This window comes from Rosistilla oblonga (genome assembly GCF_007751715.1).
Lineage (GTDB): Bacteria > Planctomycetota > Planctomycetia > Pirellulales > Pirellulaceae > Rosistilla > Rosistilla oblonga.
Window position 1 is genome coordinate 922,742 of record NZ_CP036292.1, and the last position, 57,671, is coordinate 980,412.

The window sequence follows — 57,671 nt, forward strand, 5'->3', positions numbered from 1 at the left end:
CCATGTTGCGAAGCGCATGCTCCGCAGATGTCTGACGTCGTCCCAGTTCGCCGGCTTGCAATTTGCCCAGCTTATTTACGTAGGGAGCACAATAACCGCGAGCTTCGCCGTTGGGGGTGAACATCTCATCGAAAGCGCCACCGGATGAATAATTTTCGGATGCGTTAATCACGTCGCCTCACATGTCGATTGAAAAGAGAGTTGAACTGAGAAGCAAATCACATGCCATTCCCAATAGCGTTGCCAAACGTGAGTTGGCACGCGGCGGTTGACTACAATCTAGGCGTTTGTCGCCTGGAAAGTAAGCAGGCGGTCGGTGGGGTGATGGGGGGGCAAACTACCCGTTATCTCGATGCCCGTTGGCAGGCGTTGTTTGGTGTCGACGGTGAAGCTGTTCCCGCTGCGGCGAGTTTGCCGGATGTTCCGAGAATGCTGTGGCTTCCGACTGTAGCTTGCGGCAATTGTCGATTTGAAAAAAAGGGGGGGGTTAGGAGCGACGGCAGCGCGCCCGAAAACCGAATTCCAAACTGGTGAAGCTTGCATGGCCAACTTCTCTGGTCGCGTGAAGTGCTCGCCAAAATTGGGTCACGAATCGCCCTCTAATCGTGATGTCGTCGCGTCCGAACGCGAAACGCACGAAGCATTTCAATGGACTGCGATCGCATCGAAGCGATCGGCAACGGGTTAGAAGGAGTCTAACAGTGAGAACCAACATCATACGAAGTATGCTCTTGATACTTCCATTTGGCTTGAGCAGCGTCGCTCAGGCGCAATACGGTGGCTATTCCGCATCGGCTTACAACAGCTACTCCGCTCAACCGAGCGCGGTACCTGTGCATCCAAGTTTGCAGGCGCGGCAAGCTCCAGCGCAACCCGCTGCGCCGACCTACGCGACTCAACAGCCGGGCTACGCCGCACCAAGCCCTAACTACGGCGGACCTCAAGCCAACTACGCCGCGCCGCAGCCGAACTATGCTCCGCCGCAAGCGAATTACGGCTACCAACCGCCGCAGAACTTCCGCACCGTCGCTCAGCACAACGGTGGCTACGAAGCGATCGCTGCGCCCCAACCGACTCCTGCGGCGATGCAAGGCGGACATGTTGCCGAGCAAGTTCTGACTCCCGAAAACCATTCGACGATGGGCCAACCGGTTTCGCAACCGATGAACTACGCGTCGGGCGATCCGAACTGCTCGACTTGCAATCAAGTCGGCAGCGGTGCGACCTACAGCTATGCTCAGCCTAACGTCTACGTTCAAGCGGCTAACGCACCATCGTGCGGCGGCAGTTGCGAGACGTCCTACGGTGCGGCTTGTTATTCAGAACCGGTTCAAGTGAACCCATGGTTCGGCGGGATGAGCATCTTGTTCCTGACCCGCGATGACAACTACGACCGTCCGTTGGTCTTCGACGACGCGATGCCTTCGACCACGCGTTTGTCGGCTCGCGACGCCGGGCTCGATTTCGCACTCGGTTACGACGTCACCGTCGGCCGCTACATCGGATGTGGCCAGTACGCGATTTCGGCAACCTGGTTGCACATTGAAAACGACGAATCCGACCAATCGATCATGCCACCTGCGGCTGGCGGATACCGAGCGAACTTCCGCAGCTGGGATCGCATCTACTTCGATCAGAACAACGACGGGATGCACAGCAACGTCGGAATGCCCGCGACCGACGAAAGCGTATACGCTCACTTCGATCGCGCCGAAAGCTTCCGCGTGCGACGCGACGCTTCGTATTACGGCTTGGAAGTAAACCTCAGCGGCTTCGGCATTGGTGGTGCCTCTCGAGCCGGACGCCCATCGTGCGGCGGCAGCTGTGGCAGCGATCCTTGTGGCCCACCAACCGGTTGCGGTGGACTGTGTGGCCCAATGGTCCCATCGTGCAATGCCAAGATGCAACTGCAATGGAACACCGGTCTGCGTTGGTTCCACTTCGAGGACGAGATGTCATTCAGCGCTCGCACCGAACGCTTCCCAGCGGCTCCCGCGATGATCGAAACCGTCGCGTATGATGTCGATGCTCAGAACGAATTATTCGGTTGGCAGTTGGGTGGACAGTTGTCGTATTGCTTGGGCAGCCGCACCAGCTTGTACGCTGGCGGTAAAGTCGGTTGGTACGCCAACGATGCTTCGCTGCGTCAGAACTTCCGTTCGGGAAGCATGCCAGCACGGGTGACCGATAGCGGTGCTTATCCATCCTACGCCAACCAATCGGTCTCTCGCGAATACAGCGACACCGTTTTGGCGACCTTGGCCGAAATCGACCTTGGCATCGGATATCGAATCTGCGATTGTTGGACCGTTCGCGGTGGATATCGCATGTTGGCCGCTGGTGGTGTTGCCACGGCGATCGACAACCTTTCGGAAAACCCAGCCAACCTGGGAGCTCAGAATGTTTGGGCCGACAGCAACCTCGTCCTGCACGGCGGTTATGTTGGTTTAGATTACAACTGGTAGCGATTTCGGTCGCTGCCAATGGCGATGACCGGCGCGCTAATGTGGGACTTGTTTCCACCAGAGTGCGCCGCCGCTGCAAGAAGACCTCGCGTTGCCAATTTGGTGACGCGAGGTTTTTTCGTTTTCAGGCGGTATCAGTCGCTTAAGCCGTTCGTTTGCGTTCAGTCGTGCGACAGCGGATGCGGGCTGTCGACGACTCGCGTGCTCCGTTGGCTCTGCTGCAGCAAGCGTTCCAGGCGATCGATCATCTCCGGTTCCAGCACGTGTTCGATCGCATCGGCCGACCGGTCGACCTGAGTCGCCGCCACCTCGGCATGCGTGATCAGATACATCTCCCACAACCGATGTTCATGCGTCAAACGAGCCGCTTCGTGGTAGCCCGATTTGTTGACCTTGATCTGTTGGTTGGGCAGTTGGACCAACAGCCCCGCCTCTTCCGCTTTGCGAATCCCATGCTTCAAGCGCCGCAGCGTCCAGCTGCGCAGCCGAAGCAAGTCATCGACCGAAACCGACGGGATCGGATCGCCGCTCTCGGGCCCCTGGTAGCCTCGCGATTCGAGCAATTCGTAGATCCCACGCATCAGGTGCTGGCGTTCGATCGAGCTGTTCAGCCGCCAGCGCCGCAGCCAGCGTGGCAGCAGTCCACGCGCGGGGCCCAACATCATGCTGAACAAAAACAGCGCGGTCGCCACCAGCACGATCATCGCGCCCGACGGAAGCTGTGGGAAGAGCGCACTGGTCGCCGAGCCCAGCATCCCGCTGATCGCTCCCAAGCCAGAGGCCAGCAGTACCATTCGCGTCAATTGATGCGTCCAGAACCTCGCCGCGGCCGCTGGGGTGACTAACAATGCGATCACTAGAATCAACCCGACCGCCTGCAGTCCGACGATCGTGACCACGACGACCAGCAGCATCAAGATTCCGTCCAACAGCGTGACCGAATAGCCTTCGCTGCCCGCAAAGCCGTCGTCGAAGCAGAGTAGTTTCAATTCTTTGAAGAGAGCGAAACAGACAAGGCAGGAGACGAAACCGGTGCCACCGATCAACCACGCGTCGCTGGGAAGCATCGACGCGGTCTTGCCGTAGATAAACGATTCCAGCCCCGCCGAATGCCCGCTCTCCATCTGCTGGATCACGCCCAACACGGCCACCCCTGCCCCGAAGAAGACCGATAGCACAACGCCCAACGCGGTGTCTTCGCTCAATCGGGTCAGCGAGCGGATAAAGACGATCCCGGCGACGCCGATCATCCCCGTCACCGCGGCTCCCAACAACAGCACCGGCAGCGTTTTTCCATCGAAGCCAAGTTGCGTGGCGACGATAAAGGCGAGCCCGATCCCGGGCAGCGTCGCGTGGCTGAGCGCGTCCCCCATCAAAGCGCGTTTCCGCAACAGGGTGAAGCTGCCGATCGTGCCGGCCGCCAATCCCAACAGCGTCGTCCCAAGCACGACGACGCGCGTGTTGTGATCTTGCAAAAAGATCACCCGCCGCCATTGTTCGGTCGAAGGCCAGCCGAGTTCGCGATTGGCCAACGATCGCATCGCCGCAGGTTCTTCGCCCGCCGCGGTGCTGCTGGCGATCAAGCCACAGGCGGCGAGCAACAGCAACGCAAATCGGATCCGGCGACCGGCAAGGCCGCCGGACCAGCGAAGCATGCGTTGCGGAAACCGTTGCCTGGACATCACTGCTGCACTCGCCGAATCGCCTCGGATGCTTCGTCCAACAACGTCAGTCGCCCGCCGTACGCCTTGGTCAGATTCTGTTCGGTGAAGGTCGTTTTGGTCGGCCCGTGCGCGACAACTCGCATGTTCAACAGCACGACGTAATCGAAATAATCGGCGACGGTTTGCAAGTCGTGGTGGATCACCAACACCGTTTTGCCGCGAGCCCGCATCTCTTGCAAGATGTTCAGGATCGCTCGTTCGGTCGACGCATCGACCGCTGCGAACGGTTCGTCCATCAGATACAAATCGGCGTCTTGAACCAAGGCGCGGGCCAAGAAGGTCCGCTGTTGTTGGCCGCCGGATAATTGGCTGATCTGTCGTTTGGCCAGGTCGGCGATTCCGACGCGGTCCAACGCTTCGAGTGCCGCTTGGCGATGCTTGCGGCGAACCGGCAGACACCATCCGATCTGGCCATACAGCCCCATCGTGACGACGTCCAAGGCGTCGACCGGGAAGTCCCAATCGACGCTCTCGCGCTGCGGAACGTAAGCGACGCGGTGGCGGTTCTTGTCGTAAGGCTTTCCAAAGACCAGCACCCGCCCGGAGGCTCGCGGCACCAGATCCATCGCCGCTTTGATCAACGTGCTCTTCCCCGCGCCGTTGGGGCCGACGACGCCGATCAACTGCCCTTTGGGAAAGTCGACGCAGATGTCCCAGATCACGGGCTTGCGATGGTAGGCAACGGTCAAATCATAGATCGACAGCGGGATCTGGTCGTTGGCGGTCGATTCGAGCGGTTGGTTCATGTTGATGCTTCTAGACGCCGTCTCGGGCGGTCATTCGCTGAGCTTATCGTTCAGGCCGCGCTCCGGGGCTTCGCCCCCCAAAGCCCGCACCACACGCGTGATATTGTGATCCATCATCCCGACGTAAGTCCCTTCGTAGCTGCCCGCGGCTCCCATCGCATCGGAGAACAGCTCGCCCCCAATCTTAACCTCTTGGCCGCGCGATGCGGCGCCGTTGACCAAAGCTTCGATATTTTTTCGCGGCACGCTGCTCTCGACAAAGACCGCCCTGACCTTCTTGTCGATCAACAGGTCGACCAGCCCATTGATCCGTTGCAGCCCCGCCTCCGACTCGGTCGACAGCCCTTGCACGCCTAGCACCTGCAGATCATAGGCTCTGCCAAAGTAGTTGAACGCGTCGTGCGACGTGACCAGGATCCGGTTCTCTGCGGGGATCGTCTGCATGCTCCGCAGTCCGTACGCGTGCAGTTCGCTCAACTGCTGCTGGTACTTCGCTGCGTTATCCTGGTAGTCGTCCGCGTGTTCGGGATCGAAATCGGCCAACGCCTTGCGGACGACTTCGATGCACTGGCTCCAGGCCTGGATGTCGTTCCAGACGTGCGGATCGAAGTGCCCTTGAGCGTCTTCGGGTTCCAACAGGTACGTTTCGTCGATCGCTTCTGTGACCGCCCAGACCGGTTTGCTGCGTCCGGCGCGGACCAGGGTGTCTCCCATTTTGCCTTCCAGCATCAGCCCGCTGTAGAAGACGACGTCGGCCCCCAGGATCGATTGCACGTCGTCGCGGGTCGGTTTGTAAAGGTGCGGATCGGTTCCAGGTCCCAGCAGTTGCACGACCTCGACTTGATCGCCGCCGACGTTCCGAGCGAGATCGGCGACCATGCCAGTCGTCGTTAGCACGCGGATCGGGCGCGATGGATCGCGCTGCGTCTGCGTCGCCGATTCGGGGGACCGCTGGCAGCCGACGATCAAGGCGATCAGCAACATCCACGCTCCGACAGCTCGATCGATCTTCATTCCCTGCGATTCCCAAAAGGAGACAATTTGTAGCCGGTGCTAACTTTTTCCCGATTGTAATCGTCGGGTTCGGCGCGTCCCAGGGGGCAGTGTGTCGCTAGCGGATCAGCGGCAGTTCTTCCAGCGGCGGTGGAACGTCCGCTTTCCGCATCGACTGGATCGCATAAGCCGATCGGATCGCAGCCAGATCGGCCGCGTCGCGCGACTCCAACAGCAGCGATAGGACGTTGTCGACGAAGATCGGATGTCGAGTCAGTCCCAGGTGGTCGCTGGGGATAAAGGTCTTGCTGTTCCAAGCGATCGGGTAGATCCGTGGCAGCGGTTGTTGCCCCGGCACCTCTTCGACCATGATCGCGCTGGTCCGCGTGACGGTGCCGTCGCCGGCGACCTCGTACGGAAACTCAAACTCGCCCGTTTCCATGTCGACCACCATCTTTTCGACAGTTGGTTCGGAGCTGCCGGCAAACAGATGCAGCTGCAAGCCGGGCGGTGGCGTTGCGGGCAGATCCAACGCCGCGTGCAATTTCTTGGCGCGGATCAGACACTTGCGGCGGTGCTCGTTCGCGATCCGCACACGTGTCTCGCGGTCGGGCGCGTCGGGCAACATCGCTTGCAGTAATTCGTCTTGGTCGGGAGCGGTCAGGCCCCACTCCAGCTCTTCCCAAACCGCCGGATCAAACAGATCGAGCGTCTTGCTGGGATCTTGCTTTTGAACAACCAGCCCCGTTCGCGTTCGCGGCAACAACTGGTAAACCGCCGGCATCGTTCCCAGAACCGCTGGAGGGTAGATCGGCAGGAAGGAGGAGAACTTGCTGCCAGCCAACAGTTCCTTGAGCGTGAGCGTCGATCCTTGGTTGGGCGGCGCGATCATGATCGCCCGCTCGATGTATTTCGCTCCTTCCCACGTCAGTTCTGGCAGCGAACCGTCTTCGGGGAGCGGTTGTGTTCCGTATCGCAGGTAGTACCGCAGTACCAAGCTGCCCATCGAGTGGGCGACGATGTCGAATTTGATGTCGGGATTGTCGATGCCGAACCGGCGCTTCGAATTCTCTCGCGAGATCTCCGCTTGCTGCTGGATGAATTCGTGCAGAAGCACAACGCTTTCGGTGATGTCGCGTCGCCAATCGAAGTCGAACTGAAAGCAGTTGTAGTGATCGTTGGCGTATTCGACTTCTTCGCGAGACGGATCGCGATAACCACCCACCCCCAGCGTGACGAGAATGTCTTCGTAGGCGTTGACTTGGATCGGGATTCCGAGAAAGCGAATCTTCAACCGAGCCAGCGGTCCGTCGGAAACGACATTGTCGCGGAGCGATGCTAGCGGAGCCCCTTCGACCATCGGAGACGCTAGCAAAGCAGCGATCTCGGGATCGTTCGGGTTCGTCGACCGCGAATCGATCGTTCCCCAAACGACGCGTCGCGACTCCTCTTCGACTAGCCGCGAGCCCAAAATTCCAGGGATCACGATCACGGGATTGCGTTCGTAATCGGGGGCTTGGGCTAACGAATCGTAGATATTTCCTAGGTCTTTCGCCGACCGTTTGCCCGCGCAGCCGATCGCCGCGATCAGGCAGCCGAGGCTGACGACGAAACTCCGGTAGCGTGGTGACAACAGCATCCGTGCAATTGCAATCCGGTGTGGGAAAATATGGTGTACGGAGGTTAACAGAATTCCACCTCCCGGCAGGACCCCAATTCACCGGCATCGGCGAGTAAACTGCAATGCTGGCAAATGGAGCGGCAGAGCTCACGTGAGAGCGCACAAATCTCCGCCGGCGGCAATTCTATCCGCGCCGCGACTGCAGAAATTCCGCTAACCGCTCGGCATCGTCGCTGCCAACTCGCAGCGTCCCTCGTCGCATCTGGATCAGGACGCACTGTCGTCCCCATAGATTCCAAACCCAGCCTCTGCGAGGACTGAAGTGGATTCCCCAGCCGTCCATCACCGTCGTGCGGTCGAGTCGCGCGTCGACGATCTCGTCGTAGCGAACCGAGCGACGAAAAGTCGGCAGCGGGCCGAAGCGGATCGAAATCCGGTCCCCTTCATCTTCGACAGTCAGATGATGAAACGAAGCGGCGAGCCACAGCATCGCCAATCCGACGACCGGGAATAACCACTGCAGAACCGGCATCCCGCGCGTCAGCCAAGCGGCCAACGCAAACGGAATGCACAACAGATACAATCCCCAGCACAGCGGCGCGTGTTGGGTGTGCCGGTAGGTCGTCGCTCGGTTTCGGTTCTCGGAAGCCATCGCACTACCTTTTTGAGTGAGCAATCGGCCGGTCCTCGGTCGCGGGCGATCTCGATCGTCCGCCGTTAACTGCCGACGGTTTTGTTCCAGTGGTTCTTGAGGAACTTGTCGAACGGTTCCGCGTTCAACTTTTCGTCGTTCCAGAACTCAAAGGTGACTTTGATGTCCCCCTTGGTCCGGGCCGGCGGCTTAATCCCCAGTTTACCCAACGCGACGCAATCGATCGCTTGGTGCGGTCCGTCGACGGTGATCCGCAGGTTCATCGGATCTTTGGTTTCGATCTCGCACCAAGAGTGATTTTGGCCCGCCGGGCGGACGTTGATCTTCTCGGGCGAACCAAACTCGACGCTCTCCTCGCCGGCAAAGGCGATGATTTTATCGAGCAATTTGTCGACAAGTTCCAACGGCCAATCGGGCTTTTCGCCTTCGGGGAAGCCTTTTTCCAAGGTGTGCCATTTGCGGCCCATCACCCGCCACGGGCTCATCGCATCCAGCTTCTCTTCGACTTCCTTTTCGGCTTGCAGCGCGGCCTGCCGCGTTCGAGCGACCTCGACCTTCGATGGGCCATCCTCGGGACCTCGCCAGCTGGGGCGACTGATCTGCGGCTTCGTCCGCGTCTCGTGAACGAAGACCTTGGCATAGGCAGCGATCGCTTCGTCCAAGAAGTGCCAGAACTCGGGACGATCCATCTCTTCAAATTTGACGAATCGAATCTCGATCTCTTGGAACTTCGGATCGGTGTGGACGCGGACCCGCGGTTCGTTGCTGTACGCCGGAATGTCTTCCATCTGGTTCAGCGTCGGCAACGGCAGGCGTCGCGGCAGATCGTCTTTGTTGAAGGTCCCCTTGGGAACTCGCAGCTTCAGCTTCATCCACCACGATTCGGAGGTGAACAAGTGCATGAACCAGGGCCGGCTAGCGATCGGGCCTTTGACTTCGACGATGTTGCGGTGGTTGAAGTTGATAGGTTCGAAGCAGTCCGCCTCTTCCATTCGCTGGACGATCGGCAGCACCATCTTCTCTTCCCATGAGACGGGATCGCCGGCGTTGTCGACCAGTTCGGTCGTGTGCCATTTGCGGCCATCCTCTTCCCAAGGCATCTTGGAGCCTTCGCCGATCACGGGAGCGGCCTGCTCGCGTTCGAACTGTTCCAACGCCGCGGCGTGCGGATCGAATTCGTCACGATGTTCGTAGGGGCCCGCTTCGATCACCGGCGCCAAGAACTCACCGGTATAGCTGCGCAGCGGCTTGGTTTTGGCTCGCGACTTTTTCCCCGCGACAGCGTATTCGCTCAGCTGTTCCGGCGTTCCGGCGAAGACCAGCTGGCCTCCTTCGGCTCCCGCTTCGGGACCGATATCCAAGATCCAGTCGGCAGCTTTGATGATGTCCAGGTTGTGTTCGATCACCAGCACGGTGTTGCCGACGTCGACCAATCGCTGCAGAACGTTCAGCAGTTTGGCGATGTCGTCGAAGTGCAAACCGGTCGTCGGTTCGTCCAACAGATACAGCGTTCGCCCGGTGTCGGGACGGGCCAATTCTGCAGCCAGTTTAATCCGCTGAGCTTCACCACCGGAGAGCGTTGGTGCACTCTGGCCGAGGGTGACGTAATCGAGTCCGACGTCGCAGATCATTTGCAGGATCCGCGTGATCTTCGGTTGGTTCTCAAACAGCCCGACGGCGTCGCCGATCGACATGTTCAAGACGTCGCTGATCGAATTGCCGTGGAACTTCACTTCCAGCGTTTCAGGCGTGTAGCGCGAACCGCCACATTCCTCGCACGGCACCCAGACGTCGGGCAGGAAGTGCATTTCGATCTTCCGTCCACCGGTACCCTCGCAAACTTCGCAACGACCGCCGGGGACGTTGAAGCTGAACTGACGCGCGGTGTAGCCGCGAGTCTTCGCTTCGGGAACCTGTGTGTACAGGTTGCGGATCAAATCGAACGCGCCGGTGTAAGTTGCCGGGTTGCTGCTAGGCGTGTTGCCAAGCGGGCTCTGGTCGACGCGGATGACTTTGTCGATCAATCCGATCCCGTCCAGCTTGCCGTAACGTCCCGGACGAACGCCCGAACGATGCAGCTTGCGGGCCAGCGCGGGATACAGAATGTCATCGATCAATGAACTCTTACCGCTTCCCGACGGGCCGGTCACGGCGGTGAACGTTCCCAGTGGAATGTGGACGTCGATGCCACGCAAGTTGTTCTCGCGGGCGTCGCGGATCGTGATCCATTGGCCCAGCGGTGGATAGTGCGTCGGCGCGTAATCGGCTTTGCGAGCCAGCTTGCGTTCGGCCATCGTCTCGGGCCGCTTGCCGCTCTTCTTCTTAACCGGTTTCGCGGCTGGCGTCTCGCTTTCGGGAGCCTTGATCATCCGCCGGTTCGAAGGAATCGGGATCGCTTTGGTATCGGAGATATACGGGCCGGTGACCGATGTCGGCGACTGACCGATCTGTTCGGGGCTGCCATCGGCGACGACTTGGCCACCGTTGCGACCCGCCTTGGGACCGAAGTCGAAGATGTGGTCGGCGCCAGCGATCACGTCCTTGTCGTGCTCGACGACTAACAACGTGTTGCCAAGGTCCCGCAATCGATGCATCGCCGACAACAGACGGTGGTTGTCGCGTGGGTGCAGACCGATCGTTGGTTCGTCCAAGACATACAACACGCCGCACAGACCGCTGCCCAATTGGCCGGCCAGTCGAATACGTTGAGCTTCGCCACCGGAGAGCGTCGACGCTCCGCGGCCGATGCTCAAATAGTCCAGGCCGACATCCAACAGGAACTGGATCCGCGATCGGATCTCGCGGATGATCTCGCCGGCGATCTTCTTCTCGCGCGGGTCGAGCTTCCAGGTTTTGACCGTCTCGCCCAGTCGCGACAGCGGCATGTGAACGATGTCGCCGATCGTCAGGTCGCGGAACCGGACCGCCGATGCGTCGTCGCGAAGTCGCGTTCCGCCGCACTCGGAGCAATCGATCTCGGCGGTGAACTTTTCCAGTTTGGCTCGCAGGGTCGGCGACAATTTCGAAGCCAATTCTAGCGAAGGATAAAGCCCCTTGAAGCGGAATTTGAACAGCACGCCCTTGGACGCACCGCTGTTGAGCGCTTCTTCCAATCGGTCGCCACGGGTGTCGGTGGCGGATTCACCATCGGCATCGGAACTGCTTCGTTTGCGTTTGGCGTTGTAAATCTTGTCGGCGACTTCGCGATCCGATTCACGCACAGCGATCCATTCGTCGCCGGTACCGTGGAAGATCAGATTGCGTTCGCGAAGCGTCAGGTCGTCGATCGAGCGGTCGATCGGAATCCCAGCGTGGCGGCCCAGGGCAGCCATCATTTGACGGGCGACGCTGCGTTGCAGTTTCGGCCACAGGAAGACGGCACCTTCCATCAGCGACAGTCGGCGATCGCGCAACAGCGCGTCGGGGTTGGTGCCGTGTTGAGTTCCCAGCCCTTCGCAGCGGCGGCAATAACCGGCGGCGCTGTTGAAGCTGAAGTGATGCGGAGTCAGCGGTTCGAAGCTGCGGCCGCAACACTCGCAGGCCAAGTGTTGGCTGTGCCGGAAGACCTTCCATTGCAGTTCGGGGCGATCTTCGTCGACGATCGCAAGGTCCATGATTCCGCCGCCGATTCCGAGCGCCAATTCGATCGATTCGGCAAGCCGGCCGCGGGTCTTCTCGCTGATCGAGACGCGGTCGACGACCAGTTCGATCTTGTGATTGGTCCGCATGTCGATCGTGGGAGCGTCTTGGATTGCACTTGTGGTGCCGTCGATCCGGATCCGTTGGAATCCGTTCTCTTGCATCTTGGCGAAGTGTTCCTTTGGATCTTCGTTGCCGCTGATCTCGATCGGAGCCAGTAGATACGCCTTGGTTCCCTCTTCCAGTTGAAGCACCTTGTCGGTGATCTGGTCTGGCGTTTGCGTGCCGACCGGCTTGCTGCAATCGGGGCAGAACATCTTGCCCAGTCGAGCCATCAGAATCCGCAGGTAATCGTAGACCTCGGTTACGGTACCGACGGTCGAACGCGGGGAGTGCCCCATGTTCTTTTGTTCCAACGCGACCGCAGGCGATAGGCCTTCGATCCGTTCGACGATCGGTTTTTGCATCTGGCCGATAAACTGACGAGCGTACGACGACAGGCTTTCGACGTAGCGACGCTGGCCCTCGGCGTAGATCGTGTCCATCGCAAGCGACGACTTGCCGCTGCCGCTGGGGCCGCAGAAGACGCTCATCTTGTCGCGCGGTACCATCGCGTCGACCGACTTCAGGTTGTGCTGTTCGGCTCCTTCGACCTCGATGAACTTCGCTTCGCCACCGCGGTTGTCGGTCGCGCCGTGGGTTAATTCGCTGAGCGATTTCTCCTTGGCGTCCGAATCGACTTCGCCGTACATGAACTTCCGCATCGCCCGACTGGTATACGAGATCTGGTTCTGTGCGACCTCTTCGGGCGTCCCCGCTGCGACCACGGTGCCGCCGCCGGCGCCACCCTCGGGACCGATGTCGATGATCCAGTCGGCCGTTTTGATGACGTCCAGATTGTGTTCGATCACCAATACGGTGTTGCCACGCTCGACCAGACTGTTCAAGACGCCCAACAGCATTCGGATGTCGGCGAAGTGCAAACCGGTCGTCGGTTCGTCCAAGACGTACATCGTGCTGCCGGTCGATTTTTTGGAGAGCTCGCGCGACAGCTTGATCCGCTGCGCCTCGCCACCGGAAAGAGTCGGCGAGGGTTGGCCGAGCTTCAAATATTCCAAGCCGACGTCGATCAGAGTCTTCAGTTTGTCGGCGACCTTGGGAATGTTCTCGAACAGCGAATAGGCGGCGGAGACGTCGAGGTTCAAGACGTCGGAGATCGAATGATCTTTGAAGCGAACGCTGAGCGTTTCGCGGTTGAATCGAGCCCCTTCGCAGACCGGGCAGGTGACCCAGACGTCGGCCAGGAAATCCATGTCCAATCGCGTCGCCCCGTTGCCGTCGCACGCCTCGCAGCGACCGCCGGAAACGTTGAAACTGAAGCGACCGGGCGTGTAGCCGCGCTTCTTGGCTTCGGGCAATTGAGCGAACAGTTTACGGATCTCATCGAAGACCTTGACGTAGGTCGCTGGGTTGCTGCGCGGGGTGCGGCCGATCGCCGATTGGTCGATCGCGATGACTTTGTCCAGGTGTTCCAGACCGGTGATCTCATCGTGCTCTCCCCCTTCGCATTCGGCGCCGTTGAGGAATCGCCGCAGCGTCGGTTCGAGGATCCCGTTGACCATCGAACTCTTGCCGCTACCCGAAACGCCGGTCACGCAGATGAACAAGCCTACGGGGAAGTCGACGTTGATGTTCTTTAGATTGTTGTGCCGTGCACCCAACAACCGCAACCAACGCTCGTTGGGGTCGCGGCGATGCTCGGGCGTCGGGATCGTCTCTTTGCCCGCCAGGAACTGGCCGGTGATACTCTTCTTCGCTTTGGCAAGATCTTCCAGCTTGCCTTGCGCAACGACATAACCACCGTTGACACCGGGGCCGGGGCCGAAGTCGATGATCCGGTCGGCTGCACGCATCGTATCTTCATCGTGCTCGACGACGACCAGCGTGTTGCCAGCGTCGCGCAGACGCAGCAGCGTTTCGATCAACCGATCGTTGTCGCGCGGGTGCAGACCGATCGATGGCTCATCCAAGATATAGAGTACGCCGACCAAGCCGCTGCCGATCTGGCCCGCCAAGCGGATCCGCTGCGATTCACCACCGGAAAGGGTTGGTGCGGTGCGGTTGAGAGTCAGGTATTCGAGTCCGACGCCCAACAGGAAGCCGAGCCGCGTGCGGATCTCTTTGACAGCTTCGCCCGCGATCATCTGCTTCAATTCGTCCAGCTGCAGATAACCCAAGAACTTGGCGGTTTGGGAGACCGGCAGGTCGCAGAGCTCGGGTAACGAGAGGGACGACTTTTCCATAAAGTCGGGATGGTCGGTCGCGATCCGAACCGCACCGGCTTGCGAATTCAAACGCTTGCCGTTGCACTCCGGACAGACCATCGTGTCCATGTAACCTTCGAACTGCGTCAGCTTGGTCTTGGCTGTCGTCTCTTTGTATTTCTCCAGCAGCTCGGGAATGATTCCCGCAAACGTGCCGCCGTATTTGACCGGGCTCGCCCCGCCCCGCCAAGTGTAAGTGACGTGCAGGTCGCCGGTTCCCCACAGCCACAGGTGCTGCAGTTTCGGATCGAGTTCGCACCATGGGGTCAGCAGCATCGTGTCGGGAGGCAGTTCCATCTGCCGTTCGATCGATTCGGCTACTCCCTGGTAGATGTGACGCTTGTAGCGGCCCATCGCTTTCCAGTCGCCGACCAATTCGAAGCAGCCCTTTTTGACGCTCTTCCGCGGTTCCGGGATCAACAGATCGGGTACGAAGGTGTACAGCGTTCCCAGCCCGTCGCACGATTCGCACATCCCTTGAGGGCTGTTGAACGAAAACATCTGCGGCGTCGGCGATCGGAAACTTTTGCCACACGAACCACACGAATACTTCGCCGAAAACAGGACGTCGCGTCCGGCGGAAATCTGCGGCGGCAGCGGCGCATCATCGTCGTCTCCTGCGGCGGCAAGAGGCAATTCAACGGGCGCATCCTCGTCTTCGAGATCGGCTTCGTCGTCGAGATCCTCGTCCGCTTCGTCGTCGATTTCGTCGGAGGCTTCGAAGTCGTCGGGCGAAGCTTCCCACTTGCTCTTGTCCGCTTCGTCGACAAGCCAAGCGATGATGCTGTCGTCGCCGAGCTTCATCGCGGCGTCGATCGCTTCGGCCAATCGGCCTCGCTCGCGTTCGCCCGCTGGCAGACGGTCGATCACCAATTCCACGTTGTGCCGACGCTGGCGGTCCAGGCTTGGCGGTTCGGCCAATTGGATCAAGCGGCCGTCGACGCGAGCGCGCGCATAACCCTGCTTACGAAGGTCTTCGAACAGGTCTTTGAATTCACCCTTTTGGCCGCGGATCAATGGCGCCAACAGCAGCAGCATCGAATCGCTGGGCAATTGCATTAACCGGCCCAGGATCTGTTCGCGGGTCTGCGCACTGATCTCGGTGTTGCAGCTAGGGCAATACCCGGTGCCGATCCGCGCGTACAGAACGCGCAGGAAATCGTAGATCTCCGTGATCGTACCGACTGTCGAACGCGGGTTGTTGCCCGCCGACTTCTGGCTGATCGAGATCGACGGCGAAAGTCCGCTGATCAGATCGACGTCCGGCTTGGGCATCTGCCCCATGAATTGGCGCGCATACGACGAGAGGCTTTCGACATAACGTCGTTGCCCCTCCGCATAGAGCGTATCGAAGGCGAGCGAGCTTTTGCCGCTACCCGAAACGCCGGTGAAACAGATGAGTTCTCCTCGAGGCAACACAAGGTCGACGCCTTGCAAATTATGCTCTCGAGCCCCTTTGATGATGATGTCAGTGGTTGTCATACCGCAACATTAGCCATCTCGTGAAACCTAGAAAAGCCCACGGGACAAGAACGTTTGTGGATGGTATGATCCGGGGTGCTTTCCCGCCTTACGAGCCCCGCCTGAACCCTCGAGAGCCGTGTTTTAGCTATCATGACGATCCCCATTGCGACCATCGACGACGTTCGAAAAGCTCAGAAAGTGATCGATCAGCACATCAGTCCCGCTCCGTTGGTGCGGTCTTATGCGTTGGAGAAGGAGCTAGGGTTGCCGCCCAGTCGCCGCGTTTGGTTGAAGGATTACGGTTGGACGCCGGTCGGATCGTTCAAGCTGCTCGGAGCGCTCAACTGGATGGCGAATCATCTGGAAACGATCGGCGATCGTCCGGTCGCCGCCCATTCGTCGGGCAACTTCGCTTCGGGAATCTCTTTCGCTGGCATGCGCTATCAAAAGCAAGTCGTGATCGTGATGCCCGACACCGCGCCGCAGGTGAAGTTCAATTTGACCAAATCGTTTGGTGCGGAGGTGCATACCTATGATATCTCTCGCGACCACGAGACCGGCGATCGCGATCGTCTAACTCGCGAGATCGTCCAACAGCGGCAGTGCGTCCAAGCCTCGCCGTACGACGATCCGCATGTGATTGCTGGCAATGGCGTCGGCGGATTGCAGATCGTCGAAGAGTTGAAGCGACAGCAGCGGGGCGTTTCCGATTTTGTCTGCCAGGTCAGTGGCGGCGGCCTGATGGCTGGCCATGCTCTGGCGATCGCCGACGGTTTCCCGCAGGCAAGGATCATCGGCGTCGAACCCGAGGGGGCGGACGACTTTCGTCAATCGTTGGCCGCCGGAGAGCGAGTGCGCGTCGAGCGGCCCACCAGCATTTGCGATGGATTGCTATCGTACGATGTCGGCGAACATAACTGGCCGATCCTGCGGAAGCATGTCGCGTCGTCGGTGACTGTCGCCGATCTGCAAACGCGGCAAGCGATGCGATGGTTATATGACAAGCACGGCCTGCGGACCGAACCGTCCGGCGCGGCGGCGACCGCAGCATTATTGACCGGCCAGATTTCTCCCGACGGCGAAGGGGATATCGTGCTAGTCGTCAGCGGCCGAAACGTCGACCAACAACCATTCATGGACTGGATCGAAGTCTAACATTCGCGTTGGAGTCAAGACTTCAGCCGACCGAGCGCATCCCATTAATCCTCTTTCTCTGGATTGAGCGTCAACGTGACGTCTGGTTCCGCTTTGCCGCCACCGATGCCGCCGTCGTCGACCATGTCGATGCCGACGCACCAGGCGATCGGGTACCCATCGCGCAGGGCGTAGCGAACCGGAGCGTTATCGTGCGGATCGATCGGCACGCTGGGCAGGTAGGTGGGGACCAGTTCTTCGATCGTTTTAGGGTAGTCGGAGTTCGCAAGCTTATAGCGCTGGGCCGCGATCAGCACATCGGTCAGCTTGGCATAAGAATCGGCTCGCGCACCCGCGGCGTTAACAGCTTCCAAGGCGGGGAAGAATAGAGTTGTTAGCAGATATCGAATTCCGTGGATTGGACTTTTAGTGGCCTCCGTCAGCCTTGTTTGAGCCGAGTCAGCCGCTCGGAAACTCTCCGACCACGAGACTTTTGTCCCTTCGATGTAATCTCCCATCAGTTCCAGATACAACGCTTGGTCCCCCGCACGAAAAAACGGCAGGCCAGGAAGCGTCGTACGTTCTTCGCCAATCGATATTGGGTTCTCGAACGCCTGCATCACAAATACCTGTTCGCCCAACAGGCTGTTGCGAACGGAATCGAGATAGTTTGGTTGCCGAACCAATTCTTGCAGACGTTGCAGTTGGGAATCGTTCCACTGGAGATGCGGCAACAAGTCCACGGTCGTTCGGACCGCCATGCCGTCCATTGCGATCATCACCAGCTGAGAGACCAGGATCGGATCGTTTTCGATAGCGCGGCCGATCGTAAACAAAGCTTCGAGCGATTGGAGGCACGCTGCAGGGTCGCCTCGGTGGGCGTTGGTGTGAGCTTCCAGTTTAAGCATCCTCGCTCCGCTGCGAAGGCTCTGGACGTTGGGCAGCAGCAGTGCGATGCCTTGCGTGAAATCGTGATCGAACCGAGCGTAGCCGCCGAGCGCCGTCGCCTGATGCATTAACTGCATCGAGTCGGCGTACGTGTTCAACAGCTGCTGCACCGCGGCCTGTTCTTTCCAAGGCGTTCCCGGCGGCGGGATTTCAAGAGGGCCATTGGCACCAACGATCGGCAGGTCGGTTCCGGCGAGCCTGAACTGTTCGGTGTCCAACGGCGTGCAAGCGTCGATCCACAGCTGAGTCGCATCTTCGGCGCCGGCTGGGATCACGTAATGCTTCGAGAGTTCAGCCGCCGTCGTCGGTTGCCCGTTGGCTCGCATGCGGTCGAGCTGTTTTTCCAGCTTCGCTTGGGAGCTCGCTCTCCAAGTCAAGATTCCCGCGCAGGGAATGAGAAATCCCGCCAAGCCGATCGCGGCCAACGCGATGGCCACGTTGCGTCCCCGTTTGCTTTTCTGCTCGCCCACCGTGATTCCCCCGTTTTCATCGCCGCGCAATTGTTAGCTGCCGGTGATTGTTATATCAGGAAATCACGTGGCTCGATGAAAATGGTCCCGACGCGATGCAGCGGGAGTTCTGCATCTTTTCAGAAGCAGGTTGCAGAAGGCCTGATCGGGCGGAGCAACTTAACCAGGGCTATTCACATTTTCAAACAGACGTGTCTGGAAAAATGGAAACCCGACGCGTAAGCGAGGAATGCAAACGGTGCCTCGCTTACGCGTCGGGTTATCGAGAACGCCGAAATACAAACAGTGAATTGGCGATTTAACGCAGCGATTTGGTTTCAGCCGATGCGACGGCCGCGCTTTCCAGTGGCATCGATTTTGGAACATCGTCGGGGAAGATCGTCCAGACGGGGATCTTCCGTTCCAATTCGGTGATCAGATTCTTCTGCTGCTCTTGTTGAATGTTCTCTTTAAGAATCTTGCGGATCTCGTCTTGAGCATCGGCAAACGAAAGCATCCCCGCCTCTTCGCGTTCCAGCACGCGAATGATGTGGAATCCGTTATCGTCTTCGATGATCTGGCTCAACTTGTTGACCGGCAGACTGAAGATCTGTTGGTCGAGGATGTCCGACGCAAGGCTGCCCTTGTTGGTCCAGTCGTGAAGGCCACCGGTTTCGTCGGCCAATGGTTCTTGCGACAACCGCTTCGCGACAGCTTGGACGTTACCGCCGTAGTAGGCTTCGTTGCCCATACGGATGATCGCGTCGCGGGCTTCTTGTTTGGTTTCGAATCGCGAGAAGAGAACGGTCAGTTGTTCCCAGCGAGCCCGCGCATTGCGGCTGAATTTTTCGGTGTTCTGTTCGTAATAGAACTTCATGTCAGGCAATGGAATCTCGGGATCCTTGTCCATTTCACCGCGAAGATACTCCTGCCCAAGGATGCTCTCGACAAACCGACGCTCCTGTTGTTCCAGCGACGAACCGCTCTTCCGCAACATCGCGTCGGCTTCGGAGACGGTTTCGAGCTTGTATTGTTCGAGCAGTTGAGGCAACTGTTGCTCGTAGAACATTTTGCGGACGTTGCTGGTGATCGACAGTTCCATCTCCGCCCGCTTGTCCTCGGGCTGAGTGCCGGTCATCTTCCGCACAAACGCGCGGTACATCATCTTGCCCTGGATCTCTTTCCGCAGTTCGCGGCGGATCAGCGTGGTCCGAGCCATCTTCAGTTCTTCGGGACTCGGTTTACGTCCCGAGCTGGCGATGATCTGTTGAATGTTGTTGTCGACGGTTTCGGCAACATCGCGCAGCAGGATCGGCACACCATCGACGTTGGCGATCATCGCCGTCGGTTCCGAAGGTAGTTCGACATCGGAGAATGCGATGCCGGGCGGCTGCGCAACAGCCCACGAACCACTCAGACAAAGACTTGCCAGCAGTGCGAGCGTTGAGAAATATTTCAAACCAACAATCATGGAGAACTCCGCGATTCCATTCGCAGCGACCAGTTGAAACTGTGCTTTTCGTATCGCCATCGACCGTGGGCTGGCAATAATGCGAGCCACGCCGCTGAATCGACCGGTGCAACTGGTGCAGTTTGACGGCGGGCGATGGGTTACTGTTGGCTTATAAAGACGTCGCTAGGCCAAGTGCAAGATCGATCTGGCAAGTTCCAACCAATCGATTTCGGAGGCGTTGTTCGCAGCCGGTTGAGGCTTGCGCTTGGTCGACTTTGCTATCAATGCCGGAACATACGCTTGTTGATCGTCGACGATCCGAACCGGCCGATTGGCTTGACGCTTTAGTTGTTCGATCCGGCTGCGGTCGGTGTATTGCAGGACCAGGTAATCGCCGTCGATCCGGATCTCGCTGACCTGCCAGATCGCCGCGTCGAACCGCAGTTCCGCGATCTCCATCATCCGTTGGACTTCGATCGGCAGCGGGCCAAAGCGATCCAACAGCTCTTCGCGCATCTCCTGCAATTCGTCGAACTGTTCCATCCTTGCGATCCGCCGATACAGATCGATCTTCTGCCGCAGATCGGGGACATAGTCCTCCGGCAGATAGGCTTCGATCGGTAGATCGACATCGACGTCGGCCGACAGTTTAGGGGGCAGTTTCTTCATCTGCCGGACCGCCGATTCCAACAACTGGCAATACAGTTCGTATCCGATCGCGGCGATGTGGCCACTCTGCTGAGTGCCCAGCAGATTTCCGGCACCACGAATTTCGAGGTCCCGCATGCTGATAGCAAATCCAGCTCCCATCTGGCTGAATTCTTCGATCGCCCGCATCCGCTTCGCCGCCGACGGGCTTAGATGTTTGTGGGCGTCGATCATCATGTAGCAATACGCTTGATGTTTGTAGCGACCGACGCGGCCCCGCAATTGATGCAGATCCGACAGCCCGTACCGATCGGCTTCGTCGATGAAGATCGTGTTGGCGTTGGGGATGTCGAGGCCGCTCTCGATGATCGTCGTCGCGAGCAGGATGTCGAACTTGCGAGCGATGAAATCGACCATCACTTGTTCCAGATTGTTTTCGTTCATCTGGCCATGCCCGACCACGATGCTCGCCTGCGGGACGATCCGCTTCAGCTTCTCCGCGACTTGGTGGATGTCGTTGACGCGATTGTGGACGAAATAGATCTGGCCGTTGCGGTTGAGTTCCCGGACGATCGCGTTGTGGATCAGTTTCTCATCCCACCGCGTGACCCGCGTCTCGACGCTCAAGCGATCTTCGGGCGGCGTCTCCAAGTTGCTGATATCGCGGACGCCGACCATCGCCATGTGCAGCGTCCGAGGGATCGGCGTCGCCGACATCGTCAGCACATCGACGTTGCTGTGTTTGGTCTTCAGCCGTTCTTTGACCTGCACGCCGAACCGCTGCTCTTCGTCGATGATCACCAGTCCCAAGTTGTTGAACTTGACGTTCGCTCCGGCGACGCGATGCGTTCCGATCACGATATCGACTCGCCCCGACTTGATCCCTTTGAGTGTTTCCCGCTGTTCTTCGGGGCTGGCAAAACGGCTGAGCTTGCCGATATCGAAAGGGAATTCGCCCATCCGGCTCGTAAACGATTGATAGTGCTGTTCGGCCAAGACCGTTGTCGGGACCAAGACGGCGACTTGATAGCCGGCATCGACAGCTTTGAAGGCGGCCCGCATCGCGACTTCCGTTTTGCCAAACCCGACGTCGCCGCAGATCAAGCGGTCCATCGGCTGTGTCGATTCCATGCTCTCTTTAAAAGCGATCGTCGCCAGGGCTTGGTCGTGCGTGTCGGTGTAAGGGAATGAGGATTCAAACAGCCGCTGCCAGTTGCTGTCGGGTGGAAATGCGATCCCGCGTCGCGCCGACCGCTGCGCCTGAAGCTCCAACAGTTCCGACGCCATGTCGGTCACCGCCGACTCAGCCGCTTTCTTGTTTTTGGTCCAGGATTGGCCGCCGATTTTTGCGAGCCGTGGACGACTCTTGTTGCCGCCGATGTAGCGTTGGATCAGCCCGATCCGCGTCGCCGGGACATAGATCTTGGTGCCGCCGTCGAATTCGATCGCCAGGTGTTCCAGTTTTTGGCCGTGCTTTTCCAGCAGTTCCAGGCCGCGATAGAGTCCGATGCCGTGGGACAGGTGGACGACCAAGTCGCCCGGATGCAGTTGCAGGAAGCCGTCGATCGGTTTGCTGCGGACCTGGGCTTTGACGCGTCGCAGCGGCGTGCGGTGGAACAGTTCCGCGCCCGTCAGGACCAAGACCGCGGGATCGTCGATCTGGAAACCGCCCCCGAGCGAACCGGTTTGGAAACTTAGTTTGCCCCGCTTGGCGACCTCGGTCCCGATCAACAGTTCGCTCATCCGTTGATTGTCGGCTGGCGTGTCGGCGACGACGATCACCTGTTGGTCGGACGCAACTTGGTCGATCCGCCGCGTGATGTATTCCAGGTCGCCAACAAATCCATCGACCGAAACGCTGTGCAGGTCCAACACCTGGTCGGTTCCCGCTTCGGCCAACTGCGTCCCCATCGCGATTCGAAACGGTTGGCACTGGACCAGCAGGTCGTTCCAGGAAAGGTAGTCGTCGTGATGGCTGGTGCGAGCCAGCAGCGCGTCGATCGATTTCTTGCAGGCCTCGGGATCGACGATCACGATCGCCGTCTCCGCCGGCAGATGCTGCATCAACGTTCCCGAGGAATGGCTGCCACTGTCGACCGCCGAAAATTCAAACTGCGGGACATTGTTGATGCTGCGTTGGCTGGCGACATCAAACGAGCGGATCGAATCGATCTCGTCGCCAAACAATTCGATCCGGTAGGGATGCTGGTGATCGGGGGCGAAGACATCCAGGATCCCGCCGCGCATGCTGAATTCGCCATGCAGTTCGACGGCGGTCGAGGCGTGGAATCCAGCGGTCGCCAGCCATTGTCGCAGTTCGTCGACATCGATCCGTTGGCCGACCTTCAGCGTGCGGCTGGATTGTTCCAGCTTCTCCGGCGACGGGACGCCTTGGATCGCTGCGGTGATCGGGGCGGTGACGACATCGGGGACGCCGCCGGGCTGCCAGGCTCGCAACTGCTGCAGGACTTGCAAACGCCGCGCGTAATCCTGGTCCTGGATCGACTCGGGAGTCCCTTCGGCGGTGCTGAAGGGGAGCGTCAACGCACCGGGAATGTCGAACGATTCGAGGTCGGCGGCGACCAGATCGGCGGCGCTGCCGTCGGGCGTCAGGACCAATAGCGGGCGGGTATGTTGGCACAGAACGGCGGTCAGCAGCGAAGCGGTGCCGCTCCAAACGCCTTGGATCCAGAGCGGTTCGCCTGGTTTCCAACGCTTCAGCGCAGCGGCAACCGGGCGCCGCCGCGCGATCGCGGGGGGAAGTTGAGCAAGCGTTTTGAGCTTCGATCGAGGTGCCCGTTTCGCCGGTTTGGCAACGGGCACCGAATCTTCCGTGGGAATAACCGCACCTCGCGATTCGTGTACCTTGCGAATTTAAAGATAACGAATCGCGGTGAGAAAACATCTAGGGCGGCGAAAAAGAATGGCGGCCGCAGCCGCCGTCGCAGGGCCCGTGGCGGCGGAGACTACTTTGCTGGCAAATTGAAGTCGCCGGTCAGATCGCGCCAAACGCAGTGGATGTGGTTGGCTGGATTGCCGGCCGCATCGGGCTGCGTGTTGACGAATTCGATCAGGAACGACTTGCCTTGGACGCGGTAGTAGTGGCCGATTCCGGTCTTCAACGCACCGCCCCAAGCGAAGTGAACGTCGTTCCAGCCATCGTTATCGATGATCTGTCGACGGTCGGCCGCGACTTCGGCGGTCATTGAATCGATGTAGACATCGACCAGCGAGCGCAACATCTCTTGTTGCTGTCCGTTGAGCGAGGCGTACGAGATGCCAACCAGCTTTGGCGCGGTCGGTTGCGGTTCGCCCGCGTCGCTGATCTCGGCGGGGGCTTCGGCGGCGAAGATCGCTTTTTCGCGTTGGCTCGACTGCAGCGACGCCATCAAATCGAAGGCCAGCTGCTCTTCGTCGCGCAGCACGCGAGTTCCCTTTTTCAGCGGGCCGCTGACGTCGTTTTTGATCTCGGCGGGATTGCTGGCGAAGAACTGAGGCGTCGAGTCGACGATCTTGCCCCCTTCGACGACGAAGTTCAACGACATGTGGTGCCCTTCGAAACTGAAGCCCCACGGTTGCGTGTCGCTCGGTTCGCCGAACAGCGTTACATAATACTTCTCTGGATCGCGGCGGCCCTTGCTTTTGGGACCTTCCAATTCCAACAGAACCGCTTCCAGTGACATGATCCGTCGCGACTTTTCGTATCCCGATTCGCTGAGCGCCGCGCGCAGCAATCGCAGCGCGGCAGCTTTTTGAGCTGGATTCATATCGCGGATCACAAGCCCTTTCCGCGTTGGCATCGGAATGAAATGCCACTTCGTCCGCTCGGCTGCATCGTAAGCCAACAGCGCCTTCGATTTGGCTGCGTCGTCCAGCGTGCTCAGGAAGGCGTTGCCCGATTGGACCATCGCCGCACCGCCGGAGTTTGCTTGCAACAGGATCGCGCCGGTTGCTGTCGCCAACAGCCCTCCGAAACAGAGCATCGTGATCAGGGAGAGGCGTGAGAAGAGTCGAGGGTTGCGCATATTGGCGGGTCCGTGGTGGAGTGAATGGATCGAGCAGAAGGCTTGGAAAGCCAGCGAGTATGATATTCGCCCGCCGGCTGCAATGCAAAATGGCAAGCTTCAGCGAGCTCCGAAAAGCTGTGCCTTCTACCTTTGCACTCCTCTGCTTTTGAGGGGCAATTGTTGCAGGCAGCCGCGGCGAGGCTCGCTTTGCCGATGGGCCGCTCCGGCTCCTGACCCGCGGTGCGGAGGTTGGAGCCGGCGAGGGGATATCGGCGACAGACGCTTAGAATTGCAGTTGTTCGCCGCCCGCTTTTGTAACCAAGCCGCGTCGCGTCGAAGCATCAATGGTATTGGGAAAGAAGCGGATTGAGCCGTCGGCTATGGTGATGTGTGTTCCGCCAGGATGGTTGGTGGCGTGCCGTTCTTGCCCGGCAAAGCTCTCGAACGTTGGCAAGTCGATATCTTGAGGACTCATCCAAGGGACGGCATGATCCGGGCCGACTTCGACAAACAGGAGCGTGTTGGATGACCCATCGGTGATCTCTCGAAAACTTGTTCCTACCGGACCTGTCATCACGCTGCTTGGATCGACAACGGCGACGTATCCGGTGACGGTAGGATCGGACGCGGATGGGCATCCGAAGACTTCGAGAACAGACGAGGCGATCTGCTGATTGGCAGGGTCGTCCCACGGTTTGTTGAGATCGATCTGATCGTAAAGTGCTTTCTGTTCCAGAAAGGGTAGGATCAGCGTCCGCCAGCTGTGCAAGGGTTGCCCGGCTTCATCGACGGTGTAGGCGGGAGGAAGGGCACGATACGCGGCGTGGTAATTGTGCATCGCCAGGGCGATCTGTTTCATGTTGTTGCTGCACTCCACGCGGTGCGCCGCTTCGCGGGCGGCTTGGACCGCGGGTAACAACAGACCAACGCAGATACCCAGGCATGGCAGCGCCCCTAGCCCCAGCAGGACCAACACGATGATTAGCAGCGTGTTGCTCTTCTGTGCCGGTGGTTGCCCCGGTTGGCCGTAGGGAGCGTCGGGAGGAAATTGCGCGGGTGGTGGCTGATTGCTCATGACGCCTCTTGGGTCGAAAGTTGAAATCACAGTAGGCCGGGAGCGGCCCGTCGCCACTCCCCTACCCTCGCATCATCCTACTGGAAAACGGACGCCGCCGTTGTAGGGTGCTGCTGTGATTTCTTCGATCGACCGATCGACACCAAGTTGGCGGTCGTTAGCTGAGCCGTTCGGTCAGCTCGGCCACGAGGTCTTTGGTCGCCACACGCCATTGCTTCAGCGAATCGCGATCGCGGATCGTGACGGTGTCCTCTTTCAACGAATCTCCGTCGACGGTGATGCAGAAAGGGGTTCCCGCTTCGTCCTGGCGACGGTAACGACGACCAACAGCCGCCTTTTCGTCGTAGAACGTCGACATCTTCTCTTTCAGCATGCCGTAGATCTCTTTGGCCTTTTCGGGCATTCCGTCCTTCTTCACCAACGGGAAGACAGCCGCTTTGATCGGTGCCAGCCGCGGGTGGAATTTCAGCACGGTGCGAGTTTGCATCTTCCCCTTTTCATCGGGTTGTTCGTCTTCGCTGAACGCTTGGCACAAGAAGGCCAGCGTCGCGCGGTCGGCACCGGCGGAGGGTTCGACGACGTGCGGGATGTACTTTTCGCCCGTCAGATCGTCGCGATAGCTGAGGTCCTTGCCGCTGCCGCGATGCTTCGGTTGGCCATGCTCGTTCTTTTCGACTTCCATCGGTTTGGTCTTCGGATCCAACTTGCCTTCCATGTGGCTGCGGAGGTCGAAGTCGCCGCGGTGGGCAACCCCTTCCAATTCGCCATATTCCCCTTCGGCCATGAACGGGAAGGCGTATTCGATGTCGGCGGTGCCGACGCTGTAGTGGGCCAGTTCGCTGGCAGAGTGTTCACGCATGATCAAGCGGTCGCTGGAAAGGCCCATGTCCTTGTACCACTGCAGCCGGCGATCGCGCCAGTAGCTGTACCACTTGTGCGATTCGTCGGGGTGACAGAAGAACTCGATCTCCATCTGTTCGAACTCGCGCGAACGGAAGGTGAAGTTCCGCGGCGTGATCTCGTTGCGGAAGCTCTTGCCGATCTGGGCGATACCCATCGGCAGCCGCATCCGGCTGCTGTCGAGAACGTTCTTAAAGTTGACGAAGATGCCTTGCGCGGTCTCGGGACGCAGAAAAGCGGTGTCCGCTTCGCCACCGAGAGCACCGATGGTCGTCTTGAACATCAGGTTGAATTCGCGCGGCTCGGTCAGCGTGCCGAGTTCTTTGGCGTCGGGGCCCAAGACTTTTTCCTGCTCTTGGACGCTGTCCAAGGTGGCGAAATCGCCGTCGTATTTCAGCGATTCGGCATCTTTGGGGCGAAGCTTAAAGAACTTCAGTGCCCGCCGCTGCACATCGGCTTGCTCTTCGTCGGCTTCCACGGTCGTGGTGACAAAGATCTTCTGGTCCTTCGCTTCGACCCAACGTCCGCGGACTTGGTCGAAACGATAACGCTTGCGAGTTTCGCGGCAATCGACCATGTGATCGTGGAACAGATCGTAGTGGCCCGAGCACTTCCAGACCTGCGGATGCATGATGATCGTGCAATCCAGGCCGGTCATTTCGTACGTGCCGGGGGCACCGGGAGGCGTGACCAATTCGTTGTGGCCGCCGACCATGTCGTGCCACCAAGCGGCTTTGACGTTCCGCTTCAGCTCGACGCCAAGCGGTCCGTAGTCCCAAAAACCTTGCAGCCCTCCATAGATTTCACTGGATTGGAACAGGAAACCACGCCGTTTACACAGCGCGACGAGTTTCTCCATTGGCATCATGGCGGCTAGACTCTGGCAGTTTTGGGGTTTTAAAGAAGGTTGAACGCTTATTGAATGTCCGCAAGTCTACGACGCTTTTCAGAAAACAGGTAGACCGGTTGAGAATCTCATCGCCCTGGCCACTTGTTGGCCGACGAGCGATTTGCGTCAATACGTGTTCGATCGACCTTTGGTTTCGACAAATCGGAGCGGACAGGCGTCGATGCGAGCCCGATTTGAAGGGGATTTGTTCGTGTCGCAGTTGATTTTGCTTGCCAGTTCCGTCCAGCAGCTCGACCGCTGTCTGCCTCTGTTGGCTCATTTTGGTTCCACCCCGGCGTCGACGGTCACGATCTGGGTGATCGCTGAAGCGAAGAGTTCCCTGGCGGCCTACGCGAATCGCTGCAGCGAGCAACTGTCGGTCGAGAGTCGCGTGCAGTGCGTAACAGAAAACGAGACGGAGCTGCTGCATCGGTTGTCGCAGTGCCGCCATGTCGATTGGTTTGTGATGCCCTACGCGGGGGAACAGCAAGCGTTTTTCAGCAACCTGTTCGAACGTTCTCCCTGCCGCACGATGCTGTTGGATCCGGGAGCGGAGTTTTCGGGGGAGGTCGGCCGGATCGTCGAACTGCTCAACGACGAATCGGATTCGATCGGCCGGATCTGTCGAGCCAATCCCAAGATGGCCGAACGCAAGCTGGCGTTCGACGCTCCCGATGAACTGACCGCCGCCGACAGCGCCCGTCGCCGCGAGCTGTTGGTCGATCGTTTGGCCGAACTTCAGTTGCAATCGAACGATCTTGTCGTCACGGCGGTCCAACGGACTACCAAGCCAAACGGTGATCTCGCGATCGCGCGTCAATTGTTGGATCTCGATATTCCCGCGACGGTTGTGATCCTTCGCCATCGGATGGGCTGGGTGGAGCATACTTGGTCGTCGATCGAGAAGAAGATCTTCGAATGGTCGCCGCCGATGGAGCGGGAGGCGCGGATGGAGCTGGCCGAAAACCTAGCCGACAATTCGTCGCTGCAGTTCGAATTTGTGGCGATGATGTGCGCCGCGACTTGTCTGGCTGCCTTTGGATTGGTGCAGAATTCTGCCGCGGTGATCATCGGGGCGATGCTGGTCGCACCGTTGATGACGCCGATCATGGGAGCCGGCCTCGCCTTGGCCTATGGCAACCGGCCGCTGTTTGGCCGCGCCGGGATGACGGTCGGCGTGGGCTTTCTGTGCGCATTGGCGACCAGTTTTTTGTTCGGGTTGTTGGTGCGGATGGTTCAAGGAGCCGAGGTGACGCCCGAGATGTGGGCTCGTAGCAATCCATCGATCCTCGACTTTCTCGTTGGCCTGGTTGGCGGTTCAGCAGCCGCTTACGCGCGGACGCGGTCGCACCTGTCGAGCGCCTTGGCCGGCGCAGCGATCGCCGCGGCGTTGGTCCCACCGGTTGCAACCGCCGGCTTGCAGTTGGCCTTCCTGCCGATCCCGACAACGCCCACGCGGTGTCTGCCCGTTACCGGCCCGCTGTTGTTATTCACCGCCAATGTGTTGACGATCATGGTCGGATCGTCCTTCATCTTGTGGCTCAGCGGCATCCGCGGCGACCATCGCTTTGGCAAGAAGCAGCGTTGGGCCAACCGCGCCCTGATGCTGCTGCTGATGCTCACCTCGCTAGTCCTGGTCGTGGTGGTGGAGCATTAGCGCTGGAGTCGAGCCTTCAGGCGAAACGGCACGAGTCGAAGTTGGTGTCGAGCCTTCAGGCGACCGCGCTGGAGTCGAGCCTTTAGGCGAAGAACCCAGCATCTATAACTCCGGCGGATCCCAGCCTTTCCCAAAATCGTAGGGCGGATACGCTTGCCATCTCTTCAGCGCCAGATCTCGTCCGATCGCCTGCAAGTATTCCACTGCATTGCAATACGGCCATTCGATCCACTGCGTCACGTAGCCGTGCCGGACGGCATTGTTAAGTACGTAGTTCCAGGTTGCATAGAAGTGCCCTTCGGACTTCATCGCTGTCTCCGCCGCATTGCACCACACTTGCCGACCGCGACAATCTTCCACACGGTTCCAGAGGTATGAGCTGCGACCGTGCAATTGCACGAGCTTCTTCAGCAGGCCTTTCACCGACGGCGTATCGACGAGCGAGTGATAATGATTGGGGAGGATCGTCCACGCATAAACGTGAGAGCATTGTGTGCCCAGCAGATCCACAAGCTCCTGTTCGAACGCGCTCATTCGCTGCGATGCATACCCAATGAACGGCCGATGCTCAAAACACGCTGCGGTGATCAGGTAGCAGGACGTCGTGTCGCTTTCGATATGAGGTGGGCTATGAGGGGGCCGGCCATACCTCCGTCGCTCGGCCAAAACCTCACGTTGCTGTTCGGGCGACATCTTACGCCACCGATACATCGTCTCTGGATTTGTGGGCATCGCACAGGGCTCCAGTGGCTTGTGGTCGCCTAAAGGCTCGACTCCAGCGCGGTCGGCTAAAGCCTCGACTCCAGCGCGGTCGGCTAAAGCCTCGACTCCAGCGCGGTCGGCTAAAGCCTTGACTCCAGCGCGGCCGCCGGTGGTTCGGGGGAACTCTGATTCTAACATGTCGCTTTCTGGAAACACGCAAGGAATCTGAAAGAACCGCCGATTGGGCGGCGTATGCCTTGGTGCTCGGGTGGGGAGGTCGCCTAAAGGCTCGACTCCAGCGCTGGAGTCGAGCCTTCAGGCGAAAACGTTGGAGTCAGGCGACCGCGTGCTCAACCGTCCAATGGACGCAGCATCGTTGCAGCGGCTTGCGTGCCGATTGCGCGGCCGGTGTCGAGGCCGGCGGTGTTGTCGAAGTCGAAGTGGATGCCGCCGTAGATTCGGCTCAGCCCCGCTTCTTCGGCTGCTTCGGAAAAGCTGTCGAAGGTCCGCGTGACGATAAGGTTCGGATCCAGCGGCCGCTGCTGCGGCGATGCAAACGCGTCGGTTTGGCTGGTGAAGCTGACGTTGTCGCCCAACAGTGCTGTCAGCACCGCGTCGGCGGCTCCGGAGAAGGTGCTGTGTCCGGAGGTGTACGTCGGGAAAGGCGGACTGGTCAGCAGCGGTCGCCAGGCGTCGTCCTGATCGGTCGCTGGATTGCCATCTTCATCGGCTCGCTGGATCGCATCGATCGGCCGCCACAGATCGTAATGGAACTTGGTGTCCCAGGCGGCGATCCCCGCATCGGCCATCGCGAGGTTCAGCAAGGCCAGCGTGCGGGCGGTTTCGATTAACGGTTGCTGTTGCCCGACCATGACGTCGGCGGCGATCTGATTCCAGTGACCCGGCGGCGTAAACGTTCCGCCGCCATCGGACCAGAAGGTCGCGATCTCGGTCTGGTCCGCGGTGCGATCGACGCTGTCGACACCGCCCAGTCGCATGACTTCGTCGACCGATGCGGCATAGATGTCGCTGGCAAGCGCTGGCGGTTCCGCAGGACGAAAGGTTGTGACATCGTCGACGACAAACGGCTCGACATCGATCCATTGAGGCAGCAGCGGAGGCAAGTGGTCAGGCTCGGTCCGCTGCCAATCTCCAGGAGCATCGCCGTGAGTGTAAGTTTGCGTTGCCAGCGAGCCATCGTCGTCCCGAAGGGCAAGCATTTGCAGGCCGACCGATTCGCCAAAGCCGAGTCCAGCCGATTTGTCGGGACCATCGGCGATCATCGCCAGCGATTCGTTCCGCGCCGCATTCCAGATCGCCATCGAATCGGCGTCGGGATAAAGTGCCGTCGAAACGGTGTAGGCTGCCTCGATCGCTGCGGCTTCGGCGGATGCTCCGGCGGCAGGAACGCCGGCGATCGGAAGGTAGGTTTCGTAGCCTCCTTCGATCGTGGCGATCGCATCGAACATCGCCGTCTGGATCATCGCCAGATTGCGGGCGACGCGCGGCGGTTCGGACGTGACGATACGCCCTTCGTAAGGATCGTCGCTTGTCGTCGTCCATTCGCGGATAACGTTCAGCGCCGCCGCGTTCCAGTTGACTGCGACATCGCCGCAGCGAATCTGCCGCGTCGTGGTCGTCGATTGCCCTAGCGGATCGGTGACCGTGAATTGCAGATCGTGCATCCCCGGCGAAAGGACCGTCGTCAATTCGAAGGTTCCCGAGTCACCGTCGACTTGCGATGTTTGTAGCACCTGCCCTGCGTCGTCGGCCATTTCGACGCGTGTTCCGGGAGCCGATTGGCCAACCAGTTTCACCGTCTCGCTGAGGATGACACCATTGCCGTCGGGGTCCGAAGTCGATGCCATGCCGACAGCCAGCGTCGGTTGTTCGCGATAGCGATACTGGGCGTTGAGGATTCGCAGCGCGTCGATTGGCGTCGCCAGACGATCGCCGTTGGTATCGAAGTAGTTTGCTCCCGACGGACGCGCGCTGGGCAGTTGATGATCGGGAGTTTGATTCAGCCGATCGAGAAGAGCCGCCACGTCGGCATCGGTGACTAATCCGCTGCCATCGACGTCCAGTGGCAACGCCGGATTCTGCCACGCGGAATCCATGCAGAACCGAGGTTCCAAAGGCTGAAGCGATAGCGGTCGCCGTGTTTTACGGCGTCGTTTTGGCTGGGGGTTAATGGTCATCGTATGTTTCGGCTGAAGCCTCGACTCCAACGATTTCGGCTGAAGCCTCGACTCCAGCGCTGGTGTCGAGGCTTCAGCCGATTGGCCTCGCCCGGATTCACTTTTAGGCGGGGATCGAGACGAGTTCGTTGTAGACGCCTTCGATGTGGTGCGCGTCGACTTGCGATTGGTCTTCGGCGTAGGCGACCATCAAACCGAGATCGCACAGGCGGTTGATCCGGCGCGGAATGCCGGAACTGCGGAGCTGAATCGCTTCGAGGGCTGCCAGCGTGAAGATCTTGTCGATCTCGGCACCAACAGCGGCTAAGCGATGTTGGATGTATCCCGCGGTCTGTTCCATCGACAACCGTTGCAGCACGCATTTGACCGACACGCGTCCGTCCAAAGCGCGGTTGCGTTCGATCGTGCTGATCAACGTCGGGTGACCAACCAGAATCAAGGTCCACGCCGATTCGGAGCCTTCGGCGCCGGCGTTGATGTTGAGCAGCAGCCGCAGTGTTTCAAGTTGTTGTGAATCGCTGAGCAGATGAGCTTCGTCGACGATCAGAACCGCATGTTTTCCGGCGGCGACGTTGTTGTTCAGGAAAGTTTGAATCCGCCCCAACGCGCCGCGCATCGATTCGTTATCGTCGCCGGTGCTGCCGGTCCATTGGTCGGCGATGTAGGAGAGCAGTTGTTCGCCCGGCAGCGACGGGAAGACGACTTGAGCCACGGGGCCAAAATCGTCCGAAAGTTGGCGGGCGAAGCTGTCCAGTAGGATCGTCTTGCCCATCCCACTCTCGCCGCACAGGACCGCCGCGCTGCGGCGATTTTCGACGCCGTATCGCAGTTTCAGCAGCGCCGTCTGGTGGACTTCCGAAGGATAATAGAACTGTTCGTTCGACCAGTTTTCAAACGGGCGTTCGGTCAGATTCCAGTGGCTTTTATACATTTTGGTCCTTCCCCAGGCGATTGATTCAACGATCAGCGAGCGAATCCAGAGATCGTCGCGACGCTTTAAACGGCGGCGTCGGATGCGTCGGCGTCGGTGTAGTTTTCGATCAGGCCAATGTTTTCGATGCCGACCGCACGGATCCGGCGAGCATATGTTTCGAGTGTTTCGGGATCGATTCGACGCATGTCTTCGATCAGCACCACCGCGTCAAAAAACTCATCGCTCAGCGGAATCGAAAGTCCAAAGCTGGCGTGGTGCAGCGGTCCGAAGTCGACCACGATCAGATCGAAGTGCAGTTTCAGACGCTCTAGCAGCGACGCGGCACAGCGGTCGACCTGCTTGAGTTGTTCCGGTGATTTTTTCAACAGCGGCAGGAAGCAGAAGTTGTTCGATAGCGACAGCACCGCGACTTCTTCAATCGACACGTCTTGAGCGATCGCGTCGACCCAGTCGTTGCTCATTTCCAGCTGCAGTTTTTCCAGCAGCGATGGGTTTTCGGTATCCGCATCGACCAACGCCACACGCAACCCGGCGGTCGCGGCGACTTGAGCGATTGCGATCGCAACGGTCGAACGCCCGGTGTCGCGATTCTGGCTGCTGACAGCCATCGTTTGCAGCCCTTCGCGGCTGGCGCGTTCCAGTTGGGCACCCATCGGAAGCAAGTGGTCGGTCGCAAGGTTCTTGGCGACTTCCGGCAAAACAAACTCGTCGACCTCCCAGACCGGCGCAAAGGCTGGCAGGGATTCGCGGTTGATCGTGGCGGCTTGTTTGGAAATCGTCGGCTCGCTGCTCAGGGGAGCCTCGGCCTTCTTCGGCAGTTCGAGCGTCTCCAACTTTGCCGACCACGCATCGTAAGCCGTCGTTCCCGGACGGATATCGATTTGCGGTTCGATCGCTGGCTTAGCGACAACGGGAGCTGGAACAAAGGGAGCTGGAACAACGACCGTCGGTTCGTCGTCGGCGATGTCGATCGGGCGAACCACCGGTTGTGGATTGGTCGCAGAGACCTCGACCGAAACCAATGGGTCGGCATAGGTCATCGGTTCCGCTTCGGGTTCCAGATCGATGTCGGATACCAGCGGGGACGCTGCGGCAGCGATCGGTTGTTCGGCGGGAGCTTGTGGTGCAGCCGGTGTTTCTGGAGCCTGTGCGGCGGGAGTTTGCTGCGCTGCAGGTTGCGGCGGCGTGGCCGGTTCGCTGGCGGCGTTGGCTAACTTGTCAGCCTCCGCAGCGGGTGTTTCCGATTCGGCGACTGGCAATTCGGTAGCCGGAGCCTGTTGGAAGTGAGGTGCCCCGACGGCGTGAGCTGGCTCGTTTCGGAAGAACTGTCCCGAGGGGTCGTCGATCCAGACCGCGATCGTTCCGTTAGCCGATTCGCTGGTGGACCCGGACGTTCCGGTGCGTTTGGCATACGCTTTACGAAATGCCTGATCGATACTGGTAGTCATAGCTTGGTACTCGAGAACAGGTTCATCGGCTGGGAACGTAGGGCTGCTGACCGGCATAGGGCGGTTGGTTTGGGTTGGCATACCCGCCTGCCGCCGCTGGCGAGTGCATTGGATAGCCAGCGCCTGCAGGCTGGCCGTAATTGTTCTGCGGTGCTGCGTAGTTCGGTGCATAACCGCTTTGTTGCTGAGGCTGATAAGGAGCCTGCGGCAACGATTGCCCGACGTAACCCTGCCCTGGGACATAGGTTTGCGTCGGCTGTTGCGACTGAGCCTGCTGCTGTTGAGCCGCCATCTGTTGTTGTTGCTGCTGCGCAAATTGTTGTTGGGCTGCCATCAGTCGCTGCTGAGCCATCTGTTGTTGATGCGCCGCGAATGTCTGTTGTTGTGCTGCCTGTTGTTGCGGATCGAATGCTTGTTGAGGAGCATACGGAGGTTGGTTCGCTGCCGCTGCCGGTTCACCCATGTATGGCGGGTATTGCGGCGGATTCAGTGGACTTGGCGAGACCGGATCGGTCGGGTAGTTGAACTGATTGCCAGGAGCGGTTGTTTGCCCTTCGGTTGGCTGAGCCATGGCAATGTTGGTTGGATTGTCAGCCCCGGCATCCGACGGGATGAATTGCCGCCAGTCGGCGATCGTGTTTGGCGTGCTGGTCGCTTGATAGGACTGCGAAGGAGTTGAATCGGCGGTTGTGTCAGCTGGTGTGTCGATCGCGGGGCGACTGGCAACACGTGGCTCGTCGGTTGTTGGTTCCGTTGCGGCTTGAGCTTCACTGTCGCCCGACTGTGGGCTCTCGACAGTAGTATCGTCCGCCGGAGCAGATGCTTGCGGTCCCGTCAACGCGAGATTGGGGATCGGGAACGCAGGGAGCTCCGTCTCAGGTTCGTCTTCGATTTCGCCAAGGCTGGGGAGATCGTGGGCATGGTCGCGAGCGTGGTCGTGCGTCGCTTCGGCGTCCGGCGTCTCGGCAGCTTCTTGATCGCTGGAAAGATGAGTTTCACCCTCCGCTTCGAAATTGGTTTCCGGCGGGGCCAGTGGTTCGATTGTCGGCGAGACAACGTGAATCTCGGGCGGCAGTGCGGGATCGCTTGGAAGCCCGATGCTGGCGTGGTCCGAATCGGCAGGTTCGGTTGGCAAGGCGGTCGCATCGGCGACGTGGACCGGATCGCTGGAGCGAAGCGGTTCGGAATCATCGGCCAGGTATTGAGCTCGCGATTCCGGCGGAACGTCGCGGGTAGCGATGATCGCCACGGTTGCGACTGCCAGGAACAGCAGGATCAGGACCAGACGCGATCCAACCGTCTCCATCCAGGTGCCGTCTGCCGGTTCGCTGATCGGCGGCAGTTCGGGGAGATCGCCATAGGTGTGGCTGGCGTCGATCCGTTGGTAGACCGGTTCGGGCGCAGGAGCCGGTTCGGAAACCGGAGGTGTCGGTGGAGGAGTTTCGGCAAAATCGGTGCTGGGTGCTGCCAAGGGCGCAGCATCAACCGGTTCGCTCGTTTGTGGACGATCGTTCAGGTTGGGGATTCGGAATAGCGTTGGCAATCCGCCGCCGGTTGGCCGAGACGATGGGCGTGGTCGGTGAACCGTCGGTGGGTTGGACGTTGACGACATCTGGTCATTCCTTGACACGTGGCGTTTTGCCATCCTGGGGATTTTCTGGCCGCGCTCTGCGAACCTAATCGCCGCACAAGCTCCTCTTTGTATCGGTATCGGTACCGGTTACATCGATCTTGAGTGATTTAACGAATAGTCAATCGAGAAAGGCGAGGCAAGATCGATCGACTGTGCCGGTTGGCGAGGCGATGCGGATTGTCGATGTTTGCTTCCGTTGCGGTACTGACAGAATGGCTCGCGTGCCTCAGACTGTAGCCAGATTTGTTGCGATGGCTTAACTCGCCCCACAAATGTCGTACAATCGGGCGCCCGGGCTAGCCTGCCGTGCCCCCCGGTTAAAAACTAAATCAACTCAGAGATAGCAAATACTTTCCATGACCAACCCTATCGATCTACTGCCCCATCTGATTCGAGAACGTATCCTGATCCTCGACGGAGCGATGGGAACGATGATTCAGCGGTTGGGGCTGGACGAAGCGGGGGTTCGCGGCGATCGGTTTGCAGATCACCACAAAGATCTGAAAAACTTCTCTGACATCTTATGTCTGACCCACCCGGAGAAGATCACCGATATCCACCGCGCTTATTTTGAAGCGGGAAGCGATATCGTCGAGACCAACTCCTTTGGCGCTTCGCCGGTCGGAATGGTCGAATTCGATCTGCCGTTGGAATTGGTCGACGAGATCAATCACGCCGCGGTCGCGTGTGCTCGCAAAGCTGCCGACGAATGGACCGAACGGACGCCGGGCAAGCCGCGGTTTGTCGCTGGTTCGATCGGTCCGACGACGCAGCAGTTGGCGATCAGTACGCAAGTCGACGATCCGGCGTTTCGCAGCACGACCTTCGAAGCGATGGTCGCCAGTTACAAAGCCCAAGTGAAATCGTTGGTCGAAGCGGGAGTCGACATCCTGTTGCCCGAGACGGCGATCGACACGTTGAACCTGAAGTCGTGCCTGTTTGCGATCCAAGATTACTTTGACGGCGGCGGACGCCGCGTGCCGGTGATGGTCAGCGGAACGTTCGACAAGGGAGGCCGGACGTTTGTCAGCGGCCAGACTGTCGACGCCTTTGTGACTTCGCTGGCTCACTTTCCTTTGCTATCGGTCGGCATGAACTGTGCCCTCGGCCCCGATGTGATGCGTCCCCACGTCGAAGAGATGTCGCACGCGACCGGGATTCCCGTCAGCTGTCACCCCAACGCGGGGCTGCCCAACGAGATGGGGCAATTCGACCTCGATCCTCCCAAAATGGCGGAGATCGTCGGCGAATACGCTGACAACGGCTGGATCAATATCTTGGGTGGCTGCTGCGGAACGACTCCCGATCACATCCGCGCGATGGCTCAGCGAGTGGAGGGCAAGCGGCCCAAGCAGGAGCAGACCGGACCGATCTACACGCGGCTGTCGGGCCAGTTGCCGATGGTGATGCGTCCGGAGATCCCGTTCACGATGATCGGCGAACGGACAAACGTGACCGGCAGCAAGAAGTTCGCTCGTCTGATCCGAGGCGATCAGTTCGACGAGGCGGTCGAAGTCGCTCGCGAGCAGGTGCAAAACGGTGCCACGATCATCGACATCAACTTCGATGATGCCCTGTTGGATGGTGCCGAAGCGATGACGCGGTTCCTGCGTTTGATCTCGGGCGACGACGTCGTGGCGGCAGTGCCGGTGATGATCGACAGCAGTAAATGGGAAGTCATCGAAGCGGGGCTGCGGAACACGCAGGGTAAGGCGATCGTCAACTCGATCTCGCTGAAAGATGGTGAGGAAGAATTCCTGCGACGGGCGCGATTGGTTCGCCAGTATGGTGCCGCCGCGGTCGTGATGGCTTTCGATGAAGAGGGTCAAGCGGCCGATGAAGACAACAAAGTTCGGATCTGCAAACGGGCTTACGATCTGTTGGTCAACGAAGTCAAGTTCCCACCCGAAGACATCATCTTCGACCCCAATATTTTGACCGTCGCGACGGGCATGGACGAGCACAACAACTATGCCGTCGATTTCGTCAACGCGGTGGTTCGGATCAAGAAGGAATGCCCGGGAGCCAAGACAAGTGGCGGCGTGAGCAACATCAGCTTCAGCTTCCGCGGCAACGACCGCGTCCGCGAAGCGATCCACAGCGCCTTCTTATATAAGGCTGTCAAAGCTGGGTTGGACATGGGGATCGTCAACGCGGGGCAGTTGGAGGTCTACGAAGAGATCCCCAAGGATCTGTTGGAACATGTCGAAGACGTGTTGTGGAACCGCCGCCCCGATGCGACCGACCGCATGCTGGAGTTCGCCGAGACGGTCAAGGGAGACGGCAAGCAGAAGGCGGGCGAAGACCTCGCGTGGCGCGACGCTCCTGTCATCGAACGGATGAAGCATGCGTTGATCAAGGGAATCGATAAGTACATCGTCGAGGATACCGAAGAGGCGCGGCAGCACTTCGATCGCTGCCTGCACGTCATCGAAGGGCCGCTGATGGCCGGTATGTCGGTCGTGGGAGATCTGTTTGGCGAAGGAAAAATGTTCCTGCCGCAGGTCGTCAAAAGTGCTCGGGTGATGAAAAAGGCTGTCGCTTATCTGGAACCATTCATGGAGCAGGAAAAGCGAGAAGCTGGGATCGAGAGCCACGCCGCGCGAGGCACGTTCCTGATCGCCACGGTCAAGGGAGACGTTCACGATATCGGCAAGAACATCGTTGGGGTGGTGCTGCAGTGCAACAACTACAAGGTGATCGATCTTGGCGTGATGGTCTCCAGCGAGACGATTCTCGAAGAGGCGGTCAAGCACAACGTCGACATGATCGGGTTGAGCGGGCTGATCACGCCTAGCTTGGACGAGATGGTCCACGTCGCTCGCGAGATGAAACGCAAGAAGATGTCGCTGCCGCTGTTGATCGGCGGAGCGACGACCAGTGCCAAGCATACAGCGGTTCGCGTCGCCCCGGCGTACGATGGTTCGGTGTTCCATGTGTTGGATGCCAGTCGCAGCGTGAACGTGGTCGAGAAGTTGATCAGCGCCGAGCATCGCGACGCCTATATGGCCGAAAATGTCGAGCTGCAGAAAAAGCTGGTCGCCAGTTACCGCGACCGCCAACAAAAACTGGTCCCCTACGCCGAAGCGTTGGAGAAACGTTTCGCCACCGATTGGCAGACCGTACAAATCGATAAGCCCGCGTTTACGGGGACCAAGACGCTCACCGATTTCCCGCTGGAAGAGATCCGCCCGTTTATCGATTGGTCGCCGTTTTTCATGACTTGGGAACTGAAAGGCAAGTTCCCCAAGATCTTCGACGATCCGTCGGTTGGAGCGCAGGCGAAGGAACTGTACGAAGATGCCAACCGCGTGTTGGACGAAGTGATCGCGGCCGGCTCGTTGAAAGCCAACGCGGTCTACGGCTTCTGGCCCGCAGCTAGCGATGGCGACGACGTGATTCTGTACACCGATGAATCGCGTTCGGCGGAATTGACTCGCTTCCATTTCTTGCGTCAGCAATGGGAACGCAAGGGACAATCGGACTTCCGTTCGTTGGCCGATTACATCGCACCGATCGATTCGGGACGCGAAGACTACATCGGCGGCTTTGTGGTCACCGGAGGCCTGGGGGCCGAAGCGTTGGCGGCGAAGTACCGGGAGGAACTGGACGATTACAAGGCGATCATGGTTTCAGCGGTTGCCGACCGGTTGGCCGAAGCGTTTGCCGAACTGATGCACCAGCGGGCTCGCGAGGATTGGGGCTTCGGCAAAACCGAAGGCCTTTCGACCGAGGAGTTGATCGCCGAGAAGTACCGCGGAATCCGTCCGGCGGCAGGTTATCCCGCCAGCCCCGACCACACCGAAAAGCGAACGCTGTTCGATCTGTTGGACGCGGAAAAGCAGACCGGCGTGGAGCTGACCGAAAGCTACGCGATGACGCCCGGTTCGAGTGTCAGCGGACTTTATTTTGCCCATCCGGAGTCGCGGTATTTCGCTGTCGATCGAGTCACCAAGGACCAGATCGAAGCCTACACGGCACGGAAAGGAAAGCCGTTGTCGGAAGTCGAACGCTGGTTGTCGCCGAATCTGGCGTACGAACCCTCCTGATCTCGAGGGTAAGCCCTCCCCGAAAAACTCGCTGAAGGCTCGTTTTCCGACCCTCCCGGCTCCGCCGGGCGGGTGGAGTGTGGGCTGCGGTGGGAGGGTTTATTCGTCTGATTTCCTGGGACTTGGGTCCCCAGGCTTCTACCTGCCGTGGCTTCGCCACTGCACGCAGTGCATCTACCGTACGGGGGCCCCTGCGCTGTTTGATGCTGTCGTCGTTGTGAGGACGCTATGTGGCGTGCCGGTTGCAGCGGAGGCCTCTTCGGCGGTGCTACTTGGGAACTTTTGGCACCCGATCCCGTCAGAATTACATAGCTTTTCCTGAATTCTAGGTCGGGTTTTGCTGCCTTGGCGGTGGTGTTCCGATTGCGCAAGGTACGCAATGAATGCGGGTTGCGACGATACACTTGGTCTTGTCGCGAGAAAATTTCCGATTGAGTGAGTTTGGGTGAGTTGCGCGATTCGGTATTTCCGTCCTGTATTAAGCTTAGGGGACGGCGCCTTGTATCTGGATTCGCTCGTCCTTGGTGGATTTTTTCCTGTTTGAACTGCTGACAGCTATGACAAAACGATCATCCGAACTCCGAAAGCCACAGAATAAGTCTCGTTTACGACGCTGGATTCGCACCCTGATTGGGCAATCCGATATGCGTAACAACGGTTCGCGGTTTCTGCGGCTGGAACCTTTGGAGCATCGTCAGTTGTTGGCGGGTGACGTCGATCTGCTGCCACCGATCGCTCCAGCCAGCGACGAAACGGTTCAGTATGCGATGATGTCGACGACCGCTGCCGAGGGGGAAGTAACTCCCGAAGGCGAAGCGGCGCCCGATCTTGTCGCCTTTGCCAAAGCCCTCTCCGATGGCGGAGTCGTCTTCTTCGGAGCGGCTTGGTGCCCGAACTGCACCGAGCAGAAAGAGTTGTTCGAGGACGGGCAGAACTATCTTCCGTTTGTCGAAGTCACCAATCCCGATCACAGCCTCAATGCGACCGGCACCGCCGAAGGGATCTCCAGTTTCCCAACTTGGCGATTCCAGGACGGAACCGAGGTCGAAGGGGTTCTGTCGCTGGCCGATATCTCGCAACGCAGTGGCATCGCGATCCCTCAGGGAGAAACTCCCAGCTTTGTTCCCGTCGGCAACCAGAGCGTTGGCATCGGTTCTCCGCTGCATGTCCCAATCGACGCTTACGATCCCGATGAACAACCGTTGACGGTAACTGTCAGCAGTTCGGATCCGAATCTGTTGGAGGCGTCGGTGGTCAGCGGCAATCGCAGCTGGCGGCTGAAGATCGCCGATTATGGCGAGATGGTCTTCGAGTTGTACGAACAGCGGGCCGAGCGGCCGACGTCGCGGATCATCGAATTGACCGAGGACGGATTTTACGACGGGATCACGTTCCATCGCATCTTGGACGATTTTGTCCTGCAGGCTGGCGATCCCTTAGGTCTGGGCTCTGGCGGTTCGGACCTGCCCGACTTCGACGATCAATTCCACGAGGATCTGCAGCACAACGCGACGGGCATCCTGTCGTACGCCAAGACCACCGACGACACCAACGATTCGCAGTTCTTCATCACCGAAGGGGACTCACGCCACCTCGATTTCAATCACTCGATCTTCGGTCAATTGGTCGAAGGAGAAGCGGTTCGCGAAGCGATCAGCGAGGTGCCGACCGACAGCAGCGGCCGGCTGACCACCGCGTTCGCAAACGCTTTTGGACAGATCACGATCGAAGAAGCGTCGATCTTCACCGACAACGAAAACTCGGTTGTCATGCTGAAGCCGACCGGCAACGGGACCGGCCCGGTGAGCGTTACGATCACGGTCACCGACAGCGACGGGAACCAAACGTCGGAAGTGATCACGGTGAACGTGACCGCCGACAATCAACTGAACTCCAACGGCAAGCCGTTCCTGGGTGATCTGAGCGACGTTGCCACGACCGCTGTACAGCCCGCCACGATCCAATTGTCCAGCAGCGATGTCGAAGGGGACGCGGTCACCTACGCTGCGTTTAACGTCGGCACCGTCGGCTACACTACGTCGGTCAACCAATCGACAGGGGAAGTCACCGTGACGCCGCCCGCCGGTTTTGTCGGTACGTTCGACGTGATGGTTGGTGTCAAAGCGGCCAGCAGCACCGTGACCACTGCCGATTCGACATCCTTCGATCTGCAGACCCTCAGCGTGACGGTGCAAGCGTCGGCGTTACAGGGTGTTAGTCTCGATGCGGCAAGCGATACCGGCGTCAGCAATAGCGACGGAATCACCAGCAGCACCAATCCGACGTTCACGATCACCGGAACCACAGCCGGTTCGACCGTCGAACTGTTGTCGGGCACCACGGTGATCGGATCGGCTGTCGCCACCGGCACGACGACTCAGATCACGACGACTGAATTGGCGGCCAACGGCAACGGCACCTATTCGATCTCGGCGCGGCAGACCAGCGGCGGGACGACCAGCGCGGCGACCACTCCGATCACCGTCGTCTACGACTCGTCGGCTCCCGCGGCACTCAGCACGCAGATCGCCTCACAAGCGATCGCCGGATCGCTTTATACCTTGGATCTTGGACACGTTGAAGAAGGCAACGGACTCGTCTACTCGCTGGCCAACGGGCCTGCGGGGATGACGATCAACGCGCAGACCGGCGTCGTTTCCTGGACTCCCACAACCGCTCAGGTTGGCGATCAGTCGTTTACGGTAACGACTTCGGATCGAGCGGGAAACAGTCGCGACAACCAGTTCAATCTGAACGTCGGCGAAGAAGCGACGGTGACGTTGGACATGTCCTTCACCGATCTCGATGGCAACGCGATCACCCAGTTGAAGCCGGGGGACGAGTTCCTGCTGAACATCACCGCGATCGACGAACGGTTGTTCGAATCGCTCAAAGGTGTCGCGACAGCCTACTTGGACATTCTGTACGACCAAAATTTGGCGGAACCGGTTGGGAACAATCTAGTAATCGATGTCGACGACACCGACGATGAGATCGCCGATTCGCCCTTTACGTTCACCAACAGCTTCCGCGACTCGCGACGCGGTTCGGCGGCGACGCCTGGTTTGATCGATGAATTGGGAGCGTTCTCGACAAGTCCTCCCGGCCTGCAAGCTGGCTTGGTCTCGATCCATTTCCGCGCCTTGAGTGCGGGAACGCTTGTCTTCACCGGCGATCCGGCTGACGGAAACGGAACCGAGGTTCTGGTCCACGGCAGCGACGACGAACTCGATCCATCGAAGGTCAACTTCGGCAACGCGTCGATCAACATCGTCTCTACCTTCAGCGCCGCCGACGACATCTTCAACTTCGATGAAGATAGTTCCAACAACGCGATGGACGTTCTGAGCAACGACCAGTTGTTGGTTTCCGGAACGACATTGACGATCGTCAGCACCAGCACTCCGGTCAACGGCGGTACGGTTTCGATCGTCGGGAATGGACAATCGCTGTCGTACACTCCCGGGGCCAATATCAACGGAGCCGACGAGTTCACCTATACGGTCGAAGATCAGAACGGATCCAGCCAAACCGTGACGGTTTCGGTCGGCTTGCAACCTGTCAACGATCCGCCAAACGCTGTCGCCGATACTTTCAGCGACATCAACCGGGGCAGTACCGGCAATGTGCTGGAAGTTTTGGACAACGATACGATCTCGCCCGACGAGAACGAAACGCTGCGAATCATTTCGGTTGGCACAACCAGCCACGGCGGAACGGTTACGATCGCCTCGGGCGGTAGCTACATTCAGTACACGCCCGCCGCTAATTTCTCTGGCACCGAAACCTTCAACTACACGATCAGCGATCGGACGACCGGCGGGCTGACCAGCACCGCCACGGTGACTGTCAACGTCTCTGCATTGAGCACCGGGACGCATACCTTTACCGTCCTCGAAGATGCTGCTGCGACGTCGTTTGATGTTTTGACAGGCGATCGGGCAGCGAATCCCGATGAGGCGAGCATCTCGTTGCAATCGATCGTTTCGACTTCGCACGGCGGAACGGCGTTGATCACCAGCGATGGCCAGGTTCAGTACAAACCCGCCGCCAACTTCTTCGGCACCGAGACCGTCGTCTACACGATCCTCAGTGGCGATGGCGATACGGGGACCGGAACGATCACCTTTAATGTCGATGGCGTCAACGATCCTCCCGTAGCGGTCGACGATTCGTTTAGCGTTGGGAAATCGGGTGGCGCTAAGACGCTGTCGGTGCTCGACAACGATACGATCGGCGTCGATACCAACGAAACGCTGACCATCGAATCGATCAACACCGCGAATCTGACCGGCACGGTGACGATCAGCAGCGATAAGCTGTCGCTGGTCTACACACCCAACGGAACGTTCACTGGAAACGAGACGTTCACCTATCAGATCGCCGACGGCAATGGCGGCCAAGCGACAGCGACAGTAACAGTGAACGTGCTCGATTACGTGCCACGCGACTTCAACTTTACGATCGATAGCACATTCTTGAACACGTTTGGGTTCGATGTGATCCTGAGCGGCACCGACGAATTCGGCAACGCTGTCAACGCAACCGTGACGGTCGATGCCGCCGGCACGTTCACCTTTGCCGATCAAGCACCGGGCAGCTACACGTTGACGGTTCCGGCGATTCCGTTCTTGATCGGTGCCGAACAAGACCAAGTCTTCGCGATCGAATCGGACATGGACGATGGCGATTACACCGCACCGGCGATCGAGATCGGCGCGATGCATCCGTCTTATATCGCGCTCCGCGATTGGTTCGGCAGCACATCGCGGGAGAACGTCGTATTGGCGGTTGTCCAAGAGGGTGATACTCCCGGCATTAACCTGCAGGTCTCCAACTTGGCTTCGGGCCTGACCGATCCGAAGGTTGTGTTGAGCGACGACGGGTCTCAGGTGATCGTCACGGCTACCGTCTCCAACGGTCTGGCCTCCTCGGCGCTCGACGTCGATTCGGACGATGTCGATATGCGTGGCCAAGAGGGCGATTTCATGCTGCTTCGGATCAACGCGCCAGCGGCTACTGAATTCACGCCCGTTAGCAGTTCGTCGTCGGCTAGCGGAACCGCCGCGGCGGTCTTTGCCGAGGGAGAGGCGTCGAGTTCGGCGATGGTCCTGCCGTTGGGTTCAGCCGATGTTTGGGGCGATCAGCAGGCCGATTCTCAGTTTGCCGGCGACGTGCCCGGAGAAGACGACGACGAGGATGACGAGACCGTCGCCAGCGACATCGTGTTTGCCCAGTTGGGTGATTTGAGCTAGTCGAGGGGCAATTGCTGCCTCGCGCCGACGGCGGGAGCAAAAATCCCGCAGAATCCAAGCCCTGCGTCCGTTTACCGCAAACATCCCCTCTGTGGGGTGGGGCGAGGTTCGCAGTGGCGTCGATCTCCTCCTAATCGGCCGTCTCAATTGCTAAAAACCTGGAAAATGCAGGGTTTCCGTGACGCGGCGACTTGCGGAAACAGGACTTTCCGACGTAATCTTTGCCAATTCGCCGTAAAGGTAGCAAACACTACGAAACGTACTTAAACACCTTCTACCGATAGAAAGGACCATTCATGGTAGGAAAAGCTCCAACCAAGACAGAAATCTTCAATGCAATCGCCGAGTCGACTCAGTTGACGAAGAAAGACATCGCTGCGGTTTTCGACGCTCTGAGCGCTGAAGTTGCCACCGCTGTCCAAGGCCCTGGTCAGTTCACCATCCCTGGTCTTTGCAAGGTCACGGTTCGTGAGACCCCAGCCAAGCCAAAGCGCAAAGGCCGCAACCCAGCGACCGGCGAAGAGATCTGGTTGCAACCAAAGCCAGCATCCAAGAAGGTCACCATTCGCCCGTTGAAGGCGTTGAAGGAAATGATCTAAGTTTGATCGTTCCTTAGCTCGAAATAAAAAGCCAACATCGTCCCGCGGTGTTGGCTTTTTTCGTACACAGTGGGCCCTGCCGACGGCGCCGTCGCGGAACACGCTCTCACGCCCGCCGGCGATTCCACCAGCTCACGGCACTTCCGCTGCGAGATTGCTACGACTTCGCCGCTTCGGTCGCGGGCGGCTTGGGACGCATGTCGATGTGATCGCGGATCCGGACAGCTTTTTTGCCCTTCAACGCTCCGATCGTCGCTTTGAATTTAGGGACGCTCTGAATCGCAACTTCCAGCGGTTTGTCGATCAGGTGTTCGGTGGTGATCACGTCGCCGACGTCCATGTTCAACAGGTCGCCGGTTTTGATCTTCGATCGCGCGAGAGTTACCGTCAGTTCGACTAGGGCCGAATCGAGCTGCGTCTCGAGAGCCTGCTTCGACTCGGGCGTCGCTGGATTGCTGGAGTAGCCGCCCCAGCCTTTGCTCGACAGTTGGCTGCTGAAGCGTTCGATCGTGTTGTAGGGGATGCATAGATTCATCATCCCGCGGTTCTTCCCCATCGTGACCTCGAAGCAGATCAAGACGATCACTTCGTTGGGAGGCACGATTTGAACCAGTTGCGGATTGCTTTCGATCGATCGCAGCGTCGGTTCCATTTCGACGACGTTTTGCCACGTCGATTGCATGCCGTCGAGAAACAGCTGGGTGACCCGAGCCATCAAGCGATGTTCGATCTCGGTCAGCGCCCGATTGGGCATCTCGTTCGGCTGAGGATCGCCGCCGAGCATCCGGTCGACGACGGCAAAGGAGAGCGCCGGCGCGATGTCGAGGATCCAATTGCCCTCCAGCGGTTTAACGTCGAGCACGCAGAAGCAGGTCGGGGTATCGAGGCTGTAGACGAATTCGCTGTACGTCAGTTGGTCGGCGCTGACCAGCTTGACTTCGGTGATGCTACGCAACAGCCCTGAGAGCTTCGCGTTGAAGGCTCGCCCGAGTCCTTCGTGCAACGACCGCATCGCCCCCATCAGCTCCTTACCGACGCGTTCGGGGCGTTTGAAGTCGTAGTTCATCGGTCGCAAGCGCGGATCGTTGACCCGCGATGCCGACGCCGCCGAACGCGGGATCGCGTTGGCTGTGGAACTTGCCGCCGGCTTCGGAGCGGGCTGGCTGGCCCCTTCGGATTCCATCGCGCGGATCAGGTCTTCGACTTGATTCTGGCTGAGTATTTCGTCGGACATAGTCGCCTTCCTTGGCTGATAAAGTCTTCCGCTGGTGCTCCGGTTGGTTCACGCTGCTGCCGCTCGCTTCCCTCGCGAGCGATGGCTCAGCTGCGGACCTGTCCCTGGCCGTTGACCACATATTTGTAGCTGGTCAACTCGGTCAACCCGCACGGCCCACGGGCATGAAATTTATCGGTCGAGATGCCGATCTCGGCGCCGAGTCCAAATTCGCCGCCATCGTTGAATCGAGTGCTCGCGTTGACCATTACCGCGGCGCTGTCGATCGCATCGGTAAACCGCTCCGACGCGGCGAGGTCCTTCGTTACGATCGCGTCGGTGTGATGCGAACCGTAGCGGTTGATGTGTTCGATCGCCGATTCCAGGTCGTCGACTACGCGGACGCTGATCTTGGGGCCCAGGTATTCGGTGCTCCAGTCGGCTTCGGTCGCTGCCGACGCTGCGGGGACTCGCTGGCAGGTCTGCGGGTCGCCAACGATCTCCACGTCGTGCTGAGCCAACGCTGCAGCGATCTGCGGCAGGAAGGCATCTGCGACGTCGCGGTGGACCAGCAGCGATTCACAGGCGTTACAGACGCCCATGCGGTGGCATTTCGAATTGACAGCGATCTCGACCGCCTGATCGAGGTTCGCATCGCGGTCGACGTAAACGTGACAGTTGCCGTCGTAGTGTTTGATCACGGGCATCGTCGCTTCGCTAGCAACGCGGCGAATCAAGCTCTCGCCGCCGCGCGGGATCGTGACGTCGATCAGTTCGTGCATCCCGAGGAAGTGGCCGACCGCGTCGCGATCGGCGGTGCTGACCAACTGCACCGCGTCGGCTGGCAGACCGACTTCGGCCGCGGTTTTGTTGAGGATCTCCACGATCGCCGCGCTCGAATGCGCCGCCTCTTTGCCGCCTCGCAAGATCACCGCATTGCCGCTTTTGACGCAGATCGCAGCCGCGTCGGCGGTCACGTTGGGACGACTTTCGTAGATGAAAAAGACGACGCCCAGCGGTACCCGGCGCTTGATAATTTGAAGGCCATTGGGACGGCGAAAGCCTTCGATCACCTGGCCGATCGGATCGGGCAAGGCAGCGATTTCGCGGAGCCCCTTGGCGATCGCCGCGATCCGGTCGCTGGTCAGCCGCAGCCGATCGACTTCCGCGTCGGTCAAGCCAAACCCCGCTGCAGCTTGCAAATCGAGAGTGTTTGTTTTTTGGATCTCCGCTTCGTGTTGAAGCAGCGCGTCGGCAGATTGCAGCAACCAGCGGTTTTTAACTTCGGTGCTCAACGTCGACAGCTGGCGCGACGCACGATGGGCGCGCTCGGCAACATCCAGGCAATAAGATTTCAGGGAAGGTGTTTCGGCAGTGGTCATCAGACGCGGGATGCTCCAGCAATCAAAGGCGGTTCGAAGTGTTCGTGTCGGGATCGGATCAGGTCCGCGGCAGGCGGTGCCGCATCGAATCACCTGACGTCAGTATCTGTCAGTCCTTGGGATTGGTCAACGCGATCGGAACGTGGGATCAATAGTCGTACCACAATCCAAATCCGATCAGGGGTTCGTAGCTATCGTAGAATGACCATTGCTGGCTCTTGCCTTCGTAAAAATCGACGCCCAGCCGCAGCAACGCCCCGTCGCGGCCTCGCCACGCCCAACCCGCCTGTAGCGTCAGGCTGCCGCCGTAGTCGAGTTCTTCTCGGAGATGGGCGTGAGCGGCGGCGAACGGAGCTCCTCGCCAACCGGTGGGGGCTGTTGGCATGAATTCGATGCCAAACATGAACTCCCACTGCTCGCTGACGTCCGAATAAAACGCCCAGCCGACTTCGCCATAGGTCCGCAGCCGCTCGGTGATCCAAAAAGCAGCTCCGGCGAACAGCACGTCGCGGGAAAAGTTCAAACGATCGTGGTCGGGGTTTTTCAGTAGGAACTCATCGCCTGTGTGCGAGCTCAAGTGGTAATATCCAACGCGAGTTTGCCAGCGTCCAAATCCAAAGGACAGCGGCACGCCGGCGCGGAAGTCGACCGAACGGACGTCAGCCTCCTCCTCCATGTCCAACCGCACCTGCGCCGAACCTTCGATATCCAATTGCATCCCGTGACGAAACGGACCGTTGGAACGATCGCCAAATCGAAACAGGCCAAACCGGCCGCCCAACGTTCCATCGAGCAGCAGGTTGTCACCCTCGGGACGCGTGAACCGGCCTGCCAGACGCGACGCCTTTTCGTCGGCCAAATAGACGGGATAGATCGAATCCTTCGGCAACAGTTGCCACTGCCAGACTGTGGATTGGGGCGACATTCCCAGCGGTTGCAGCGTCTGGGGAGCAAACGGCAGCGGGGCCAATGGCAGCGGCGGGAGTCCCGCGACCTGCGTCTGGGGCGGAGAGGTTTGGTAGGGATCGAACGACAGCGTTGGCGAGTCGTTTAGCGCCGCGGTGATCGCACCGGGCGTGGGGAGCGACTGGCTTGTCGTGGGCGTTAGCGAAGCGACTCGCTGAGCGATCGCCGCGTCGCAGCAGAGCACGGCCATCCACAACGCAATCGCGCAACGATGTCGATCTACGTTCATGCTGCCGGTGCTTCCATAAATCGATGATTTTCCGAACTGCCAGTCACTGAAAGAGAACCCTCTTCAGGATCGGTGCCCGCCTAGGATCTCGAGCCGCCGTCGGCACAGATCGGGCGTTTCTCCACTCAAAATTCCATATTTAGAGATTTTGACGTTTCGGGGCCAGATGAGTCGCACGCTAGCGACAGCTTCGGAAATCGTCTCTCAACTTGCTTGCTGAACGCCGTTGCGCCACCACGCTGGGGGTGGTTGAAATTGGCATCGATTCGCCGCCACAGCAGAAATGCCCAACGTTTTAGGGGGGCAAGCAAAATTCAACCGTTGAATTAATCGGATTGATCTATCAAACTGGAACCCACCATTAGGAAGTTGGGTCGATCTTTGGCGGTTAGCGAAGCACGAAGCATTCGCGTGTTTATTGTGAACAATCGATCAAATTGCTTTTGATTCTCCGAGTCAACTCTTTGCAACCTACCCATCCGGGTGGGGCTAGGACGCTTTCCGATGGCACGAAGACGCCGAAATACGGCTGCTGATAGTCCACTAACACTATTTGATATCTTTGCCGCGGTCCTCGAATATCGCTGGCGCGCTGCGTTCACCTTTCTGTTGGTGCTAGCTCTGTCGTTAGTGGCCATTGTGCTGTTTCCCAAAAAGTATGAATCCGAAGCGAAGATGTTCGTTCGGTTGGGGCGCGGTAGCGTGACGATGGACACGACCGCCACCACCGGTCAAACGATCTCAATTCAAGAGTCGCGAGAATCGGAGATCAATTCGATCACCGATATGTTGCAGAGTCGCCAGTTGGCGGAGGATGTGGTCAACGCGGTCGGAGCCGATCGGATCCTGGAAAAGCACTCCTGGATCGAACAGATGGTCGATCGGGTCTCCGCGATGATGCCCGAAATGCCCGTTGCAGTCGCCGAGACGGGCGAGATGGGAGAGATGACGCCGGAACAAATCGAGCAGCAGGAGCGATTTGAATCGGCTGTTCGCTACGTGATCAAAAACACAAAGATCAACTCTCCGAAGAAGTCGACGACGATCACCGTCGTGTGTCGCGCTCGCACGCCCCAGTTGGCGCAAGACCTAACGACTAAGTTCCTGGAAAGTCATAACCGGATGCATCTGGATGCCTACAAGTCTCCCGGTTCGTACAAGTTCTTCGAGGAGAATTTTGCCGAGCACGAGCGGATGGTTAGCGATTACGAAGACGCCATGCGCGAGGCCAAAAACGATATGGTCGTGATCACGATCGAAGGCAAGCAGCAATCGTTGCAGGAGCAGGTGACGAGCGTTCAAAAAGAGATTATCAACGCCAGCGCCGAACTGTTTTCAGCAAGGGCGAGTCTGTTGGATTTGATGGCCGACATGGAACGCTTGCCCGAGGAGATGGCAACCGAGACGACTCGCGGGATCGCGAACGAAGCGAACGATAAGATGCGCGATCGGTTGTACGAATTGGAGATCCGCGAAAAGGATCTTGCCTCGAAATATAAATCGGTCCATCCGAAACTTGTCACCCTGCGGCAACAGCTAAACGATTCCAAGACGATTCTCGCCTCGCAGGAGAAGGAGCGGGAGCACAATGTGATGTCGGTCAATCCCGTTCGTCAGGACGTCCATAAATCGCTGCTGACCGAAAAGTCGCGGATCGCTGGGCTCGAAGCCAAAGTCGATGCGTTGCGAATGGTCGAGCAGGAGTTGAACGAAGAACTACAGAAGGTGAACTCGTTTGAACTCACCTCGTCGGAACTCCGCCGCAGGATCCGTATCGCCGATAACAATCACCGCATCTACGCTCAGAAGTTAGAGGAATCGCGAATCAACAACGCGTTGGATCAAGAGGCGATCTCGAATGTTTCGATCGTTCAAAAACCATCGTTTGTGATGAAACATGTGAGTCCCAAACGAAGTCTGTTGGGCGCGTTGGGGTTCTTGATGTCGATGTTGTGTGGCGTCTTTGTGGCTGTCGCCAGCGATCGCTTTCGCGGCGTCGATGATGACTATGCCAAGCTCGATCAACGGTTGGCTCAAATCGAATCCCGAGCTACCGATCGCGTGGCATCGGAGCCGGGCGAGAATCGCGTTATCGAGGCGGCCGAGTCGGAAGTTGGTGACAATCACCATTCCGACGGTGAGCAGAATCACGACGACCATCCTCACAACGATTGATAAACCGCTCGATGGCAACTGTTGCATACTCTCGGGTTGATGAACGCCCTGTCGCGACGAGCGGTTCCAGCCGGCTGGTCACATCGTTTGTGGCGTCGCTGGTCTTTGCTGTTGTGTTCCTCAACGCCGCCGATTTTCGCGGCGATACCGGGGAGGAGTTCAGTGTTCACTGGCAGATCTATCTCCGCTTGCTGATCTGTGCAGTTTGTGGCGGTACGGGGATCTTGCTGGTCTCCAAATCCTACCGAGCCTTTTTGACCTTCCCCGGTTTTCTGATCACGCTGTTGATCGCTTGGATCGGTGTGACGCTGCCGTTTTCGGTCGACCGTACCTATTCGCTGGCGGCCTACGTTTCGCTCGGGGCGGTCGCGATGTTGATTCCTGCCGCGATGCAGATCCTGGGTGGCTATCGCTATTTGATGATCGTCGCCGCCGGTTTGATGACCTTCATTGTCGGTTCGTGGATCGCGTATCTTGTCTTTCCCGAAATCGGAATCTTCAAAGAGCAGATCACACAAACCGAAGTCCTCGAGCGGATGGGCGGGCTCGGTCACCCCAACGAACTGGGACTGTACAGTGCGTTTACAACGGTTCTGTTTGCAGTGCTCGGGTATGGTCGACGGCTGAGCTACCTCATCGTGGTTCCTGCGATGCTGTTGAGCTTGGTGACGCTAGTTGTCTGTTTCAGCCGCACATCGATGGGGATCACGCTTGTCGGGCTGCTGGTTGTCTATCGCAAGGAACTGTTCACGCAGCAGACGGTGATTGCAACGCTGCTGTTGGCGATCCTCGCGATCCCGCCGATCTTTGTCGTTGCAGGAACCGGCGGATTTGATTGGCTGGTCGGCGACGCTTTAGAGAAGTTGTCCAAATCGGGGACCGCCGATGAACTGACAACCGCAACCGGGCGAACCGATATTTGGGCGTATGCAATTCAGCGGATCGGCGAACAGCCGCTGCACGGTTACGGCTATATGACCGCCCGGTTCGTGATGGAAAAGTACAGCTACCATTGTCACAACATCGTGCTCAACATGTGCTTGAACACGGGAGTGATCGGAGGCATGACGCTGTTGTCGATGGTCCTCTACTTCGTCTATGCGATCTATCACGATCCGCGTTACGAAGTCGACGGCTTGGTGGCTGTTATCTTGGCGGGCGGCTTGATCGACGGATTGTTGTTCGCCGCAGTTCCGTCGGCTGCGGTCTTGATCTGGTTTTCGGCACTGCTGTGGCGGCAACTCGATATGAAGTTTGATCCGCCACAGCCCGAGACCTTGTGATTGCGATCAGTTCTTTTTCGCAATCCCTAGCTTTTCCATTTGGGCCGCGATGTCGGCGCCATGCGAAGCTGTTTTGACACTCTTGTCAATGTGTAGAATCTTTCCATCTTTGCCGATGTAGTAGGTCCAACGACTCGAAACGCCTCGCGGGCTCAAGCAGCCCAACGCCTTGGCAAACGATTTGTCAGGATCGCTTAAGATTGGATAATCCAGGTCCAAGCTGGCGGCAAAGTCCATGTTCTTCTTGACGTCGTCACAGCTGGCGGTGAAGTAGGCGACTTCGAATTGCTTCAAGGTTTCGCCAGCTTCTCGCATCGACTTGCACTCCTTGGTGCAGCCACCGGTGAAGGCTTTGGGGAACCACGCGATCACAATCGCCTGCTTCCCTTTAAACTGCTCGCTGGTGTAAGTCTTGCCGTCGCTGCCGACCAGTTTGAATTCGGGGACGTCGTCGCCAACTTTGACTTCAGCTCGCGCCGTGCCGGACATCAGCAGCAGCGACGCCAACAGCATCGCTCCCAATACGTATACTTTTTTCATGCGTTCGATACCTTCTTGAAGATGAAGCTGTCGCGCCACACTCGGGCGCGTTCTCCAGCGTCCCCATTCTATCAACGCGATTCGGCCCGGGCTATGAAGTGCTCGCTTTCGCTTGAGTCGCTGCCGAACGCCGCCGCCGCTAGCACAGCAGTCTTCGGCGCCTAAACCGTTCTTGGTGGTCAGTCGATTGCGGGCGAGTCGAGGCCAATCGTCGACGCCTGTTTTTCGTAAGCCGCGGCGATCTCGTTTTGGTCGAGTGCGCGATAGGCTTTTGCGAGCGCTCGCAACGTATCTGCTTTCGCCCGATCGTTGAGCTGGGGAACGGCGGTTTCCAGATCGGCGATCGCCTCTTCCCAACGTTCCATTTTCACCAAGATGTGGCCGCGTGTGTCGCGGAATCGGTTTGCGATTTCCCCTTTGTTGCCAACCAGATTCAGAGCTCGATCGGCATAGCTTTTCGCAGCGTCTAATTGCGGAGGATCTTGTCGAGCGACCAGCCATGCCATGTTGTTCAGCAAGACCGGCAGATTGGGATTCTTTTGATAGCCAAGATCCATATGAACCTTCGCCGTGGCATCGTCGCCGGTCAACATCGCTCGCGTCGCAACTAATAGATGGACCGACGCGTTGGCTTGTCCGCTGGCGAGTAGATTTCCCAAAACTTGGCTCGCCTTGTCTTCTGCGATTCCACTTTCGTCCAGGAATCGCATCAGCCGTTGCAGAGCGATTGGGTGATTGGGGACCAGTTGGATTGCTCGCTCGATCAATTCCAGCACGCCGCTGAGTTCTAGATTCTGCGACGAGCTCTTGGCACGAAGATCGTCGGCATGTTGCACATACAGAGATGCCAGTGCCGAGCGGAATTCCGCGGCATCGGGACTCCGTTTCAGGCCTTCCAATAAGATGGTTTCCGTTGCTCGAAAGCCTTCGGTTTGGAAGGTTGCTTGCGCGAGTGCCAAGCGGTTCTTATTGTCGTTTGGATCGTTTTTAAGCTGGTCGGAAAAGTGAGTGGCAGCCGCTGCAAAGGCTTGCTGCTCGCCCTTCTCATCTCCTTGTTGCTTCTTTAACTTCGCGATCAAGAGCCAGACTTCCGGCTTGCTTTGAACAACCTTTTCGAGTTCCCGAGTCGCCGACTTTAGATCGTTTTCCGCCACATAGATCTTCGACAGCGTGCTCGCCGTCCACTGCCGCTCCGCGGAAATCGAAGAGGCGGCGATCAGGTGATGCTTCAGCTTTGCTGCTGTCTGCGGATCGATATTGTTTCGTTGGACGATCTGTTTGGCGACAAAGAGGTGAGCATACGGATATCCGATAGCGTCGGCGGGCGCCAGCTTGATCAGCTTCTCTTGAGCATTTTGTAACCGCCCCACCCGCAAGTCGATTACTGTCTGGATCCATTGGACCTCGGGGCGGTTTTCCGCCCCCAGTGCCACGAGTTTACTGGCGTATCGCTCGGCAACCTCGGTTTGATCCGACTCGACAGCCGTGCTCAAAGCCTTCAAATATCGCGGTTGCAAGAATTGGCTCCTGGAGCGAGTCCATACGCATGCGCCTCCGATCGCCAACGCTGTGATCACTGCTGGTGCAGCGGGGAGCAGTTTGGACCATTGCCGCGACGCAATCCAGGCTCCGAAGTTGAAGGCGTTGCGACGTTTCTGCTGTCGGTTTTTGCGAACGGGTTCCATCGCTCAGCGGTCTCCCGTTTTGGCGGCGACTAAAGATCGAAGCGTTCGAGTCACCTGTTGGTGTAGATCGATAATCGCTTGATCCGAGAGGCGGTCCGACTCATTGAGAATCGGCGCCAGCACTTGCACTTGATATGTTGGCTCGTGAGAATTCTCTCCCGCATCGAGGATGCGACTGAATCGGCCGTGGAGGTTGGCAGCAACTCCCTTTGTGTCGGGGGGCGGTTGCAACGCGGCGCCTGAACGTCGGAACAAGCAGAAAGCTAATAGGCTGGTGTGCCCCGAGCGGCTGGCTAGTTCCGCGTACACGATGGGAGGAAGTTCATTGTCGCTCGGCAACACCTTCCGAGATGTGAGCTCTTTGCCTTGGTTTTCGTAGCAGATGATCAATTCGTGCCAATGCCGGAACGGGTAATCGATCGATACAAAGACTTCGTAATTGTTCCGCCGGTAGGTCCAGATCGCACTATGCTCCCCAAAGAAATTTAGGGCGTCGCGTTTCTGTACCTCAAAGCCTGATTGTTTCCAACCATCGATTGCGAGAGGCAGATCGGTAGCGACAAAGGTGACGTTGGACTGCGGCAACGATTGGCGTTCCGCATATCCTGCCCCGGCAACAAGCGAATAGAACTGTCCCAGTAACAACGCGATGAACAGTGGAGAGGCGATCGCGGCGAATCGGTGTTCGCCGACTAGAAGAGGAGCACTGTCGGGTGTCGGATGGGATCGTTCATTGTTCAGGGGTGGCGCATTGAGTTGCAACCCATTAGCTTGACGTTTTGTTGCGTCGAGATCGACGATATGCTCCGATTGGTGAAACACCATTAGAAACTGGTCGGTCGCAACTAACATTGCGCCGGCAAATCCAAACACGAGTAATCCAAATATTGTGTGCGGCGTGCCTTCGAGTAGGTTGATCTGAAACCGTTCGTTAAACAGAACGAGCAACGCGACGCGGAGGATGTTGACGACCGAGGCCCAAAAGGCGGCAGCGAATATCAGTAACACCGCGTGCACCAGAGGGCGGGGACTTAAGACCAAGGCGACCGCAACCAGTGCAGTCAGCGAGAAGAGTGAATTGATTCCGCTGCATGCCTCTTCGACAAAGTAGTTTTGCGGTCCAGCCCAGATCACGTTGCCTAAGAGTGCATGATCGATCCGCAGTGCGTCGAGCAGCAAGCTGGCGGCACGTGAGGTCCATGACTGCAACGCAAGCATCAATGATGTGTCGAGATTGGCCGGCATCCGAACAAGAAACCAAAGCACGATCCAGAGCGGCATGAAGCGGGCAATTTTTCCGGTTCGCCGCATCGCCAGCAGGATGCTGCCAGCGGCAAATACCGCTCCCATCATCGCGATATTGGGAGACCACAGGAACAGTGCAGCAGCTAGCAGCAGTAAGCTGGTTAGCGTAAAGCCTTGTTCCCATCGTTGCGAGGTTGAACTCGGCAACCCTGGTTGTTGCGAAGTCCAAAGCAGATAAGGGAATACCAGTAGGATCAGCGGGAAGAACTGGTAGTGATCGTGGCGCCAAAGGTTGCGGAAGTGCAATAAGGCCAGCGGAGTGAAGCAGATTAGGATCAGCAATTCAAAGCGATAAGCTCGGGCAAACTTCGCCAATTGAGTTGGCAGATCGACTGTCTCGGCAATCTGATTCATACGTTCGTAAACGGCTAAAATGCAAAAAGCCGATGCCCTGATTCGCAACGGTCACCACAAAAGTGGACCTTTGAAAAGCGTCCACTATTCATGAATTAAAATACTGCTCGTCTACGGTTAGAATGCAGCGTGCTTCCATACTACGGTTGAACCGCAGTTGGGTTGAGTTTCCTTGTAGGAGTTTGGTGCTCTAGCCTTTGTTTGCGAACGGGCGCAGCGACTGTATCGCGAGGATCATCGTTTACAATCGATTCGAAATGTGGTTGCAAGTCGACTATCAACTCCAGCAACGTTTCCATCAATTGGTAAGTTGCAATTCCACCGCCGCGGCCCACGACTTCCATGCTGCCAACCTGCCGATCGCCAACCTCGACCGGGAATCGAATCTTCCACTGCGTGGCACGATCGGGCAGTCTCGAACGCTGCCATTCGCCATGAAAGCCCTCGTGCAGCCAAGCGACATTGAGGTCTAGTTTGATTTGCCACAAGTCGTGTTGTTCGGCATATTCGACCAAAGTCGACCAAGCAACGTCCCAGTTCCGAGAACCTTGCAGACGGATCGAAGTGTGCCGCACTACTCCGTCCGCGTGTTGGCTGCGAGTCAGGAGCGAGGTCCCAAAGCCGATCGACCGTTGCGCTAAGAGCGAAAGCTCCGCATGTCCAAACGACTTTGTCAGTACCATGCCGCCGAGAACGAGGCCAGTGGCTAAAAATGCGTATGCTGGTTCACCGTAGATCACGCTTGCGACAGCACCAGAGACTGGGATCAAAGTCAGGATGGCTACGATCACAAGCATCCAGCCTTGTGCGTACCCCTTGGAATCCAAATAGGCTTTTAAGACGTGATGCATGTGCGCCCGATCGGCTGCATAGATGCTGCGTCCGGTCAGTACACGGCGTAGGATTGCGATCGACGAATCGAACAGCGGGACC

The 57,671-nt window shown here is 58.6% G+C and carries 33 protein-coding genes (2 of these 33 running past the window's edge); 8 read left to right on the forward strand and 25 right to left on the reverse strand.

The annotated features are described in order from the left end of the window. A protein-coding gene (locus CA51_RS03275) for a circularly permuted type 2 ATP-grasp protein (RefSeq protein ID WP_476705540.1) crosses the window boundary here: on the reverse strand, positions 1 to 172 show its beginning. The gene continues 1,343 nt to the left of window position 1, outside the view; only the first 172 of its 1,515 coding nucleotides appear in the window; the start codon lies at positions 170 to 172; its stop codon lies beyond the left edge, outside the window. A gap of 559 nt (positions 173 to 731) precedes the next feature. Between CA51_RS03275 and CA51_RS03280 the strand changes: the two genes are divergently transcribed. Further along, the gene (locus CA51_RS03280) at positions 732 to 2,465 is read left to right on the forward strand and encodes a BBP7 family outer membrane beta-barrel protein (RefSeq protein WP_145117770.1); all 1,734 of its coding nucleotides are present in this window, start codon (positions 732 to 734) and stop codon (positions 2,463 to 2,465) included. 161 nt (positions 2,466 to 2,626) lie between these two features. Here CA51_RS03280 and CA51_RS03285 read toward each other — a convergent pair whose 3' ends face one another. The 6 genes from CA51_RS03285 to uvrA all read right to left on the reverse strand — a co-directional run bounded on the left by CA51_RS03285 (position 2,627) and on the right by uvrA (position 15,646). Then, the gene (locus CA51_RS03285; RefSeq protein ID WP_231745972.1) at positions 2,627 to 4,147 is read right to left on the reverse strand and encodes a metal ABC transporter permease; all 1,521 of its coding nucleotides are present in this window, start codon (positions 4,145 to 4,147) and stop codon (positions 2,627 to 2,629) included. After that, positions 4,147 to 4,935 (reverse strand): metal ABC transporter ATP-binding protein, encoded by a 789-nt coding sequence (locus CA51_RS03290; protein ID WP_145117772.1) that lies wholly within the window; start codon positions 4,933 to 4,935, stop codon positions 4,147 to 4,149. Before CA51_RS03290 ends, CA51_RS03285 begins: the two co-directional genes overlap by 1 nt. A 30-nt stretch (positions 4,936 to 4,965) precedes the next feature. After that, on the reverse strand, positions 4,966 to 5,949 hold the full coding sequence (locus tag CA51_RS03295; RefSeq protein ID WP_231745973.1) for a metal ABC transporter solute-binding protein, Zn/Mn family: 984 nt from the start codon (positions 5,947 to 5,949) through the stop codon (positions 4,966 to 4,968). A 97-nt stretch (positions 5,950 to 6,046) separates the two neighbouring features. Then, positions 6,047 to 7,567, reverse strand: a complete 1,521-nt coding sequence (locus tag CA51_RS03300) for a lipase family alpha/beta hydrolase (RefSeq protein WP_145117774.1) — start codon at positions 7,565 to 7,567, stop codon at positions 6,047 to 6,049. Positions 7,568 to 7,733: 166 nt separating this feature from the next. Then, complete coding sequence (locus tag CA51_RS03305; protein ID WP_145117776.1) at positions 7,734 to 8,201, reverse strand: hypothetical protein; 468 nt, start codon at positions 8,199 to 8,201, stop codon at positions 7,734 to 7,736. Positions 8,202 to 8,266: 65 nt separating this feature from the next. After that, positions 8,267 to 15,646, reverse strand: a complete 7,380-nt coding sequence (gene uvrA / locus CA51_RS03310; RefSeq protein WP_145117778.1) for an excinuclease ABC subunit UvrA — start codon at positions 15,644 to 15,646, stop codon at positions 8,267 to 8,269. A 132-nt stretch (positions 15,647 to 15,778) separates the two neighbouring features. On the opposite strand from uvrA, the gene CA51_RS03315 reads away from it, so the two are divergent. After that, complete coding sequence (locus CA51_RS03315) at positions 15,779 to 16,783, forward strand: threonine ammonia-lyase (RefSeq protein WP_145117780.1); 1,005 nt, start codon at positions 15,779 to 15,781, stop codon at positions 16,781 to 16,783. A gap of 44 nt (positions 16,784 to 16,827) precedes the next feature. Here CA51_RS03315 and CA51_RS03320 read toward each other — a convergent pair whose 3' ends face one another. The 6 genes from CA51_RS03320 to CA51_RS03345 form a co-directional block, all read right to left on the reverse strand. After that, a complete protein-coding gene (locus CA51_RS03320) occupies positions 16,828 to 18,180 on the reverse strand; it encodes a hypothetical protein (protein WP_145117782.1) in 1,353 nt (450 codons plus the stop codon). Positions 18,181 to 18,478: 298 nt separating this feature from the next. Next, the gene (locus CA51_RS03325; protein ID WP_197451558.1) at positions 18,479 to 19,630 is read right to left on the reverse strand and encodes a peptidylprolyl isomerase; all 1,152 of its coding nucleotides are present in this window, start codon (positions 19,628 to 19,630) and stop codon (positions 18,479 to 18,481) included. A 165-nt stretch (positions 19,631 to 19,795) separates the two neighbouring features. Further along, positions 19,796 to 23,083: a transcription-repair coupling factor gene (mfd, locus tag CA51_RS03330; protein ID WP_338052331.1), complete on the reverse strand. Its 3,288-nt coding sequence runs from the start codon at positions 23,081 to 23,083 to the stop codon at positions 19,796 to 19,798. A gap of 143 nt (positions 23,084 to 23,226) precedes the next feature. After that, a complete protein-coding gene (locus CA51_RS03335; RefSeq protein ID WP_231745974.1) occupies positions 23,227 to 24,285 on the reverse strand; it encodes a DUF3500 domain-containing protein in 1,059 nt (352 codons plus the stop codon). A gap of 265 nt (positions 24,286 to 24,550) precedes the next feature. Next, complete coding sequence (locus CA51_RS03340) at positions 24,551 to 25,342, reverse strand: DUF1559 domain-containing protein (RefSeq protein WP_145117788.1); 792 nt, start codon at positions 25,340 to 25,342, stop codon at positions 24,551 to 24,553. 157 nt (positions 25,343 to 25,499) lie between these two features. After that, positions 25,500 to 27,101, reverse strand: coding sequence for a glycine--tRNA ligase (locus CA51_RS03345; protein ID WP_145123999.1), 1,602 nt, complete (start codon positions 27,099 to 27,101; stop codon positions 25,500 to 25,502). 241 nt (positions 27,102 to 27,342) lie between these two features. On the opposite strand from CA51_RS03345, the gene CA51_RS03350 reads away from it, so the two are divergent. Then, a complete protein-coding gene (locus tag CA51_RS03350) occupies positions 27,343 to 28,788 on the forward strand; it encodes a TIGR00341 family protein (RefSeq protein WP_231745975.1) in 1,446 nt (481 codons plus the stop codon). Between the two features lie 102 nt (positions 28,789 to 28,890). On the opposite strand, the gene CA51_RS03355 is transcribed toward CA51_RS03350, so the two are convergent. The 5 genes from CA51_RS03355 to CA51_RS25625 all read right to left on the reverse strand — a co-directional run bounded on the left by CA51_RS03355 (position 28,891) and on the right by CA51_RS25625 (position 35,682). Continuing rightward, positions 28,891 to 29,520: a hypothetical protein gene (locus CA51_RS03355; protein WP_145117790.1), complete on the reverse strand. Its 630-nt coding sequence runs from the start codon at positions 29,518 to 29,520 to the stop codon at positions 28,891 to 28,893. A 320-nt stretch (positions 29,521 to 29,840) separates the two neighbouring features. Continuing rightward, entirely contained in the window at positions 29,841 to 31,607 is a 1,767-nt protein-coding gene (locus CA51_RS03360) for a vanadium-dependent haloperoxidase (RefSeq protein WP_197451559.1), read from the reverse strand. Between the two features lie 184 nt (positions 31,608 to 31,791). Further along, positions 31,792 to 32,619: an ExeA family protein gene (locus tag CA51_RS03365; protein ID WP_145117794.1), complete on the reverse strand. Its 828-nt coding sequence runs from the start codon at positions 32,617 to 32,619 to the stop codon at positions 31,792 to 31,794. Positions 32,620 to 32,684: 65 nt separating this feature from the next. Then, positions 32,685 to 34,070: a hypothetical protein gene (locus CA51_RS03370; RefSeq protein ID WP_197451560.1), complete on the reverse strand. Its 1,386-nt coding sequence runs from the start codon at positions 34,068 to 34,070 to the stop codon at positions 32,685 to 32,687. Between the two features lie 22 nt (positions 34,071 to 34,092). Beyond that, positions 34,093 to 35,682, reverse strand: coding sequence for a hypothetical protein (locus CA51_RS25625; protein WP_197451561.1), 1,590 nt, complete (start codon positions 35,680 to 35,682; stop codon positions 34,093 to 34,095). 377 nt (positions 35,683 to 36,059) lie between these two features. Between CA51_RS25625 and metH the strand changes: the two genes are divergently transcribed. The 3 genes from metH (at position 36,060) to CA51_RS03385 (ending at position 45,606) form a co-directional block, all read left to right on the forward strand. Continuing rightward, positions 36,060 to 39,752, forward strand: a complete 3,693-nt coding sequence (gene metH, locus CA51_RS03375) for a methionine synthase (protein WP_145117798.1) — start codon at positions 36,060 to 36,062, stop codon at positions 39,750 to 39,752. A 644-nt stretch (positions 39,753 to 40,396) separates the two neighbouring features. Continuing rightward, positions 40,397 to 45,007 (forward strand): Ig-like domain-containing protein, encoded by a 4,611-nt coding sequence (locus CA51_RS03380; protein WP_197451562.1) that lies wholly within the window; start codon positions 40,397 to 40,399, stop codon positions 45,005 to 45,007. A gap of 296 nt (positions 45,008 to 45,303) precedes the next feature. Then, a complete protein-coding gene (locus tag CA51_RS03385; RefSeq protein ID WP_145091479.1) occupies positions 45,304 to 45,606 on the forward strand; it encodes an HU family DNA-binding protein in 303 nt (100 codons plus the stop codon). Positions 45,607 to 45,763: 157 nt separating this feature from the next. Here the strand turns inward: CA51_RS03385 and fliM are convergent, their stop codons facing one another. The 3 genes from fliM to CA51_RS03400 all read right to left on the reverse strand — a co-directional run bounded on the left by fliM (position 45,764) and on the right by CA51_RS03400 (position 49,396). Continuing rightward, positions 45,764 to 46,840: a flagellar motor switch protein FliM gene (gene fliM / locus CA51_RS03390; RefSeq protein ID WP_145117802.1), complete on the reverse strand. Its 1,077-nt coding sequence runs from the start codon at positions 46,838 to 46,840 to the stop codon at positions 45,764 to 45,766. Between the two features lie 86 nt (positions 46,841 to 46,926). After that, on the reverse strand, positions 46,927 to 48,201 hold the full coding sequence (locus CA51_RS03395; RefSeq protein WP_145117804.1) for a glutamate-5-semialdehyde dehydrogenase: 1,275 nt from the start codon (positions 48,199 to 48,201) through the stop codon (positions 46,927 to 46,929). A gap of 148 nt (positions 48,202 to 48,349) precedes the next feature. After that, the gene (locus tag CA51_RS03400) at positions 48,350 to 49,396 is read right to left on the reverse strand and encodes a DUF1207 domain-containing protein (RefSeq protein WP_145117806.1); all 1,047 of its coding nucleotides are present in this window, start codon (positions 49,394 to 49,396) and stop codon (positions 48,350 to 48,352) included. Positions 49,397 to 49,900: 504 nt separating this feature from the next. On the opposite strand from CA51_RS03400, the gene CA51_RS03405 reads away from it, so the two are divergent. After that, positions 49,901 to 51,571 (forward strand): GumC family protein, encoded by a 1,671-nt coding sequence (locus CA51_RS03405; protein WP_145117809.1) that lies wholly within the window; start codon positions 49,901 to 49,903, stop codon positions 51,569 to 51,571. Between the two features lie 11 nt (positions 51,572 to 51,582). Continuing rightward, positions 51,583 to 52,854, forward strand: coding sequence for an O-antigen ligase family protein (locus tag CA51_RS03410; protein WP_145117811.1), 1,272 nt, complete (start codon positions 51,583 to 51,585; stop codon positions 52,852 to 52,854). A 6-nt stretch (positions 52,855 to 52,860) separates the two neighbouring features. On the opposite strand, the gene CA51_RS03415 is transcribed toward CA51_RS03410, so the two are convergent. From CA51_RS03415 to CA51_RS03430, 4 genes are all read right to left on the reverse strand, one after another. Further along, complete coding sequence (locus tag CA51_RS03415) at positions 52,861 to 53,394, reverse strand: peroxiredoxin (protein WP_145117813.1); 534 nt, start codon at positions 53,392 to 53,394, stop codon at positions 52,861 to 52,863. A 179-nt stretch (positions 53,395 to 53,573) separates the two neighbouring features. Further along, the gene (locus CA51_RS03420; protein ID WP_145117815.1) at positions 53,574 to 54,911 is read right to left on the reverse strand and encodes a tetratricopeptide repeat protein; all 1,338 of its coding nucleotides are present in this window, start codon (positions 54,909 to 54,911) and stop codon (positions 53,574 to 53,576) included. A 171-nt stretch (positions 54,912 to 55,082) separates the two neighbouring features. After that, positions 55,083 to 56,738, reverse strand: coding sequence for an exosortase U (xrtU, locus tag CA51_RS03425; protein ID WP_145117817.1), 1,656 nt, complete (start codon positions 56,736 to 56,738; stop codon positions 55,083 to 55,085). Positions 56,739 to 56,878: 140 nt separating this feature from the next. Next, positions 56,879 to 57,671, reverse strand: partial view of an MraY family glycosyltransferase gene (locus CA51_RS03430; RefSeq protein ID WP_145117819.1) — the 3' portion only. It continues 785 nt past the right edge of the window; only the last 793 of its 1,578 coding nucleotides appear in the window; its start codon lies beyond the right edge, outside the window — the gene reads right to left on this strand; the stop codon is at positions 56,879 to 56,881.

Excerpts from the sequence above, each read along its gene's own strand:
- CA51_RS03285 (WP_231745972.1), bottom strand. The coding sequence starts at position 4,147 with ATGTCCAGGCAACGGTTTCCGCAACGCATGCTTCGCTGGTCCGGCGGC.
- CA51_RS03290 (WP_145117772.1), bottom strand. The coding sequence starts at position 4,935 with ATGAACCAACCGCTCGAATCGACCGCCAACGACCAGATCCCGCTGTCG.
- CA51_RS03295 (WP_231745973.1), bottom strand. The coding sequence starts at position 5,949 with ATGAAGATCGATCGAGCTGTCGGAGCGTGGATGTTGCTGATCGCCTTG.
- CA51_RS03300 (WP_145117774.1), bottom strand. The coding sequence starts at position 7,567 with ATGCTGTTGTCACCACGCTACCGGAGTTTCGTCGTCAGCCTCGGCTGC.
- CA51_RS03305 (WP_145117776.1), bottom strand. The coding sequence starts at position 8,201 with ATGGCTTCCGAGAACCGAAACCGAGCGACGACCTACCGGCACACCCAA.
- uvrA (WP_145117778.1), bottom strand. The coding sequence starts at position 15,646 with ATGACAACCACTGACATCATCATCAAAGGGGCTCGAGAGCATAATTTG.
- CA51_RS03315 (WP_145117780.1), top strand. The coding sequence starts at position 15,779 with ATGACGATCCCCATTGCGACCATCGACGACGTTCGAAAAGCTCAGAAA.
- CA51_RS03325 (WP_197451558.1), bottom strand. The coding sequence starts at position 19,630 with ATGATTGTTGGTTTGAAATATTTCTCAACGCTCGCACTGCTGGCAAGT.
- CA51_RS03335 (WP_231745974.1), bottom strand. The coding sequence starts at position 24,285 with ATGCGCAACCCTCGACTCTTCTCACGCCTCTCCCTGATCACGATGCTC.
- CA51_RS03340 (WP_145117788.1), bottom strand. The coding sequence starts at position 25,342 with ATGAGCAATCAGCCACCACCCGCGCAATTTCCTCCCGACGCTCCCTAC.
- CA51_RS03345 (WP_145123999.1), bottom strand. The coding sequence starts at position 27,101 with ATGGAGAAACTCGTCGCGCTGTGTAAACGGCGTGGTTTCCTGTTCCAA.
- CA51_RS03355 (WP_145117790.1), bottom strand. The coding sequence starts at position 29,520 with ATGCCCACAAATCCAGAGACGATGTATCGGTGGCGTAAGATGTCGCCC.
- CA51_RS03360 (WP_197451559.1), bottom strand. The coding sequence starts at position 31,607 with ATGGATTCCGCGTGGCAGAATCCGGCGTTGCCACTGGACGTCGATGGC.
- CA51_RS03365 (WP_145117794.1), bottom strand. The coding sequence starts at position 32,619 with ATGTATAAAAGCCACTGGAATCTGACCGAACGCCCGTTTGAAAACTGG.
- CA51_RS03370 (WP_197451560.1), bottom strand. The coding sequence starts at position 34,070 with ATGACTACCAGTATCGATCAGGCATTTCGTAAAGCGTATGCCAAACGC.
- CA51_RS25625 (WP_197451561.1), bottom strand. The coding sequence starts at position 35,682 with ATGTCGTCAACGTCCAACCCACCGACGGTTCACCGACCACGCCCATCG.
- metH (WP_145117798.1), top strand. The coding sequence starts at position 36,060 with ATGACCAACCCTATCGATCTACTGCCCCATCTGATTCGAGAACGTATC.
- CA51_RS03380 (WP_197451562.1), top strand. The coding sequence starts at position 40,397 with ATGCGTAACAACGGTTCGCGGTTTCTGCGGCTGGAACCTTTGGAGCAT.
- CA51_RS03385 (WP_145091479.1), top strand. The coding sequence starts at position 45,304 with ATGGTAGGAAAAGCTCCAACCAAGACAGAAATCTTCAATGCAATCGCC.
- fliM (WP_145117802.1), bottom strand. The coding sequence starts at position 46,840 with ATGTCCGACGAAATACTCAGCCAGAATCAAGTCGAAGACCTGATCCGC.
- CA51_RS03395 (WP_145117804.1), bottom strand. The coding sequence starts at position 48,201 with ATGACCACTGCCGAAACACCTTCCCTGAAATCTTATTGCCTGGATGTT.
- CA51_RS03400 (WP_145117806.1), bottom strand. The coding sequence starts at position 49,396 with ATGAACGTAGATCGACATCGTTGCGCGATTGCGTTGTGGATGGCCGTG.
- CA51_RS03405 (WP_145117809.1), top strand. The coding sequence starts at position 49,901 with ATGGCACGAAGACGCCGAAATACGGCTGCTGATAGTCCACTAACACTA.
- CA51_RS03410 (WP_145117811.1), top strand. The coding sequence starts at position 51,583 with ATGGCAACTGTTGCATACTCTCGGGTTGATGAACGCCCTGTCGCGACG.
- CA51_RS03415 (WP_145117813.1), bottom strand. The coding sequence starts at position 53,394 with ATGAAAAAAGTATACGTATTGGGAGCGATGCTGTTGGCGTCGCTGCTG.
- xrtU (WP_145117817.1), bottom strand. The coding sequence starts at position 56,738 with ATGAATCAGATTGCCGAGACAGTCGATCTGCCAACTCAATTGGCGAAG.